Below are 42,372 nucleotides of genomic sequence, written 5' to 3' on the forward strand. Positions count from 1 at the left end.
GTTATTTCCGATTTTAGCCTAGAAAATAGAAATGAAAACTTAAAAAACTATCTTAAGTTTCTAAAAAAGTTGCATCGCGAATAGGTCGCAGCATAAAGTTTCTTTTCACTAACGCAAATCGTAGATAAAATAAAAGATATCAATAAAATATTCTTCGATAAATTTTTTACAGTTTTGATATTGGTAGAAGTTCTTTTACTCTTATTCTCCTTTTTTTTATCGGATAAATTTAATAGAGTCATCCGAAATTCGGGTTTTATAATTTCGACAATACTGATAAAACTTTCTTTTGGTACAGAAGGAATTCTGAATACAATCCTGATTGTTACTGCCGTTTTATTTGGAGTAATAATATTAGCCATCCATAATAAATACGAAACTTTAGAAGCCAATAAAACAAGTACTTTTGAAACTTAAATTATCCTATTCGCAAACCATTATCAATCTTAAAATCAGGAGCCAGTAAAATCACATCGCCTGGCTCTCCTACCGCGCCAAGTACCAAGCATTCACTCATGAATTTCCCAATTTGTTTTTTAGGAAAATTAACCACGGCTACGATTTGACGATTCATTAAATCTTCTTTTTGATATCTTTTCGTAATTTGTGCAGATGTTTTTCTAATTCCAAGATCAGAACCAAAATCGATTGTAAGGTGATAAGCTGGCTTTCTGGCCTCTGGAAAATCATGCACTTCCATTATAGTTCCCACACGCATTTCTACTTTCTCAAATTCCGGCCAGCTGATGTTTTCCATAATTAATTTATTAAATATTAGGACATAATAACAAACCTATAAATTTTACAACTATTTACACTAATTCTATAAAGCTATTTTCATAGCATCCGTCTACTTTTACAAAACTAATATTAATTCCGCATATAAATAATAACTAGTATGGAAATGAAAAACAGTGAATTGCGCAAAAAAAATATTCAGGATGAAACAAGAACTGGAATAGATATGTATATTGAAACAGCACCAAATGTAAAATTATATGTAAAAGATTATGGACAAGGTAAACCCGTTATCCTTATACATGGATGGCCTTTATCTAATGAAATGTGGGAATACCAAATTGACACTTTAGTTCAAAATAACTTTAGAGTTATTGCGTATGACCGTCGTGGCTTTGGGAAATCTTCTCAACCTTGGGACGGTTATGATTATGACACTTTAACGGATGATTTAGCAGCCATTATCGAGCAATTGAATTTGGAAGAAGCTGCACTTGTTGGATTTTCAATGGGCGGCGGAGAAGTGGTACGCTATTTCAGTCGTCATGGTGGGAAAGGCGTTTCAAAGGCGGTACTTATAGCATCCATTACCCCATTTCAGTTGCAAACCGACTCTAATCCCAACGGGATTCCACAGGAAAAGTATGATGGAATGGCAGAGCAAATTAAGGCCGACCGCATTGGTTTTCTAGATAATTTTGGAAAAACGTTTTTTGGGGTAAGTTTTATCAGCAAACCTATAAGCACTCCTTTGTTGGATTATTATAGAATGCTGTGTTCTTTTGCTTCACCTCGTGCGACTTTAGAATGTGCCAAGTCATTTTCTTCTACTGATTTTCGGGAAGAAATGACATCCGTAAATGTTCCTACCTTAATTATTCATGGAGATGAAGACAAAACAGTCCCTATTGAAATCAGTTCTGAGGTAGCGACAAAACTTATTCCAGATAATAAATTTATCATTTATGAAGGAGCCCCTCATGGCTTGTTTTATATTGAAAAAGACAAATTAAATAGTGATTTAATTGAATTTTTAAATTCATAGCCTACACCGCAACCGATTTGACAAACCAAAATTTCTGAATTGCAAAAAAAATCCCATTCGCCGCGGCGAATGGGATTTTGTAATTCTATAAACAGTTTTACCTATTTAACTTCCATTAATTCTACGTCAAAAATCAAAGTAGCATTTGGTGGAATTGCTCCACCAGCACCACGAGATCCATATCCTAAATCCGATGGGATTACAAAGCGGGCTTTATCGCCTACACGCAATAGAGCGATTCCTTCATCCCAACCTTCAATAACTTGACCTTGACCTAATTTAAATTCAATTGGTTTTTTTCTTGGATAAGAAGAGTCAAAAACTTTACCATTTTCTAGAGAACCTTCATAGTGAACAGCCACTGTTTTTCCACTTTCTGCTTTTTTACCTTCACCTCTTTGGATGAATTGGTAACGCAAACCGCTTTCTGTTTTTTCAAAACCAGCTGCTAATTTTTCCATCGCTGCTTCCACTTCTGCTTTTAAAGCGGCATCACGTTTGTTACGAGATCCTTTGAATGTGATAAATGCTTCAATTGCATTCCAATTTTTAGCTTCTTCACCTTCTTTGATAATTTCCAAAGACTCTAAAACATCTCCTTGTTCAACAGCATCAACAATATCTTGCCCTTCTACCACATGACCAAAAACGGTATGTTTGTTATCCAACCAATCCGTTGGAATGTGCGTAATATAAAATTGTGAACCGTTTGTCCCAGGTCCTGAGTTAGCCATTGCTAAAACTCCCGGACGGTTGTGTTTCAAACTTGGGTGAAATTCATCATCAAATTTATATCCTGGATCTCCAGTTCCTGTTCCTTGAGGACAACCCCCTTGAATCATAAAATTAGGAATTACACGGTGGAATTTTAATCCATCATAAAATTTAACCCCTTGTGGTTTTACTTTATTTTCTATGTTTCCTTCCGCCAATCCTACGAAGTTTCCAACTGTTCCTGGAGTCAAATCGTGTGTAAGTTTTACTAAAATAGCACCTTTTGTGGTGTTGAATTTAGCATATATTCCGTTTTCCATTTTTTTTAATTTTTGTTAAAGCGCAAATTTACGAATTAAATTAGACAATTTGAAAATTCTCACTAAATGGATTCAGTTAATGGAAGACCATTTTTTAGTGATTGTTACTGAGCCATTTTGGCAAAAAAGACTGTAAATCATCCCCCTCTTCTATTTGTAGAAACTAATTGTGTTTTACCCAAATAAGTTCGGAAGTCTTGTAGCCAAGATCTTTCGCCGTTTTTAAATATGCTTCTTTTACCTCTTGTGGCATTGTTTTATCCCGCGAAAGCAACCACAGATATTTCAGACTTTTACCTGCAACCAAAGCATATTTATAGTCCGAATCAAGTCCAATAATGTTATATCCCGAATAAAATGGTCCAAAAAAAGAAACTTTTAATTTCCCTTCCTTTGCATCACCTGCAAACTTCACTTTGCCTGTAGATGCTACATCTTTGTTCTTTATGTAATTATACCCTCGATTTACCACTTGAATCGTTCCATCCTCGTTTAATGAATATTCAGCGGTTGTATTGTTTAAATTTTTTTCAAAAATAAAATCCAGCCGTGCAATTTCGTACCAATTTCCTAAGTATTTATCTTTCTCAAAATCTTGAATTACCTTTGCTCCCTTAGGCATAGAACTGCAGGAATTCATAACCAACAGACTTGCCGAGAGCAGTGTTAGACTTCCTAAAACTCGAATTTTATTTTTCATCATCATTCATTGAATATCAAAATTCAGAAATAAAAAATTGTAAATCAATACAATTTAGAATACTTTAAGATTTACCAAAACAATACAAATCTCTACATTAGTCATAGCAGCTTTTGTTTGTGGTGCTATGCTCCCTAAGTCTTTGTAATAACGAAAATGTTCTAATTCGACTAAACCCTAGCCCAGATTGAAACAACATCCTTTTCTTGCTTTCTTTAAGCAAGAAAAGATAGCGTGTAAAGCTGGAAAAAGCTCCGAAAGAAAAGTTTAATAGTTGAATTGGGTATTTGGTTATTTGAAAACCTCCGCATCTTTGTACCTTTGCGACTTAGAACCTTTTTAAGAAAAATTATGCGCATTGATATTGTTACTGTTCTCCCAGAATTATTGAGAAGTCCGTTTGAGGCTTCGATTATGAAACGTGCTATTGATAAAGGATTGGTGGAAGTTCATTTCCATAATTTGCGGGATTATACGACCAACAGACAAAAAAGTGTAGATGATTATCCATACGGCGGTGGCGCTGGAATGGTGATGACCGTGCAGCCTATTGATGCTTGTATCACGCATTTGAAAAGTGAAAGAGCCTACAACGAAATCATTTATATGTCACCTGACGGAGAAACTTTGAACCAGAAAATGGCCAACACCATGTCAATGTATGAAAATATCATTATTCTTTGTGGGCATTATAAAGGTGTAGACCAAAGAGTTCGTGACCATTTTATCACTAAGGAAATTTCTATTGGAGATTACGTATTGTCTGGTGGAGAATTAGGAGCATTGGTTTTATCAGATGCTTTAATTAGATTGATTCCTGGTGTTTTGAGTGACGAAACCTCAGCATTGACGGATAGTTTTCAGGACGGATTATTGTCAGGACCTATATACACCCGCCCTGCAGACTACAAAGGATGGAAAGTTCCTGAGGTTTTGACCAGCGGAAATTTTGCCAAAATTGATAAATGGCGTGACGATATGGCGTATGAACATACAAAGAATAGAAGACCGGATTTATTGGAGGAGTAAAAAATTTATTTCAGGTTTAAAGTTTCAGGTTTAAAGTTGGTATTCAAGAACTTCTAAACTTTAAACAAGAAAAACTTTAAACTGTAAAATTTTTAATTACCTTTGTCACCAAATTAGATTAACCTCTGGCGAGATCCGCGAATGTTGATTTAACAAAAAAACATAATTATAAAATATCATGGCTGACTTAATGAAATTCGTTCAAGACGAATTCGTAACAAGAAAAGAATTCCCAGTTTTTGCAGCTGGAGATACTATCACTGTTTACTACGAAATTAGAGAGGGTGAAAAAACTAGAACACAGTTTTTTAAAGGAGTTGTTATTCAAAGAAGAGGTTCTGCTAATACAGAAACTTTTACAATTCGTAAAATGTCAGGTGCTATTGGAGTAGAGCGTATCTTTCCAGTTAACTTGCCAGCTTTACAGAAAATTGAAATCAACAAAAAAGGTGCAGTTCGTAGAGCTAGAATTTTCTACTTCAGAGAACTTACTGGTAAAAAAGCTAAGATTAAAGACAAAAGAAGATAGTCACTATCTCTTTACTATAAAAGTCCCAACACTGTTGGGACTTTTTTTTGGTTTAAACCCAAAGTAACAATCATTATTCAGTAGATTTTAACTAAAACAAAAGAATTTTGATAGCTCTTATTTGATAATTTATAAGGAAATTCATTTTCATATTCGCAATTTAGATTCGCAATAATACTAATTCCATAATTCAATTTATACTACTAAAAACTTAATGAAAACGCATTTTCTTTTACGATATCGTTTTATTACCTTTGTAGCCACGTTTAAAAATAAGAATTACATATAGCAATACATTATGACAAAAATTAAAGTAGCCAATCCAATTGTAGAATTGGATGGAGATGAAATGACACGAATTATTTGGTCTTTTATTAAAGAAAAATTAATTCTTCCTTATTTAGACTTAGATATTAAATATTATGATTTAGGAATGGAGAGCAGAGACGCTACCAATGATCAAATCACAATTGATTCTGCTGAAGCAATAAAAAAATACAATGTTGGTATAAAATGTGCCACCATTACCCCAGATGAAGACCGCGTTAAAGAATTTGGTTTAAAAAAAATGTGGAAATCTCCAAACGGAACCATCCGTAATATTGTAGGTGGAACCGTTTTCCGTGAACCAATTATCATGAAAAATGTACCACGTTTAGTACCTGGCTGGACACAACCTATTGTTATTGGCCGTCATGCTTTTGGAGATCAATACAAAGCTACTGATACTGTCATCAAAGGAAAAGGAAAACTAACCATGACTTTTGTGCCTGAAGAAGGAGAAACTCAAACTTGGGAAGTATACGATTATAAAGGAGACGGAGTCGCAATGGCTATGTACAATACTGATGAAAGTATTTACGGTTTTGCACATTCTTCATTTCAAATGGCATTGACAAAAAAATGGCCTTTGTATCTTTCTACAAAAAATACAATTTTGAAAGCCTATGATGGTCGTTTCAAAGATATTTTTGAAGAAGTATACCAATCGAGCTACAAAGCACAATTTGTTGAAGCAGGTATTACTTACGAACACAGATTGATTGATGACATGGTTGCGTCTGTAATGAAATGGAGTGGTGGATTTGTTTGGGCTTGTAAAAACTACGATGGTGATGTACAATCCGATACTGTTGCACAAGGTTTTGGTTCTTTAGGTCTAATGACTTCTGTTTTAGTAACTCCTGATGGAAAAACATTAGAAGCAGAAGCAGCTCATGGAACAGTAACGCGTCACTTTAGACAGCACCAGCAAGGGAAAGCAACTTCAACGAACCCAATTGCATCTATTTTTGCCTGGACAAGAGGATTGGAACACAGAGGTAAATTAGACGAAAACCAAGCCTTAATTGATTTTTGTCATGCACTAGAACAAGTTTGTATTGATACTGTTGAAAGTGGAAAAATGACTAAAGATTTAGCCATGTTAGTAAAACCAGAAGGTTTGACTGCAGCAGACTATTTGACTACGGAGGCTTTTTTGGCAGCTATCCAAGAAAATTTAGATGCTAAACTAGCCTAATTATTTTCTGCTATATATATTTAAAAGACAACCCGAAACGGTTGTCTTTTTTTTATATTAGCAATACCTTAACAATTGTTATATGACAATTACTATTCAATTTAGTGTACTTTGCGTTTTTTCATTTCGATAAAATTTAAACAATGACTCCAAAGAAAATTATTACCTTTTTAGTTGTATTACTGTCCGTGCTCTCGGGTTTCGCTCAAGAAAAATTTACGCTAAGTGGAACTATTATAGACGCCAATAGCAATGAAACTTTAATAGGTGTCAACGTTGTAATTCCAGCGTTAAAAACTGGCGTAACAACAAATGAATACGGATTTTTCTCCATTACGATACCAAAAGGAAACTATACCGTTCAAATAAGTTATTTGGGCTATCAAACCATTGAAGAATCGATCGCTTTGAACCAAAATATAAAAAATAATTTTAATTTATTTAGCAATGAAACGGCTTTACAAGAAGTAATCATTACAGACAATAAAACAAAAATTGACATCAAGAAACCCGAAATGAGTGTCAACAAACTTTCTATTTCAGCTATCAAAAAAATGCCTGTCGTTTTGGGAGAAGTCGATGTTTTAAAATCAATTTTATTACTACCCGGAGTTACTAATGCAGGCGAAGGCGCCTCTGGCTTCAATGTTCGTGGTGGTGGAGCCGACCAAAATTTGATTTTATTAGACGAAGCAACGATCTTTAATTCATCGCATGTTTTTGGATTTTTCTCTGTTTTTAATCCGGATGCTATCAAAGATTTAAAATTATACAAAGGTGGAATTCCAGCACGTTATGGCGGAAGAGCATCATCTGTTTTGGATATTTATCAAAAAGATGGTAACAGTAAAAGTTTTCATGTAAATGGCGGAATTGGATTAATTTCCAGTAGGATTTTGGCCGAAGGACCTTTGGTAAAAGACAAAGGTTCGTTCCTTATTGGCGGCAGAAGTTCGTATGGACATTTATTCCTTAAGCTTTCCGAAGAACAAAAAAACAACTCTGTTTATTTTTATGATTTGAATACTAAATTGAGCTATAAATTAGACACCAACAACAGCTTATACTTATCTGGTTACTTTGGTAGGGATGTTTTTAGCTTAAATAAAAGCTTTACCAATATTTATGGGAATGCCACGGTAAACCTGCGCTGGAACCACTTATTTTCTGAAAAATTATTTTCGAATTTATCGCTTATTTACAGCGATTATTATTATGGTTTAGATTTGGATTTTGTTGGTTTCAAATGGGATTCGGGCATCAAAAATTATAATGTCAAATACGATTTTAAGAATTATATTTCAGATAAATTCAAATTGAATTACGGGCTAAACGGAATCTATTACGAGTTCAATCCCGGAACCATCAGACCATCAGATGCGGACTCCGGAATTAACTTTGACCAATTGGATAAAAAATATGCTTTTGAACCTGCAGTTTACATCAATGCGGACCACGAAATCTCCGATAGAATAGCATTATCTTACGGATTACGTTACAGTAAGTTTTACCGTTTAGGACAATCTACGGTGAATATTTATGAAAATGACAATCCACTACTCTTTAATTCGGATTTACAAATTTATGAAAAAGCAACTCCAATTGGCACCAAATTCTACGACCGTAACAAAGTGATGAAGAGCTATAATTATCTGGAACCTCGATTTTCTTTGGCGTATCAAATCAATGAGGAGCAATCAGTAAAAGCAAGTTACAACAGAATGGTGCAATATCTGCAACTGATTTCGAATACCTCATCGCCTACTCCACTTGATGTCTGGACACCAAGTGATCGTTTTATCAAACCACAAATTGCCGATCAAGTCGCTTTGGGTTACTTTAAAAACTTCAACGATGACATGTATTCCCTTGAAGTTGAAACCTATTATAAAGAAGTTCAAAACCGATTGGATTATATTGATGGTGCTAATTTGATTGCCAATAAAGCCATTGAGCAAATAATCCTAAACGGTCAATTAAGATCGTATGGTTTAGAAATCATGTTCCGAAAAAACGAAGGAAAATTTAATGGCTGGATTTCGTACACATTATCCAAATCAGAGCAACAAACTCCAGGAAGAACCCCAATAGAAACCGGGATCAACAACGGGCAATGGTACAATTCAGTGTATGATAAACTGCATAATGTTGCGGTAACCACATCGTATAATTTAAACGAAAAATGGTCTTTTGGAGCTAATTTTGCTTTGCAAACGGGACAACCAGTAACCTATCCTGTTGGACAATATGAATACCTAGGAATCAATGTACCTAGTTACGGACTGAGAAATGAAAATCGGCTTCCAGCGTACCACCATCTTGACATTGCTGCCACTTTAACGCCTAGCAAAAATAAAAATAGAGAATGGAAAGGCGAATGGGTTTTTAGCGTTTACAATTTGTACAATCGAAAAAATGCTGCTTCCATCAATTTCAGGCAAAACGCTGATACTGGTAGCAATGAAGCCATAAAAACTTCCATTTTTGGTATAGTTCCAGCAGTGAGTTATAACTTTAAATTCTAAGGATAGCCTTTTAAAAGAGAACAAAATAAAAACATGAAATCATGAAAAAAATAACACTATATCTCATACTTTTAATAGCTGTTTTTTCAACCAGTTGCGAAGATGTTATCGAAGTAGATTTAGACAATGCGCCACCAAAACTGGTTATTGAAGCAGCTATTAATTGGAAAAAAGGAACTGTAGGAAATCAACAAAAAATAAAATTGACTACTACATCCGGATTTTATAGCACTGAAATTCCAAAAGTTTCTGGAGCTACAATTTCCATAAAAAATAGCACCAATGTAGTTTTTCCTTTTTCGGAAATTGCGAATACCGGTGAATATACGTGCGCTACTTTTATTCCGGTTATAAACGAAACCTACACGCTGACGGTTATCAGCAATGGTAATACGTACACTGCAACCGAAACCTTGAAACCTGTTACGGCCATTACTAAAATTGTTCAAAACAACCAAGGTGGTTTTACAGGCAACGAAAAAGAAATTAAAACATTTTACCAAGATCCAGCTGGTGAGCCTAATTATTATCTTTACAAATATGTATATTCCAATCAGGTAAAATCAAATTTTTATGTGGATCAGGATGAGTTTTTCAACGGAAACGAATTTTTTAGTATTTCGCAAAATGATGAATTAAAAAAAGACGATACAATTGAGGTAACGCACTTCGGAATTTCAAAAACCTACTATAATTACATGAGTGTTTTAGTCAGTATTGCCGGAAATAATGGCGGTGGACCCTTTCAATCTCCACCGGCAACCGTGAGAGGAAATGTTATCAACACCACTAATTCGGCTAATTATCCTTTGGGCTATTTCTCCCTAAGTGAAATCGATGTTAGAAATTATACGATTGAATAATTAGGAGCTAATCCAGCTGTTCATTACAACCAAAAACAGGTTCTAAACAGTTTTTCAGTCTGTATAAGGAGCTTCCTTTGGTCGCTCTTCTACAGCCAGAAAACTAAAGTTTACAACCTGTTTTGGTTTTCATTGCCATCTGGGCTAAAGTTCAGTCGCAGTTTCCAGTTTACATATTTTAACTAACTTTACAGCCTACAATCTATTCTATTATCGATTGCCAAAATCTAAAATCTTAATTCACATTTATTAAATCTACAATCCACATGTCTTCACACCATATCGTTCGCGACGACCAAGAACCCGCTTTAATCATTGCCAACGGCGCTTCCTGTAATCCGGAATTATTAGGTCAATTACTGGAATGGTCACCGCTTGTGGTGGTATTGGATTCGGCTATGGTTCGCGTAATGGAATTAGACATCAAAGTCGATGTGCTTTTAGGAGATTTTGATAGAGGATTTGATCCTGAAATTTATAAAACGACTCAATATCCAATTGAAATTATTCATACGCCAGATCAAAATAAAACCGATTTAGAAAAGGCGTTTGACTATTTAATCGAACGAAAAATTCCTGCCGTAAACGTAGTTTGGGCCACCGGACGAAGAGCAGATCATACGATTACGAATCTGACCAATATTACGCGATACAGAAATCTATTAAAAATTGTTATTCTGGACGATCACTCGAAAGTATTCCTTTTGCCCAAGAAATTCGAAAAATGGTATACAGCGAACACTCCTATTTCATTAATTCCTATCGGTCACGTTACAGGAATCCATTCGGATAATTTATTTTATCCATTGAAAGATGACAGTTTGACCATTGGTTACAGAACCGGAAGCAGCAATCACGTAATCAAAGACGGCATCGTAACAATAGAACATAATGAAGGCGATTTATTGATGATGGAATGCATGGACTAAACATTTATTGTATATCCAACAATACATTTCTCACAATCTCATAATGACTCCAAGGAATAAAATGATTGGCTTTCTCTATCGTTATCGTATCGATTGATTTAGCATTGGTAAACTTTTTTTGCATAAAGGCAACATTACTGTATGGTACTAAAGCATCTTTTGTTCCATGAATAATGGTGACATCACAAGTGATTTTTTTCAGCTCTGGTTCTAAATAAACTAAATCCTTTTTCAACCACCACAATTCATCATTGGACGGGCGTAATGCTCCAGGAATCAAATACCGCAAAGGCGATGCCTTGATAACCGTTCTCCATTTTTCTGGGTTCTCCGCTTTCGGGTCCAATGATCCAGCCAATATCACCAATCGTTTGTACCAAGACGGATTATCCACGGCTAACTGAGCCACAACAGGTCCGCCAACGGAATGCCCTACTAAAATTAATGGCTTTTTATTATCGATTTTTTTGATGAATTCAGATATTCTTTGAGACTGTACCTTTAAATTTTGAGCTTCACCAAAATCACTGTATCCAAAACCCGGACGGTCAATAGCAATCATTCGGTATTTTTTGAGCAATAAAGTATCCTGAAGATATTCTTTGAAAGCATTCCAACTTCCAGGCGACCCATGAATAAAAAACAAAGTTGGGTTTTGCGCATTTCCAGTTGCTACATAATGTACTTTATAACCTTCAAAAACAACTGTTTTATCCTGAAATTCTGTTTTAGAGTCAGCGAAAAATTTTGTCGTTTCCTTATCTGAATATCGCATCGTCATACAGGATTGACATATTACGATATACAAAAACATTAAACTGTACACTATGTATCTCTTTTTGAAATGAAATGAAGCGGGCATAAAAGTCATTCTAATTGTATTTTTTATAAAAGTAACCGTTTTTAGTTTTCGAAAAATACGCAAGGTTCTGATTTTATGATTTATTTTTCATCTGTTTAATGGGTCAAAGTCGTCTTTATGCTTTTACAAAATAGTTATGCCTATCTTTGCACCGAAATATAGAAAATGAAAGCAAAAACGATTACCGAAAAAACTAATTTACATCCGAGAAACCTGGATAGATTTGGATATAATTTTGAGCAATTAATAGAAAAATCTCCTGAATTGCAGCTTTTTGTTTCTATAAATGAACATAATATAGAGACAATTGATTTTAGTAATCCTGATGCAGTAAAGTCGCTTAACAAAGCATTATTGTTATCTCATTGCGACATTCAAAACTGGGATATTCCAGCAAATTATCTTTGTCCACCGATTCCAGGAAGAGCGGATTACATTCATTATATAGCAGATTTATTAGCTTCAAGCAACAACGGAATCATTCCTGAAGGAGAAACCGTTCAAGGTTTAGACATTGGTGTAGGTGCCAATTGCATTTATCCAATAATTGGTAATTCAGCGTATGGATGGAGTTTTGTAGGAACCGATATCGATTTGAAAGCAATTGAAAACTGTAGTGCTATCATTGAAGAAAATCCAAAACTGATTGATGCCATTAGTTTACAACAGCAAACGGAATCTCGTTTTATTTTTAAAAATATAATCACTCCCGAAGACCGATTTACGTTTACCATTTGCAATCCTCCTTTTCATGCCTCACAAGAGGAAGCTACGAAAAGCACAGTTCGAAAAATCAATAATTTAGAATCCCGAAGTGCCGAGAGCAAAGTAACTAAACCTGTTTTAAATTTTGGAGGTCACAATGCCGAATTATGGTGTGAAGGCGGCGAATTAGGTTTCGTGACCCAAATGATTTACGAAAGTGCTAAATACCCAATGCAGTGTTTATGGTTTACCACTTTGGTATCTAAAAAAGAAAATCTTTCCAGTCTTTACAAAATACTAAACAAAGTAAGTGCAGTCGAAATTAAAACTATTGATATGGCTCAAGGCCAAAAAACAAGCCGAATAATAGCTTGGACTTTCCTGAGTGAAGCACAACAAAAAGCCTGGAAGTTCGAATAAAAACTCCTATTTAGTTTAAGCAATCAATCCCAACAATCATTCCTTGATAGTCGGGAAAATCAACCTGCACCTATACTTATTCCTATTGTGCATTTAAAATAAAGTCCTTAAAACTTCCATTATTAAATCCATAATTAAACTTCTCTAAATTTACTTTACCGAAAAAAAAATACTGTTATTCATAAATAGTTGTATTTCTTGCTACTTTCAAGAGTAAAAGATCATTTTAACATAATTTTACGTAGATTTGGTAAAGAAATCTTTAATTAATTATATAGAAATTTCTCTTACAACGCATTAAAAAGGCAACTGAAAATTGAACTTTTTAAACTAAAAAAGCCAAATTAATTATTCTTTTTTGTATTTAAAATCAGTGATTTAATTCAAACTAAATGGTAAAAAAGCAACTGTCACAGACCGAAATACTTGATGATTCCACACTTTGGAACAGTCTAAAAGAAGGGAATGAAAATGCTTTTTCCATACTTTTCAAAAGACATTATGCACATTTAGTACGCTATGGAAATTCTTTTATTCCCTTTCCAGAAAAAGTGCAAGACTGTGTTCAAGATGTTTTTACTGACATTTGGATTTATAAAGACAAATTGAGTGATAAAGTGGTTGTAAAAGCCTATTTATTATCCTGTGTTCGCAAGCGTATAACTAGATCACAAGAACGGGATCGTATTTTTCGCCTTAGCAGCTCTATAGATACGGTAGAATTCTTATTTGATTTCTCTATTGAACACGACCTTATTTCTGATGAAACCACAGCTTCTAAAGTGTCACATCTCAATCATTTAATAAACGATTTGCCTTCTCGACAAAAAGAAGCCTTATATCTTCGTTATACACAAGAACTAACCGTAGACCAAATTGCCGATACATTGGATATTAATTATCAATCGGCAAACAATCTTTTGCACCGTGCTTTGTTGAGCTTACGCAAAGATTGGAAAGGAAACATCTGCTGCATTTTAATGCTTGTTTCGCTCACATTTTAATCTTCGAAAAAATAATTTAAAAAAAAACACTATTTAGTGAGTATCAATTAAAAAAAAGGTCCTCTATTTAAATGTAACCCTTTTTTTGATGCAACACCGTACTAATTATACCGAAATAGAACACTTTTTAGCTGATGAATCATTCCGATTATGGGTGCATTTCAATGATGATCAACACCAATGGGAAGAATGGACCTTAGAAAATTCCAATCGTGCTAAATTAGTTGAAGAGGCTCGATTATGGTTGTTAGCAATGAAAGCGCCTAATGATACTTTAACTAAGGATGAAGTGCAAAATGCATTGGAAGCTACTTGGAAAAAAATTGAAAGAGTAGAAGAAAATAAAAAGGAAAAACCAGTTCTTAAGCTTTTGAGAAAAAGATGGTTTAACGGAGTTGCGGCTGTTTTGATTTTAAGCCTTTTAACCGGATGGTTGTATAATCAAACCAACAGTGATAATGATTCCGCACTAACTTATAGCGAACTTATCAATGAAAATGAAGAAGGCTTAGTGGAGCAAACGAATAATTCAGACAAACCACAAATCATAACATTATCCGATGGCAGTTCTGTTTTATTACAACCCAACAGCAAATTAAGTTATCCTAAAATATTTGCGGGTAATGAACGAAAAGTGTACCTGTCCGGTGAAGGCTTTTTCGAAATTAGCAAAGATCCTAAAAAGCCATTTTTTGTATTTGCAAATGAAATCGTTACAAAAGTAGTCGGAACCAGTTTCAAAATAAAAGCGTACGCTAATCAACCAAATGTAGAAGTTGTGGTTCGGACTGGAAAAGTAAAAGTAAGATCGAATGAATTAATCTCAAATTCAAAAGACGAGCTGATTGTTTTATTGCCCAATCAAGCCCTGCGATTCGTTCGAAAAAACTTAAGTTTTAAAAAGATTACTGATATTACACAGGATGAATTATTAATTAATTCCAAGAGTAATATTGAGCAATTAGGATTTGAATTCACCGATATTCCTGTGTCACAAATTTTCAAAACAATTGAACAGGCGTATTTAGTGAAAATTGATTTTCCTCAATCCAAATTAAAAGACTGTTATCTGACAACATCTTTAACAGATCAACCTTTACCTGAAAAGCTTAAAATTATTTGCAAAAGCCTTGAAAACAATACGAGTTATGAAATGAATGGTAACCAAATTAGTATTATATCCGATGGATGTAATTAATAGTAACTTGCCTATGAATAAAAATATATAATGCAAAAAGCGCCGAAAATGCTGTAACATTCTCGACGCCCTAAATAGAATCAATTCACTCTCTGTAAAGAGTAATTGCTTTGTTCTACCAATACCCTAACTAACGAATATTAATAAAAACAGACCAAAATTATGAAAAAAACCGTCTTCAAACAACGACTACTAATTCGAATTATGAAAATAACCTTATTTCAATTTGTTTTAGCCCTTGTATTTTCAAGTATAACATTTGCGAATAATATCAGAGGTCAAAAAAAGCTGGACACAAAGGTAACTATTACCGTGACCGATTTGAACTTAGATACTGCTTTGTCAAAACTTGAAAAATTGGCACATGTAAAATTTTCGTATAATTCGAGAATGTCACAATTGAATCAAAAAGTGAGTGTTTATGCTAACAACGAAGCTTTATCGAGTGTTTTGACACGCATTTTGAAACCATTAAAAATGAACTATACCGAAGTAAGTAATCAAATTATTTTACAAAAAGAAGGTATTGCTAACACCGGAATGAATGCTGAATATTTCTCTACTTTAAATCAAAATACAACTGCTGAGATTATCAAAGGTCGTGTAGTGGATGAAAAAGGAGAATCGTTACCTGGCGTGACAATTATCGTAAAAGGAACTACAAAAGGAACAACAACAGATATCGATGGAACGTATACCATCAGCGCTGAAATTGGAGACGTTTTACAATTTTCTTATGTAGGATTAGAAACTAAATCACTGAAGGTAACCGGAACTACATTAAACGTTACTTTAATGGGAAGTGGCGAAACACTCCAAGATGTTGTTGTAATCGGATCCAGAAATCCAACCAGAACAGTCACTGAATCTGCAGTACCTATTGATGTGATTTCTATGAAAGAGATCGCTTCACAAGGGGCTCAAACGAATTTGAATCAGATTTTAAATATGGTTGCGCCATCATTTACATCTAATACAACCACTGTAGCTGATGGAACAGATCACATTGACCCTGCACAATTAAGAGGTTTAGGACCAGACCAAGTTTTAGTTTTATTAAATGGAAAACGACGTCATACGTCCTCTTTAGTAAACATCAATGGATCACCTGGTAGAGGAGCTGTAGGTACCGACTTAAATTCCATTCCCGCTTTTGCTATCGAAAAAATTGAAGTATTAAGAGATGGAGCTTCAGCTCAATATGGCTCAGATGCTATTGCTGGTGTAATCAACATCAACATGAAAAAAGACACTAAAAAATTAGAAGTAAACCTTTTTGGTGGAAGTCATTTTTCTAAAAATGCTAACGACCATACTGGCGGAAATGATGGAAACAACATTCAAATTGACTTAAACTACGGAACAAATTTAGGAAAGGAAAAAAGTTTCATCAATGTTACGGCAAGCGCTCAATTGAGAGGCCAAACAAGTCGTGCCAAAGAAGTTACAGGAAGTTTATTCAACCGATACAATGCTGTTGAAGAAAGAGCTAGAATAGCAGGTATTAACATTAATAGTTTGTATGCGAATACGTTAAACACCACTCCTGGTTTTTACAACGGTTTGCTAAACACAATTAATACGTATGCACAACAAGTAAGTTATTTTGATGCAACTACAAAAACAGCTATTCAAAGTGCCGCTACTGCAGGAAATTTATCTGGGATGAGAACTTTATTAGGAGCTGATGTAACTTCGGACGAACTTGCTGCTAGAGGCTTAGTACGAAACGATTTTAATATGAAAGTTGGTCAATCATCACTTCAAAGCTCACAATTCTTTGTAAATGCTGCCTATCCTTTAACTGATAAATTAGAGTTATATGCTTTTGGAGGGAACAGCCACAGAACTGGTGAAGCTGCTGGATTTTACAGAAGACCAAATCAATCTAGATCGTATACCGGTTTGTATCCAAATGGTTTTTTACCTGAAATCCATTCTACAATTAACGACATTTCAGCAGCGGCAGGATTGCGAGGTACCATTTTTGGTAATTGGAATTTTGATTTGAGTAATACTTTTGGTAGAAACAGTTTTGATTATGGTGTTGAAAACACGGTCAATTCTTCCATGAGAGAAAATTCTCCAACTACTTTTGATGCAGGTGGATTGGCATTTAGCCAAAACACAACCAATTTTGACATGAATCAAAAATTTGGTAATTTGAACGTTGCTTTCGGCGCTGAATACAGAAATGAAAAATACAGCATCAATGCTGGACAACCTGAATCATATAATTTATATGATGTAAACGGTGATGTTGCTTTACCAGGAGTAACACCCGCTAATCTTATCGTAACTGATTTCTTTGGATCTATTAGAGGAAATGGTTCCCAAGTATTTCCGGGTTTTAGACCTGCAAACGCAGTTGATAAAGGACGTAACAGTGCCGCTATTTATGGAGATCTTGAATATGATGTTACAGATAAATGGTTGTTGAACGGAGCCGTTCGTTTTGAAAATTATTCTGATTTTGGAAACACTACTAATTTTAAAGTTGCCAGTCGTTATAAACTAACAGACAACATTAATTTGCGTGGTGCCGTTTCCACAGGTTTTCGCGCTCCTTCTTTACATCAAATCAATTTTAACGCTACAGCGACTCAATTTGTTGGTGGTGTACCATTTGAAGTAAGTACATTTAGTAATGACTCTCCAGCAGCTAAAGCCCTTGGAATTCCGCAATTGAAACAAGAAGAATCTAAAAGTGCTAGTATTGGTTTTACCGCTAAAATTCCAGAAGCAAATTTAACTTTAACAGCAGATGCTTATATTGTAAGAATAGATGACAGAGTAACTTTGACGGATCAATTTTCTCGTCCATCGGGAACATTTGCTGCAGGAACACCACAGAGAGAGCTTCAATTACAATTTGATCTAGCTGGAGCAAATGCGGCTACCTTTTTTGCCAATGCTATTAGTACCGAGTCTAAAGGTATTGATATCATTATAACACATAAACTAAATTTAGGAGCTATAGTAATCAAATCAGATTTAGCTACTACTTTTTCTCAAACAAGACAAGTGGGTGCTATACAAGGATCGCCTACTTTAGTTGCTAATGGTCAAATAAACCGTTATTTTTCTGAAATGAGCAGAATCTATTTAGAAGAAGCAATCCCTAGAGTTAAAGGAAATTTAACCAACTCTTTTACTTATAAAAAATTCGATTTCTTTTTGAGAAATGTTTACTTCGGACAGGTAACTGATCCAAATACGGCTGATGTAAATGGAGATGGAAGAGTTGAAGGAGCCATAATAAATGGTCAAGCAGTCGAAGTTGAGCATCCAATCTGGGGCGCAAAAATAATCACTGACTTATCTGTTGGTTTTAAAATTACTGGAGCTGCAAAAGTTGTAATTGGAGCTAACAATATTTTTGATATCTATCCTGATGCAAATCTTGGTACACAAACTGCAATCAGACCTAGATTAGTATCTGGAGCTATTGATTACAACGCTGCACCATCCACAATTGACTTATCAAATGCAAATCAATTTGCATATTCAAGAAACACCTCTCAATTTGGTCAAAACGGAAGATTCCTTTTTGCTAGGTTAAGCTTGAGTTTCTAGAAAACCCTATTTTATATTGAAAACCATTCGCGTGCGCGAATGGTTTTTTTTTGGCTTAATCTTAGGTAATAAAAGAACCCAAACTTTGTACCTTTGCATTTCTAAAACTTTGCCCCTTAATTAAATGAATTTCCAAGTAGTATCCGATTACCAGCCCAAAGGCGACCAACCCCAAGCGATTGAAAAATTAGTTCAGGGAATTACTGAGGGCGATAAATTCCAAACACTTTTGGGTGTTACCGGATCTGGAAAAACATTTACGGTGGCTAATGTCATTCAGGAAGTGCAAAGACCCACTTTAGTTTTGGCACACAACAAAACGTTGGCGGCTCAATTATACTCCGAGTTCAAACAATTCTTCCCGAATAATGCCGTGGAATATTTCGTTTCCTATTACGATTATTACCAACCTGAAGCTTTTATGCCCGTAACCGGTGTTTTCATTGAAAAGGATTTATCTATCAATGAAGAACTGGAAAAAATGAGAATGTCAACAACTGCCTCATTACTTTCCGGACGAAGAGACATTTTGGTAGTGGCATCGGTTTCGTGTTTGTACGGTATTGGAAATCCAATAGAATTTCAGAAAAACTTAATTCCAATTGAGAAAGGCCAAATCATTTCACGAACTAAATTATTGCATCAACTGGTGCAAAGTTTATACTCCAGAACGGAAGCCGATTTTAATCCTGGAAGTTTCAGGATTAAAGGCGACACCGTTGATGTGTATCCTAGTTATGCAGATGAAGCTTACAGAGTTCATTTCTTTGGGGATGAAATTGAGGAAATTGAAAGTTTTGACACCAAGAATTCTCAGGTTCTTGAAAAATTTGAAAAACTGACTATTTATCCAGCTAATATGTTTGTGACTTCACCGGACGTGTTGCAAGGCGCCATTTGGGAAATACAGCAAGATTTGGTAAAACAAGTTGATTATTTCAAGGAAATTGGCAAACCTTTAGAAGCAAAACGATTGGAAGAACGCACCAATTTTGATTTGGAAATGATTCGGGAATTGGGTTATTGCTCTGGAATCGAGAATTACTCCCGTTATCTTGATGGTCGTTTACCGGGAACTAGACCTTTTTGTTTATTGGATTATTTCCCTAAAGATTACTTAATGGTGGTCGATGAAAGTCACGTGACACTTTCACAAGTTAGCGCTATGTATGGCGGCGACCGAAGCCGTAAAGAAAATTTAGTGGAATACGGTTTCCGACTTCCAGCTGCAATGGACAACCGTCCTTTGAAATTTGAAGAATTTGAAGCGATGCAAAACCAAGTAATTTATGTTTCGGCAACACCAGCGGATTATGAGTTACAAAAAACAGAAGGCGTTGTTGTAGAGCAGGTAATTCGCCCGACAAGTTTACTAGATCCAATTATCGAAATCCGACCAAGTTTAAACCAAATTGATGATTTAATTGAAGAAATTCAAGTTCGAGCCGAAATTGACGAACGCGTTTTGGTGACGACTTTAACCAAAAGAATGGCCGAAGAACTCGCTAAATATTTAACAAAAGTTAATATTCGTTGTCGTTATATCCACTCTGAAGTAGATACTTTAGAACGAATAGAAATCATGCAAGATTTGCGAAAAGGAATTTTTGATGTGTTAATTGGTGTGAATTTGCTTCGTGAAGGATTGGATTTACCAGAAGTTTCTTTGGTCGCCATATTAGATGCAGACAAAGAAGGTTTTTTAAGAAGCCACCGTTCATTGACGCAAACCATTGGTAGAGCGGCAAGAAACCTTAATGGAAAAGCAATTATGTATGCGGATAAAATCACAAATAGCATGCAAAAAACTATTGATGAAACCAATTACCGCAGAACCAAACAAATTAATTACAACACAGAACACAACTTGGTTCCGATGGCTTTAAATAAAAAAATCGAGAGTGCTTTTACCAAAAATCCATTAGCAGATTATGAATTAGGACTTACCTCAAACTCAGCTGCCGAACCGGAAACGACTTATATGTCCAAACCGGAAATCGAGAAGATTATTAGAGAGAAACGCAAATCAATGGAGAAAGCAGCAAAAGATTTAGACTTTATGCAAGCGGCAAAATTACGGGATGATATCAAGAGATTACAAGGTCAATTAGCCTAGCGAACGCTGCAATACATCATTGCAAACAAATATAAAATATAACTTCGTAAATTTAGATGGCTTTAAGTACTACTATTTTGTCATGAAATGCTTTTAAATTATTTAAAAAGTTTTAAATTTGAACTGAAATATTATCTAATTGTTATACAATCAATTACGATTTTAAATGAAATGCTATTCATACATTTTAATTCTTTTAGGATTTATTTCAGGTGCTTCAGGACAAACTTCGGAGCAGGATTTGATACGCACAGAAATAGAAAACAGCACTGATTTGATCAAACCAAATATTCTTTCTAATCACCCGTTAGGAATGTACATTTCCCGAATAAATCATAATTTTAAAGTGCGTTCACCAGAGAAATACTCCTTCTCATTTGAAGTTTCCAGCGGAAATGTGATGTTGCCTTATGTTAAATCATATACTTTAACGAATCCAGTTGATAGAGCAAATGCGGCACAGTTTCCTTGGCATTACCGAGAATACAAATTTGACCTCAACACCGTTCCTGCTCAAACCAACTCATTTACTGCTGACGGTGTCATTAGATCCTATAAATTTACATTTTCCTTGCCTTTATCGGTCAATCACGAACTTACTTTTGGCATCCGTTCGTATTCCCTTGACGGAGGAAAATATCCATTTTCAGTATTTACCTCTGATGAATCCATTGAATGGTTTCACAGTACTATTGCCGGAGGAGAAGATCCATTTTCGAGACGGTATTATGGTTTAAACAAAGCAAAAATATCCTATCAAGACGAGAACAACACCTTTCTAACAATGAACAATGGTAATTTTCGAATTCCAGGAATGGAGATCAATTATTTCTACTATCCAAAATTAGAAATGAATAAGAAACATCGAATCTATATGAATTTTGGCGCCCACTTCGGCATCAATATGTCCAGATACAATCCTGTTATGGACATTGGTATTTCTTCTTCCGCTATCAAGAAAATGATAGTTAAAGATAAAAACATATTGACTGTAGGCATCAGTGCAGGCGCTTTAAGACAGCGATTATTCCAGTTTGGAGATCGAGTAAACTTCAGCGATCGCTCCTTCCTATACAGTTTTGAAGGACTTATTGATTATAAAAGAAAACTTCAAAATAATAATACTATTTCATTTGGGATCAATTATACTTTTCAAACACCCTACAATAATAAAAATGATTTTAATCATATCATTTTAACTGGCGAGAGAGTAAAATCGCATTGGCAGGAAACACTATCTCACCTATATGAAAATCTTGATGCATGGAATTTTATCTGCACCTATTCTGTTAAACAATTTTCTTATTTTATATACATTAGAGAAGACCTTACGCTAGATAATGCGCCTGATTTACAGACAGGCTTTGGTGTGAAAATGTCTTTTAAGAATTAAATAGTAAAAATATAGATCCTCAAATTCCTCTAGAATCAAAGGTTAATTATGTTGTTCCTGAAAAATATTTAATAAAACTTCGGCATCTATAATTGCATTAGGCGCTTCATTCATCAATTTAAGAATGCGTTTTGTAGCTATTGGATTAAGTCCCATTTCAATTGCTATTTGCTGAATCGCAACAGCTTCTTTTTTATGTAAAATTCCGTCACAATACATCAATAAAGCCAATCTATAAAATTGTTGAATCCGTTGAAATTCAGTTTTTATCGGTATTAAAGGTAATTCTTGATGAAAAAAATCTTTAAAAACGGTACTGTCAAAACTCAGTTCTTTGGCGACAATTTCTAAAAATTCATATTCTCTTTTATGCAAATGTCCGTCAACGGTAGAAAAAGCAATCATTTCTAAAAGTAAACTCCTCTTTTGTTCGAATGTATTCATCAAATTATTATTTTTAGCTAAAATATTGTTTTTAAATCAAAACACAAAAACTAATAATGAATCGACTAAAGTTCCTACTCCTACTTTTCTTTTTTACGATAGCAAAAATTACTGCTCAGGGCGAAGAAATAAAGAAAACTACGGCTTCTAAACAAGTGTCTACTTTTACTATTGAAGCGCCACAACTTCAAACTACAAAGAAAATTTGGGTCTATTTACCCGAAAATTATGCTACCTCAAAAAAGAATTTCTCTGTAATTTATATGCATGATGCTCAAAACTTGTTTGATGCAAAAACTTCTTATTCCGGGGAATGGAATGTAGATGAAAAACTGGACAGCCTAAAAGCTCAGGTTATTGTGATAGGAATCGAACATGGAAATGAGAAACGAATGGAGGAATTAACGCCTTTTAAAAACGAAAAATACGGTGGTGGAAAAGCAGATAACTATTTAGAATTTATCGTAAAAACATTGAAGCCACAAATCGACAAAACCTATCGAACCAAAACTAAAAAGAAAAATACAATCATCATGGGAAGTTCTCTTGGCGGTTTGACTTCCTATTATGCCGTTTTAAAATATCCTGAAATTTTTGGAAAAGCAGGTGTTTTCTCGCCTTCCTTTTGGTTTACCAAAGACATTTATACGCTGACTGAAAAATCAAAAAAAATAAAGTCGAAAATTTATTTTCTGTGTGGCGATGCTGAAAGTGACGACATGGTTTCGGATTTGAACAAAATGGAATATTTAATAAATTCTAATCGATGCTATTGCCTCAATTTAAATAAAAAAACAATTGTAAAAGACGGAAAACACAATGAAAAACTATGGCGCGACGGTTTTGTCGATGCCTTTTTATGGCTCGGTTTATAAAAAATTCTGCTTTAAATAAACACAACAAATAGTAAAATTAAACCCCAAATGGAACTAATATTAAGAGAATACGAACTCAAATTAAAACATACGTTCACGATTTCAAGAGAATCGATTGATGTTCAGCCATCTTTGATTGTGGAGTTGCAACGTGATGGTTTTTCTGGTTGTGGCGAAGCAACTTCTAATCCATATTACAAGACAACAGTTCCTGTGATGATGCAGGATTTAGAAAAAATTAGAACCATAATCGAAAATACTACAGAGGAAACACCCGAAGCATTTTGGGCAAAAATCCATCCTTACTTAAAAGACGATATGTTTGCTTTGTGCGCTTTGGATATGGCATACAATGATTTATACGCGCGTAAAAAAGGAAAGAAACTGTACGAATTGTGGAATTATAGCATTGACAAAAATCCATTGACCGATTACACAATTGGAATAGCTTCCATCGAAAAAATGGTGGCTAAAATGAAGGAATTACCTTGGCCGATTTATAAAATCAAGTTAGGAACCAAAGAAGATATTGCCATTGTTACTGAACTTCGGAAACATACCGATGCTATTTTCAGAATCGATGCCAATTGTGGATGGAGCGTGGACGAAACCATAAACAATGCCGTTACACTAAAAAAATTGGGTGTGGAATTCTTGGAACAACCCTTGAAAGCAGATAATTGGGTAGGACACAAGGAAGTTTTTAAACATTCCGTTTTACCGATTATAGCCGACGAAAGTTGTATTATAGAAGAAGATGTAGCAAAATGTAATAACCATTTTCATGGTGTAAATGTGAAGTTGGTAAAATGTGGCGGTTTAACTCCCGGAAGACGAATGATTCAGGAAGCCAAGAAATTAGGTCTAAAAACCATGGTGGGTTGTATGACCGAATCGACTGTAGGAATTTCTGCGATTGCGCATTTATTGCCACAATTGGATTATGTAGATATGGATGGCGCATTGCTTTTGGCAGAAGATATTGCAACTGGAGTGACAATCGATTTTGGAAAAATAAACTATTCTGACTTAAACGGAACTGGTGTAACTTTAATGTAGTTTTAAATGAAAGTCAACCAATTTCCAGATCGAATAATTGAAATCGAAAATAAAGAATATCTTTATTTTGGAGGAACGGCTTATTTGGGTTTGCCAACGCATCCTGAATTCAAAAAACTGCTCATTAAAAACATTTTGCAATGGGGAACGGCGTATGGAAGTTCTCGAAGTGCAAACATTCAACTGACCGCCTACGAAAATGGGGAACGGTTTTTAGCCAATTTCATCAAAGCAGAAGCTGCTCTCACCCTTTCTTCCGGAATGTTAGCAGGAAAATTAGTTATTGAAGCATTAACTCCTGAAACCGATTGCTTTTTTCATTTTCCGGATACGCACACTGCCATCAAAGCGCAAAACAATCTTCCTTTTTTTATTGGAGAAAAGATAAATCCTCGGTTGCTCGATTCTGAAATTGAAAAAATTACTGTTTTGACGGATTCGGTTCCCTCCTTTCGTGTACAACCAATCGATCTTTCTATTCTGAATTTGATTCCGACCAATAAAGAAATCACTTTAGTTATTGACGAATCACATTCACTTGGAATTTTGGGTATGAATGGTTGCGGGATTTATTCGAACATTAATCTTCCCAACGTTAAAAGGAAAATCATGGTGTCCTCTTTGGGCAAAGCATTTGGATTGACAGGAGGCGTAATTGCTAGTGATTCTGAATTTATCAATCTATTAGCAACTCACGATACTTTTGTTTCCAGTGCCGGAATGAATGCTGCATTTGTACAGACAATGTCAGATGCGGAGCATATTTATTTACAACAGCACCAAAAATTAAAAGACAATTTAAACTATATTGATACTCATTTAAGTAAAAATGAAGCCATTCTTTTTGATGCTAATTATCCACTCATTTATCCGGAAATCGAAGGCATAAATGATGTTTTTACAGAAAATAAAATTATTATAACCAATTTTAAATATCCCACAGACACAAAGGATTTAAACAGAATTGTAATTACTGCCAATCATAAAAAAGAAGATTTGGATACTATAATTCACCTTCTGAACCAAAACCAATTCTAAATCTAAAATTGTGGTCCAATTGCTTTTAAACCGTACCTTTGTAAAAAATTAGAATATGATGACAAATAACGATATCTTTAAAAAACTTCGTGTAGCCTTAATGTTACGTGACGATCAAATAGTTGAAATATTAGAATTGGTAGATTTTAGAATCACTAAATCAGAATTAGGTGCTTTTTTCCGTGATGAAAAACATGAAAATTACATGGAATGTGGCGACCAAGTGTTGCGTAACTTTCTAAACGCATTGGTAATTCATTTGCGTGGAACGAAAGAAAATCCAAAAAACCCAAATGATGTTTTAGCAAAACACAAAGCTCAAATTCCTGCAAAAGAAGGATCCAAAGACAGACCCGAGTTTAAGGCAAAACCAAGAGACGAAGAAAAATCAAGAGGTGACGAAGCACCCTCAAAATCAAGACCTGCGACAAAAAACACTTCTAAAAAACAATATCCAAAAGGAAATTCAAAAGTTCAAGTAGTGGAGAAAGTGAAATTTAATTTCGGTAAGAATAAAAAATCATAACTGTGAAAACGGCTTTGATTATTGGTAGCACCGGTTTAATAGGTTCAGAACTATTAAATTTACTTTTAGAAAGTCCACATTACGCTAAAGTAATCACTTTCGTAAAAAGAGATACAGGAATAAAGCATCCTAAATTAACACAACACATTATTGATTTTGACAAGCCAGAAAGCTATAAAGAATTAGTTGTAGGTGATGATTTCTTTTGTACCATTGGCACAACAATCAAAAAAGCAGGTAGTAAAGAAGCTTTTAGAAAAGTAGATTTTGAATATCCGCGCCAGTTTGCCGCTTTTGCATTGCTACATAAAGTCAAACAATTCCTAATTATTTCATCTCTTAGTGCCGATGCGAAATCTGGAAACTTCTATTTAAAAACAAAAGGAGAAATTCAAGATTTCCTTAAGGATTGCAATTTTGAAAGCGTTGCTGTTTTGCAACCTTCCCTTCTTTTGGGAAATCGAACTGAATTCAGATTGGGCGAAAAAGTGGGTGCCTTTTTCATGAAAACACTTTCCTTTCTATTCCTTGGAAATTTAAAAAAATACAAACCAATTGAAGGTGAAACCGTAGCCAAAGCACTTTTGAAAATTGCGCAAAAAAACGATACAGGTTTCAAAATATACGAATCGGATGCGATTCAAGAAATTGGAAATTAATACATTATCAAAATCCTGAATGAGAGTTCAGGATTTTTTGTATATTTATTTCATCTAAATAAATTTATCTCTTCAAATATGAAATGTATTCTAACCTGCTCCATAGTACTTTTCACAACCCTATTTTTTGGACAAAACAATAAAACTGTAGAACCTGCGGTGTTTATTGATTTAAACTTAGTTCCAAGCAATACAATTGAATACGTCGAACCAAATGAAATTGAATCTATACATGTTGTCAAAAAAGACTCAATTATAAATGGTATTTTGTATCGTGGCCAGATTAACATTACGTCTAAAAACCCTAAGAAATATGATTTCATAAGCTTGGAACAAATTAAATCTCAATTTACCAAAATCAAAAGTAACGATGTCATTTATATGGTTAATGGAGCATTTATAAAAGACAACATTGACACTTTTAAATTAGACCGAAACTATATTTTAGAAGTTGAAGTTACCAATTCAGAGGCTTTTTATAATTTTAGAAAAAGTGATACAAAATTTGACATCATTAACATCTTGGGAAAAACTAAAGAGAATTTAGATAATAAAAACAAGATTTTATTAAGAGGTCAAGAAGGAATTGGTATAAAATAAACTCTATTCTTCATCTTGTTTATTACTTTTCAAATCCTATTTTAAGAACTACAACTTAACATAGAACATCCTACTTTATCTCTGGCCCAATCCGGTCTTTTGGCAAACCATTTTTGAAAATTCGGTTGTTCATCATATGGATTTTTAAGAATTTCGAATAATTCGTTGAGTAGAGAATAATTCCCTTTATCGGCATCATCGATAGACAATTGCGCCATGTAATTTCGCAATACATATTTTGGATTTACTGTATTCATTTGGTTTTTTCTTTCGGAATCCGAAAGTGTTTCTTCATTGATTCGAATGCTGTACTTCTCAAACCAATCATGCCAATCTTTCAAGATCGTTTCATCTAAATCCTTTTCATTATAAAAAGCGTCTTTTATGGTGTTGAAAGCGGTTGTTGCAGCATCAGCTTTGGATACATTACTCAGATTTCTAAAGAATATGGTCATGTCCGTTTCTACCTTTTCAAGCAATTGAGTCAAACTCTGAATCAAAACTACATCTTGATTTTTTTTGATTTGAAACCCGAGTTTATCTCGCATCATATTCAAATACTCCTTTTCGTAATCTGTACTATATGCCTCTAAAATAGCTTCGAGTGGCTTTGCATCATTTATCAAAGGATACAACGCATTTGCCAATTGGTATAAATTCCACAGCGCAATTTCTGGTTGATTGCCAAAACGGTATCTTTTATGTTGGTTGTCGGTTGTATTTGGTGTCCAGCCAGAATTGTAGTCTTCCAACCAGCCGTAAGGTCCATAATCAATGGTGATGCCGTGAATGGACATATTATCGGTATTCATAACGCCATGAACAAAACCAACGCGTTGCCAATGCACAATCATGTTGAGTGTCGTTTGGGTTACTTCTTGAAAAAAGGCCAAATATTTTTCGACACCTTCTTTTTGAATCTGAGGAAAATGATGTTTTATGGTAAAATCTGTCAGTAGTTTGAGATTATCGTGATCTTCTCGAGAAGCGAATAATTCGAAACTACCAAAACGAATAAATGAAGGAGCGACTCTACAAACAATGGCGCCTTTTTCGTATGCTGGATTTCCGTTATACAAAACATCCCGCAATACTTGATCGCCAGAAAGCATTAGTGAAAGCGAACGCGTAGTAGGAACACCTAAATAATGCATTGCTTCAGCACATAAATGCTCTCGTATGGAAGAACGTAAAACGGCAAACCCATCTGCTGTTCGCGAATATGGTGTTGGTCCTGCTCCTTTCAGTTGCAACGTGTACGATTTATTTTCATGAACAACTTCAGTTAAATTAATGGCACGACCATCTCCTAATTGTCCGGCCCAATTTCCAAATTGATGTCCGGCATAAGGCATAGCATACGGTTTCGTACCAGGATAAATGATACTTCCAGAAAAAGTATTCAAAAAATCAGTAGAAAGGATATCATCTTGAGAAAGACCAATAGCATTTGCTACGTCTATTGAAGCATGAATCAGTGAAGGATTGGTTGGCTTTTTGGGTACTACAAACGAAAATGCGGATTGATGAACCTGTCTTGGAACATTGGTTTGGTTGGGATCAGCAGGCAGTTCGGTAGTGAAATTATTTTGTATCTGAAGTTTCATAAGTACTAAAAAACGTTAAAAACAAAGATAATTGTTGTAAACCAGAAAACTTTACACTTTCAATTATTATTATGATTTGTTCTATCTAAAAAATTTATTTTCAGCAAAAAAAAAATCCTGTTCGCAGTAGCAAACAGGATTTTCAAAAAAATATATAACGTTATTCCTAATTAAGAAAGTGCTGCTTTTACTTGATCTGCAGCTTCTTGAAATTCAACTGCTGATAAAATTGGCATTCCTGAATTATCAATTAATTCTTTTGCAATAGCTGCATTTGTACCTTGTAAACGAACAATGATTGGCACTTTAATTGCATCACCCATATTTTTGTAAGCGTCAACAACTCCTTGTGCCACACGGTCACAACGAACGATTCCACCAAAAATATTAATCAAAATAGCTTTTACGTTTGGATCTTTTAATATAATACGGAAAGCAGTTTCAACACGTTTTGCATCAGCAGTTCCACCTACGTCAAGGAAGTTAGCAGGCTCAAAACCAGCATACTTGATTAAATCCATAGTTGCCATCGCTAAACCAGCTCCGTTCACCATACATCCAACAGTACCGTCAAGATCTACATAATTTAATCCTACTTCTTTAGCTTCCACTTCGATTGGGTTCTCCTCACGAATGTCACGCATGTCAGCATATTTCTTTTGTCTGTATAAAGCATTATCATCGATATTTACTTTAGCATCAACAGCCATAATTTTATTGTCAGATGTTTTTAAAACCGGGTTGATTTCAAACATCGAAGCATCAGATCCTATGTAAGCATTGTATAAAGAATCGATGAATTTCACCATTTCTTTGAAAGCATTTCCAGAAAGACCTAAGTTAAAAGCAATTCTTCTTGCTTGAAAACCTTGTAATCCAACAGAAGGATCTACTTCTTCAGTAAAAATTAAATGAGGAGTATGTTCAGCAACTTCTTCAATATCCATTCCACCTTCAGTAGAATACATAATCATGTTACGACCTGTAGCTCTATTCAATAAAACAGAAACATAAAACTCAGAAGTTTCACTTTCGCCAGGATAATACACATCTTCAGCAATTAAAACTTTGTGTACTCTTTTACCTTCAGCAGAAGTTTGAGGTGTAATCAATTGCATTCCGATGATTTGCTCTGAAATCTCTTCAACTTGTTGTAAATTTTTGGCAAGTTTCACTCCACCACCTTTTCCACGTCCACCTGCATGAACTTGGGCTTTTACAACATACCAACTTGTACCCGTTTCGGCAGTTAATTGTTTTGCAGCAGCAACCGCTTCTACAGGGCTATTAGCAACGATTCCGCGTTGAATGCGAACTCCGTAGCTAGCTAAAATCTCTTTTCCTTGATATTCGTGTATGTTCATAATATAGAATTTGTCTGGCTTCTGAATTTCTTTCAGAATAAAAGTGGGACAAAAATAGCAAAATTCATCTTAATAGAGAAATCTTTTTATATTTAAAACTGATAATAAAAATCAAATTACAATTCAAAATTGAAATTTAAGTTTTAATCCATTTTTAAAAAGGAAAATAGTTTTCGTCTTAAATATAAAAAGGTACTACATCGATTGAATTATTCTTGCTTAGCCCTTTAATTTCATTGTAATAACACTATTTTTTGCATTAAAAAGAATTTAAATTATTGATTTGTCGTATACAATCTATTTAATTTACTTTATTATCATTTACGAAACGTTTTTCTAATTTTATTGTAAAAATAGAATCGTTAACCCGCAAACAATGAATTATATTCAACGAAATCTTTATTTTTGTATAAAAAAAATAGTAAGCATGAGAGTTAAAGAACAAGGCCTTTATTTGCCCGAATTTGAACACGACAATTGCGGAGCAGGATTCATTTGTAATTTAAATGGAATTAAGTCAAATGATATTATCCACAAAGCACTAGATATCCTAATCAAATTAGAACACCGGGGCGCAGTGAGTTCAGATGGCAGAACTGGAGATGGAGCAGGAATATTATTTGATATCCCACATGATTTTTTTAAGAAAGTTTGCGAATTTAATATTCCGGAAACTAAAGAGTATGCAGTAGGAATGGTTTTTATGCCAAAAAGTTCCAACCAAGTAGTTTTTTGTAAAACTACTTTTGAAACTTCGATACGCGATCAAAATCTAGAAATATTAGGATGGAGAGATGTTCCTGTTGATGCATCAAATTTAGGCCGAATTGCCGGCGAGAAAGAACCAACCGTTAAACAAGTATTTGTAGGTAAAAATGGATTAGACCTTACAGAACAACAATTTAATGCTAAATTATTTGCAGCGAGGAAAATAGCAGAACATGCGATTCGAAATTCAAGAATTTCAGAAAGCCATATGTTTTATTTTTCTAGTTTCTCCACTACTACTATAATATATAAAGGTTTGTTGATGCCGGAAGACATCAGCAGGTATTATACTGATTTATTAGATGATGACTTAGTGACCCGATTAGCTTTGGTACACCAACGTTTTTCTACCAATACATTTCCATCTTGGGAATTAGCACAGCCCTTTCGTTACATGTGCCATAATGGTGAAATCAATACACTTCGTGGTAATATTAGTCGCATGCGTGCTCGTGAGGAATTGATGAAAAGTGATGTTTTTGGTGATGATATCAAAAAATTATTCCCAATTATTTTAGAAGGAAAATCAGATTCGGCTTCAATGGATATGGTAATTGAACTGTTATTGATGACCGGTCGTTCTCTTCCGGAAGCAATGATGATGGTCGTTCCTGAAGCTTGGGAAAAACACCAAACGATGTCAGCCGACAAAAAGGCCTTCTACGAATACAACGCTTGCATCATGGAACCTTGGGATGGCCCAGCTTCTATTCCTTTTACTGACGGAAACGTTATTGGTGCATTATTGGATAGAAATGGACTGCGTCCTTCACGATATACATTGACTAAAAGTGGTTTCGTAATTATGTCTTCAGAGATTGGTGTTCTTGACATCAAGCCAGAAGATGTGATTCAGCACGGTCGTTTAGAACCAGGAAAAATGTTCCTTGTGGACATGAACGAAGGCCGAATTATTGAAGATGACGAAATCAAAAATGCGATTGTTACCAAACGTCCTTACAAACAATGGTTGGATGAAAATTTAGTACAATTGGCTCAAATACCATACACTGATAATCCAATTCCTGTAGAAAATATTGATTTTGAAACAAGACAAAGACTTTTTGGCTACACATTAGAGGATTTAAAAACAATCATAAACCCAATGGGAACTCAAGGTGCAGAAGCATTAAGTTCTATGGGAAATGATACTCCGTTGGCAGTTTTGTCAGATCAGCCACAGCTTTTATACAACTATTTCAAACAACTGTTTGCTCAGGTGACCAATCCACCATTGGATGGTATTCGTGAAGAAATAATTACTGATATTAGTTTAGCGATTGGTGGCGATTATAATATTTTTGACATTGTGCCTAAGCATTGTAAAAAATTAAAAATCCAAAATCCAGTGATTTCAAATGAGGATTTAGATAAAGTCAAAAACATTGATCATGCTGATTTCAAATCAGTAACAATCTCTACTTTATATGACATCGAAAAAGGAGTAAACGGATTGGAACGTGCTTTGGAGAGAGCAGTTCAAGCCACTTTTAAGGCAGTTTCAGAAGGGTGTAATATTGTTATCATTTCTGATAGAGGCGTGAGTGAAAAAATGGCTCCAATACCAATGCTTTTGGCCTGTTCTTATATTCATCACTCTATGAATATTTTAAAATCTCGTTCTAAATTTGGAATCATTATAGAATCTGCAGAACCTCGTGAGCCACACCATTTTGCCTTATTATTTGGTTACGGAGCAAGTGCAATTAATCCTTACATGGTGAATGAAATTATTCATAACCAAGTAAACGAAGGTTTTATCACTGGTATAAAAGCGGATTATGCTATTAAAAATTATAATAAAGCTATCGCAAAAGGGATTCTGAAAATCATGAATAAAATTGGCATCTCTACCTTACATTCATACAGAGCGGCACAAATTTTTGAAATTTTAGGATTAAACAAAACATTCACTTCTAAATATTTCCCTTACACACCGTCCCGAATTGAAGGTATTGGTTTAATGGAAGTTGAAAAAGAAATCAAGAAACGATACCAAAAAGCATTTCCAAATTCAAAAGTCAGCAATTTATTGCCATTAGAGATTGGAGGAATTTACAGATGGAGAAGATCAGGAGAAAAACACATGTTTAATCCAACGACGATTTCTAAATTACAACAAGCTGTACGTTTAAACAGTCCTGAAAGTTATAAGGAATATGCTAAAATGGTCAATGATCAAAGCGAAAACTTAATGACTATTAGAGGTTTATTTGAATTCAACAACTTAGACCCAATTTCTATTGACGAAGTAGAGCCTTGGACCGAAATAGTAAAGAAATTCAAGACTGGCGCCATGTCTTATGGATCTATTAGCCAGGAAGCCCATGAAAATCTGGCGATTGCCATGAACAGAATTGGTGGAAAAAGTAATTCTGGAGAAGGTGGAGAAGATCCAAAACGTTTCCAAAAAGACTTAAATGGAGATTCCAGAAATAGTGCGATTAAGCAAGTTGCTTCAGGAAGATTTGGGGTTTCTATCAACTATTTAACCAATGCCAAAGAGATTCAGATAAAAATGGCTCAAGGTGCAAAACCGGGAGAAGGTGGACAATTACCCGGTGAAAAAGTAGTGCCTTGGATTGCCGAAGTGAGAAATTCAACGCCTTATGTTGGATTAATTTCACCGCCACCACACCACGATATTTATTCTATTGAAGATTTATCACAGTTAATTTTTGATTTAAAAAATGCCAATCGTGAAGCTAGAATTAATGTAAAATTAGTTTCTGAAGTAGGTGTTGGAACAATCGCTGCCGGTGTTGCTAAAGCAAAAGCTGACGTGATTTTGATTTCTGGATACGATGGAGGAACTGGAGCAGCACCATTAACTTCACTACAACACACCGGTATTCCTTGGGAACTTGGACTTGCCGAAGCACAACAGACCTTGATCTTAAATGATTTGAGAAGTCGCGTAGTTTTAGAATGTGACGGACAATTGAAAACGGGTCGTGATGTCGCTATTGCTGCCTTACTTGGAGCTGAAGAATTTGGTTTTGCAACCGCTCCTTTAGTAGCGTCAGGATGTATTATGATGAGAGCCTGTCATTTGAATACATGTCCAGTTGGTATTGCAACACAAGATCCTGAATTGAGAAAAAATTTCAAAGGAACACCGGAACACATCATCAACTTCATGTATTTTATTGCTGAGGAGTTGAGAGAAATCATGGCACAACTTGGATTTAGAACATTAAAAGAAATGGTAGGACAATCTCAAAAATTGAATGTCAATAAAGCTATCAAGCATTATAAAGCAAGTGGATTAGATTTGTCTACTATTTTATACAAACCAGAAAAAGCCAAAGAAGTTCCAAATCACAATACGACTACACAAGACCATGCTTTAGAACATGTTCTTGATTTTGAAATTATAAAAGCAGCTATTCCTTCTATTTATAGAAAAGAAAAAACTAGAGTTACGTTTGATATTAAAAACACGGATCGTTCCGTTGGTGCTATATTGAGTAATGAAATTTCAAAAATATATGGCGCTCAAGGTTTACCTGAGGACACTATATTAGTGGATTTTACAGGATCCGCAGGACAAAGTTTTGGTGCCTTTGCAACAAATGGTTTATCCTTTAAGATACATGGAAACTGTAATGATTATTTAGGAAAAGGGCTTTCAGGTGGTAAATTGATAATCAAAGTTCCTCCTACTGCAACTTTCAAACCAGAAGAAAATATCATCATTGGTAACGTAGCACTTTATGGAGCAATTACTGGTGAAGCGTATATAAATGGTATGGCTGGAGAACGTTTTTGTGTTAGAAATTCTGGAGCAACAGCCGTTGTAGAAGGAATTGGAGATCATGGATGCGAATATATGACCGGAGGAACTGTCGTAGTTTTAGGAAAAACGGGAAGAAATTTTGCAGCTGGAATGAGCGGTGGTATTGCTTATGTTTTTGATCCAAATAAAAAATTCGACGCTACATTATGCAATATGGAAATGGTCGCTTTTGAAACATTGGAAGAAGAAGATTTTACAAAACTGAGACGTTTGATAAAAAATCATTCTATGTACACCAACAGCCCTTTGGCAAAAAGGATTCTAGAAGATTGGGAAAACGAACGCGGACATTTTGTCAAAGTAATGCCAACAGATTACAAAAAAGCATTACAACGTTTAGCCGAAGAAAAACAAATTGAAGAACTACTAGCACTATAGTTATGGGAAAGATAGGAGGATTTAAAGAATACAATAGAACTGACGAAAGTAATATAGTTATTGAAGAGCGTGTTTCAAATTACAATGAATTCACAATTTCATTACCTAAAGATAAAATCAAAGAACAAGGATCCAGATGCATGGATTGTGGGATTCCATTTTGCCACAGTGCTTGTCCATTAGGAAATTTGATTCCAGATTTTAATGACATGGTGCATCAGGAAGAATGGGAAAGTGCTTTAAAAATATTGCAATCAACCAATAATTTTCCTGAATTTACTGGTCGTTTATGCCCAGCTCCATGTGAAAAATCATGTGTATTAGGAATTATAAGCGAACCAGTTGCTATTGAAAATATTGAAAAAAATATTATCGAAAGAGGTTTTGCTGAAGGTTGGATAAAACCACAACCACCAGAAGTTAGAACAGGAAAAACAGTAGCTGTAATAGGTTCTGGTCCTGCTGGTTTAGCGGCTGCACAACAATTAAATCGTGCTGGACATACCGTTACCGTTTTTGAAAGAGACAATGCCATTGGTGGATTATTACGTTACGGAATTCCAAATTTTAAATTAGAAAAAGGAATTATCGACAGACGTGTTACAGTACTTGAAGCAGAAGGAATTACTTTTAAAACGAATGTAAATGTTGGCGTAAACTATAGCATTGAAGAATTGAACGCTTTTGATTCTATAGTATTATGTGGTGGCGCAACCGAAAGAAGAAGTTTACCAACAAAAGGAATAGAAAGTAAAGGCGTAGTTCAAGCAATGACTTTCTTGACACAACAAACTAAATCGCTATATGGCGAAGTAGTTTCTGACCAAATAATGGCGACCGATAAAGATGTAATCGTTATTGGTGGTGGTGATACCGGTTCTGATTGTGTGGGAACATCAAACAGACATGGAGCCAAATCGGTTACTAATTTTGAAATTTTACCAAAACCACCTGTTGGAAGAAGTGAAACTACTCCTTGGCCATTTTGGCCATTGCAATTAAAAACATCTTCTTCACATGAAGAAGGTTGTAATAGAAACTGGTTAATCAACACCAAAGAATTCATTTCTAATGAAAGCGGCCAAGTTGTAGGTTTAAAAACCGTTGAAGTGGCTTGGAAAATGACACCGGGACAAAGACCTGAATTGATAGAAAAAGAAGGTTCAGAAAAAATATGGCCTTGTGATTTAGCTTTATTGGCACTTGGATTTACAGGGCCAGAGAGAACACTAAGTGATCAATTAGGATTAGAAATTGATATGAGAAGCAATTATAAAGCAACGAATTATCAAACGAATGTTCCTCATGTTTTTACTGCAGGAGACATGCGAAGAGGACAATCATTAATTGTATGGGCAATATCTGAAGGTCGTGAAGCTGCCAGAGAAGTCGACAAATACTTAATGGGTTATACGAATTTACCAACCAAAGGAAATGGCGATTTACCGAACTTGTAATTCTAAATAATATTTTATAACCCTTGATAGAAAAATTTGTCAAGGGTTATTTTTTTATAAAATTTCAAACAAATGTTTAATTTATAACTTTTTGTTAGAATTTGTTAGAATTCATTTATTAGCTTGTGGGACTAAATAAAGAGTAATAAATTTGCTCAAAATTAATAATCATGCAATCAAAAGACTTAGTACAATTAGCAGAACAATTTGGCAGTCCATTATACGTTTATGATGCCGAAAAAATACAATCTCAGTACAATAGATTATCAAAAGCTTTTTCAAAGGTAAATAAGTTGCGTATCAATTATGCAATGAAGGCTTTGTCAAATGTAGCTATACTTCAATTATTAAAAGAAATGGGATCAGGATTAGATACAGTTTCTATTCAAGAAGTATTACTAGGACTTCATGCAGGATATGAGCCGGATAAAATATTTTATACTCCTAATGGTGTTTCTTTAGAAGAGATTGAAGAAGTCAATGCCATGGGTGTTCAAATAAATATAGACAACTTATCCATTTTGGAACAATTTGGAACAAAATACCCAAATGTTCCAGTATGTATCCGTATAAATCCGCACGTAATGGCTGGTGGAAATGCAAATATATCTGTTGGTCATATTGACAGTAAATTTGGTATTTCGGTTCACCAATTGCCTCATTTAGTTCGTATTGTCGAAAACACTAAAATGAACATTGTAGGGATACACATGCATACTGGTTCTGATATTTTGGATATCGAAGTATTTTTATATGCTGCAGAAATATTATTTGATGCCGCAAAAAACTTCAAGAATCTTGAATTCCTAGACTTTGGAAGTGGATTTAAAGTGCCTTATAAAAAAGACGATATCGAAACTGACATCGAAGAATTAGGTAAAAAATTATCAAAAAGATTCAATGCCTTTTGTACTGAATACGGAAAAGAATTAACCTTGATATTTGAACCAGGGAAATTTTTAGTAAGTGAAGCTGGTTACTTTTTGGCGAAAGTAAATGTCGTAAAACAAACTACTTCGACAGTTTTCGCAGGAATTGACAGTGGTTTCAATCACTTAATCCGTCCAATGTTCTACGGCTCACAGCACCATATTGAAAATATTTCACATCCAAAAGGAAAGGAGCGTTTCTACTCCGTAGTAGGATATATATGCGAAACAGATACTTTTGCAAACAATAGAAGAATTGCTGAAATTAAAGAAGGCGATATCTTAGCTTTTAGAAACGCTGGAGCATATTGTTTTTCCATGGCTTCCAATTATAACTCGAGATACAAGCCCGCCGAGGTTTTGTGGATGAACGGCGAAGGACATTTAATCAGAGCGCATGAAACCTTTGAAGACTTGCTTAAAAATCAAATTCCGTTACCCGTTGCAGTATCAACAGAATAAACTAAATAATCCCATTTGCGACCGTAAATGGGATTATTTTTTACATTAAAACCAATCTCCTCGTAAAATTATTTTATTCCAAAAAATAATCAATCCTTAACATATTCAGTAAAAGAGTTTCTTTACTTTTGAAAACTTACAAAAAAATTCACAAACAATGAATAGACGGAAATTTTTCAAGAATGGCTCTTTATTTGCAATTGGTGCTACATTCTTAAATCCATTTGAAGGAAATGCAAACGAACTTGATTTTGACACTTTAAAAAAGAATTCAAAAGCTAAAAATATCATTGTGATCGTTAGCGATGGAATGAGTATTGGTACATTAAACATGGCTGACTTATACCTGAATAGAAAAACGGGAAAAGGCAGCAATTGGATTCAACTATATAAAGATAATAAAGTAACTCGAGCATTGATGGATATGGCTTCAGCATCATCAATTGTCACCGATTCTGCTGCAGCAAGTTCTTCTTGGGGAAGTGGTTTTCGTGTCAAAAATGGCTCCTTAAATGTTGGCATAAACGGAGAAGAATACCTTCCAATATGGCAAAAATTCAAAAAAGCAGGAAAAATGGCGGGATGTGTCACTACTGTTCCAATCACACATGCCACACCTGCGGGTTTTTGTATTGCCTCAAAAAGTAGAAACAGTCAGGAAAGTATTGCCGAAATGTATCTTGACTTAAAATTTGATATCATGATGGGTGGCGGAAATAACTATTTCTCCTCCGAAAGCCGCAAAGACAAACGTGATCTGTACCAAGAATTTTCAAAAAATGGATTTTCTGTGGTAAAAACTAAAAGTGAAATGTTAGCTTGTGATAACACCAAACCAATACTTGGAGTTTTTCACAATGATGGGCTTCCTTATTCAAAAGACAGAGAAAGCAGTAAAGAACTAACTGGAACTATTCCAACTTTAGCAGAAATGACGGAACGTGCCATTGATAAAATGAAGAACCATCCCAACGGCTTTGTACTGCAAGTTGAAGCAGGAAAAGTAGACTGGGCAGCACATGGAAATGATATCACTGGATTACTTTATGATCAAGTAGCTCATGATGAAGCTGTAAAAGTTGCTATTGATTTTGCTGAAAAAGATAAAAATACGTTGGTCATTATCACCACAGATCATGGGAATGCTAATCCGGGAATTATCTACGGAAAAGATGCAGATGCTAATTTTGATAGTGTCCAAAATTACAAACAAACCAACGATTGGATTTTGAATGGAATTGGCCAAGAAACATCTGTATCACAAGCAATTGAAAGAATTGAATATGCAAATAAAACGATTCTAAAAGAAGATGAAGCCAAGGAAATTTTGAATTTTTATTCGAATATTAAATTAGAAGAAGGTCTTTATAATCCGAAACATTTGCCTTTCAAAGCGTTGGCTGACATTCAAAAGAAACACAATTCAGTGGGCTGGATCAGTATGGATCATTCTGCGGATTATAGTGAATTAGCGATGTATGGACCCGGAAGCGAATTACTAAAACCTTTCATAAAAAACACCGACCTACATTATTTAATGCTAGAGGCGGCTGAAGTAGAAAATAAATTTTAGAGTCTAACTTTAAATCAAAAAACTCCTATCTTAATCAAAGACAGGAGTTTTCTATATTCAAAAAAAACCTTAATATAAATTATTTTTTTTCCAAAAGCGTTTCCAAAACTTCAGATTCAGTTCCATTAGGAAATGGAATTTTCAACATTTGTGAAAGCGTTGGTGCTATTTGAGTAATGTATTTTTTAGTGTGCAATTCTCCTTTTGGAACTTGCCATCCATAAAAAAGTAAAGGAACATGTGTATCATAACTATTAGGTGAACCATGTGTAGTACCTGTAGCTTGATATTGCATATAACCCGCCTTATCGAGTATAACTAAATCACCATTTTGTTTAGGATCATATCCTTTAGATATAAAACTCAAAAAATAATCATCTCCTGACGAAGCTAAAATTTCTTCTTCAGTATACACTCGTTTAACTTGTTCTTGTGTCATCAAAAAATCCTTAAAACTTTGTTTCACTTTCCCCAATTCTAAACCTTTTTGTTTAATAGTTTCTTTATTAAAAAAAAGATTAAAGTTAGAATAATCCAATATCAAATCAGAACCAAAGGTTTCGTTTGAATGTTTTTTTAATGCCGCAACAATGTCTTTAGAAGGAATATTTTTAACATTGTATTTGTTGTCTTTTAAATAATTTGGATTCTCAGCTCCAGCGTGATCAGCAGTTAGAAAGAGCAAATAATTATCCTTTCCAACGGTTTTATCCAAATAGTTTAAAAACTGAGCAATGGTTTGATCCAAACGCAAATAAGTGTCTTGTAGCTCCATAGAACGAGGTCCAAAAGTATGTCCTACATAATCTGTAGAAGAAAAACTAACAGTCAAAAAATCTGTAATTTCATCTTTCCCTAATTGTTCTTTTTCTATAGCTTTCATAGCTAATTCTGCCAAAATATCATTGCCAAAAGGTGTAGTTCTTAAAACATCTGCTCCTTTTTCTTTATAAATTTTACTCAAATCATACGGAAAAACTGGTGCATTGGCTTTATCTAATTTACCTTCATAAGGATTATCGTCAGCAAGACTTTCATTATAAGTAGCAATTGGCTTCAATAAATCCCAACCTTTATTAATGTAATTCATGTACCGTTTTTCTTGGTTGAATTCCGTTACCCAACTAGGCAATGCTGAACCATAAAAAGTACTTGAAATAAAAGATCCAGTTTTGCTGTACCAAAAAGCCCAATTGGCAAAATGACCTGCAGGTAAAATTGCTCCTCGATCTTTAATACTCAAACCGATTACTTTACCTTTAAAATTCGTTGCCATACGTAACTCATCAGTAATAGTTGTACTTAATAAATTTTTAGGAGACATTGCTCCTTCTTTATCTGTCCCATCACCGACTAATTTTACAGAAGCGTCATCCGTGCAATACATATCTTTTCCAATAGCTTTGTTGAACCAATCATTTCCAACTATTCCATGTGTTGACGGAGTTGTTCCAGTATAAATACTCGCATGACCTGGAGCTGTGTAGGTTGGCACATAATTATAATGCATATTATGAAAAGTATATCCATCATTCATTAACCGTTTAAATCCATTATTTGAAAAATCATCTGAAAAACGATATAAATATTCCATTTTCATTTGATCTACCACTATACCTACGACTAATTTGGGGCGTTGTTGCGCTTGTGAGTTTAAAGACATTATGAATGTCAAAAACAAAATAATTCTTTTCATATTAAATTTTTATAATTAAAACAAAAATACAACTTAAAGTTTAATCAAACTCTGATGAAACACATATGGATGACAAATTAATATATTCTTAACTTCATTAAAATATTTACGGAAACATTAATCAGCCAAGTTTAAATAGTTATTTAGCTGCTTAAAAAGAGAGCATATTGAAAAAGATAAATTTAGATTTCAATATAGAGCAATACAAAAAATTAATTTTAATTGTTCAGATTATCAAACATCCTTAGGATAATCTCAACCTTTGAACTTAACTGTTAAAAAATAAATTTAGTAATCATGATTACGAGCATTCTATATTCTAAAACCAAAAAAACTTCAGTTCGCGTTAGCTAACTGAAGTTTTAGTACTCAGAGCGGGACTTGAACCCGCACGAACATTGCTGTTCACTGGATTTTAAGTCCAGCGTGTCTACCAATTTCACCATCCGAGCTTTTTGTGGTACCTCCAGGGATCGAACCAGGGACACATGGATTTTCAGTCCATTGCTCTACCATCTGAACTAAGGTACCAGTATACTTTTCTACTACTGAAAAGTATTTATAACAAAAAACCCCTCATCTATTGATGAAGGGTTTTTAAAGAAAGGCGACGACATACTCTCCCACATAACTGCAGTACCATCTGCGCAGGCGGGCTTAACTACTCTGTTCGGGATGGGAAGAGGTGAGCCCCGCCGCAATAACCACCTTAAGAGGTTATAATTGCTTTGGGCAATTACTGCAATGGTATTTATCTTGTGATAATTACCAATTACATAATATCTTAACATACTGAGATAAAGAAAAATTTTGTTGTTAGAAAGTTTCTTCTCCCCGATTGCTCGGGGAGAAAAGCGTACATAAGCTTACGGGTTATTAGTACTACTCGACTATGACATTACTGCCTTTACATCTATAGCCTATCAACGTAGTCATCTCCTACGACCCTT

The 42,372-nt window shown here is 34.6% G+C and carries 32 protein-coding genes, 2 tRNA genes and 2 rRNA genes; 24 read left to right on the forward strand and 12 right to left on the reverse strand.

Translation table 11 applies throughout. The features are described 5' to 3' along the window. The first annotated feature begins 174 nt into the window (after positions 1–174). On the forward strand, positions 175–417 hold the full coding sequence (locus BUC11_RS11835) for a hypothetical protein (protein ID WP_175547750.1): 243 nt from the start codon (positions 175–177) through the stop codon (positions 415–417). Between the two features lies 1 nt (position 418). On the opposite strand, the gene BUC11_RS11840 is transcribed toward BUC11_RS11835, so the two are convergent. Continuing rightward, positions 419–757, reverse strand: a complete 339-nt coding sequence (locus BUC11_RS11840) for a tRNA-binding protein (protein ID WP_073354300.1) — start codon at positions 755–757, stop codon at positions 419–421. 141 nt (positions 758–898) lie between these two features. Between BUC11_RS11840 and BUC11_RS11845 the strand changes: the two genes are divergently transcribed. Beyond that, positions 899–1,783 (forward strand): alpha/beta fold hydrolase, encoded by an 885-nt coding sequence (locus BUC11_RS11845; RefSeq protein WP_139259478.1) that lies wholly within the window; start codon positions 899–901, stop codon positions 1,781–1,783. A gap of 101 nt (positions 1,784–1,884) precedes the next feature. On the opposite strand, the gene BUC11_RS11850 is transcribed toward BUC11_RS11845, so the two are convergent. Together BUC11_RS11850 and BUC11_RS11855 are read right to left on the reverse strand one after the other, a co-directional pair. Next, positions 1,885–2,817, reverse strand: coding sequence for a peptidylprolyl isomerase (locus BUC11_RS11850; RefSeq protein ID WP_073354303.1), 933 nt, complete (start codon positions 2,815–2,817; stop codon positions 1,885–1,887). 163 nt (positions 2,818–2,980) lie between these two features. Beyond that, on the reverse strand, positions 2,981–3,517 hold the full coding sequence (locus BUC11_RS11855) for a lipocalin family protein (RefSeq protein WP_073354347.1): 537 nt from the start codon (positions 3,515–3,517) through the stop codon (positions 2,981–2,983). 351 nt (positions 3,518–3,868) lie between these two features. Here BUC11_RS11855 and trmD point away from each other — a divergent pair, with 351 nt between their 5' ends. The 6 genes from trmD to BUC11_RS11885 all read left to right on the forward strand — a co-directional run bounded on the left by trmD (position 3,869) and on the right by BUC11_RS11885 (position 10,914). Then, positions 3,869–4,546, forward strand: coding sequence for a tRNA (guanosine(37)-N1)-methyltransferase TrmD (gene trmD, locus BUC11_RS11860; RefSeq protein ID WP_073354305.1), 678 nt, complete (start codon positions 3,869–3,871; stop codon positions 4,544–4,546). 178 nt (positions 4,547–4,724) lie between these two features. Next, entirely contained in the window at positions 4,725–5,075 is a 351-nt protein-coding gene (gene rplS, locus BUC11_RS11865) for a 50S ribosomal protein L19 (RefSeq protein WP_073354306.1), read from the forward strand. Positions 5,076–5,373: 298 nt separating this feature from the next. Next, positions 5,374–6,597 (forward strand): isocitrate dehydrogenase (NADP(+)), encoded by a 1,224-nt coding sequence (locus BUC11_RS11870; protein WP_073354308.1) that lies wholly within the window; start codon positions 5,374–5,376, stop codon positions 6,595–6,597. Positions 6,598–6,740: 143 nt separating this feature from the next. Further along, a complete protein-coding gene (locus BUC11_RS11875; protein WP_073354309.1) occupies positions 6,741–9,122 on the forward strand; it encodes a TonB-dependent receptor in 2,382 nt (793 codons plus the stop codon). A gap of 41 nt (positions 9,123–9,163) precedes the next feature. Further along, positions 9,164–9,985, forward strand: coding sequence for a DUF4249 domain-containing protein (locus tag BUC11_RS11880; protein WP_073354312.1), 822 nt, complete (start codon positions 9,164–9,166; stop codon positions 9,983–9,985). A gap of 266 nt (positions 9,986–10,251) precedes the next feature. Further along, a complete protein-coding gene (locus BUC11_RS11885; protein ID WP_073354313.1) occupies positions 10,252–10,914 on the forward strand; it encodes a thiamine diphosphokinase in 663 nt (220 codons plus the stop codon). A gap of 4 nt (positions 10,915–10,918) precedes the next feature. On the opposite strand, the gene BUC11_RS11890 is transcribed toward BUC11_RS11885, so the two are convergent. Continuing rightward, positions 10,919–11,689 (reverse strand): alpha/beta fold hydrolase, encoded by a 771-nt coding sequence (locus BUC11_RS11890; protein WP_175547751.1) that lies wholly within the window; start codon positions 11,687–11,689, stop codon positions 10,919–10,921. Between the two features lie 252 nt (positions 11,690–11,941). Between BUC11_RS11890 and rlmF the strand changes: the two genes are divergently transcribed. The 6 genes from rlmF to BUC11_RS11920 all read left to right on the forward strand — a co-directional run bounded on the left by rlmF (position 11,942) and on the right by BUC11_RS11920 (position 22,188). Then, positions 11,942–12,901, forward strand: a complete 960-nt coding sequence (gene rlmF / locus BUC11_RS11895) for a 23S rRNA (adenine(1618)-N(6))-methyltransferase RlmF (protein WP_073354316.1) — start codon at positions 11,942–11,944, stop codon at positions 12,899–12,901. A 392-nt stretch (positions 12,902–13,293) separates the two neighbouring features. Then, positions 13,294–13,905, forward strand: coding sequence for an RNA polymerase sigma factor (locus BUC11_RS11900; protein WP_073354318.1), 612 nt, complete (start codon positions 13,294–13,296; stop codon positions 13,903–13,905). A gap of 88 nt (positions 13,906–13,993) precedes the next feature. Next, positions 13,994–15,103, forward strand: a complete 1,110-nt coding sequence (locus BUC11_RS11905; RefSeq protein ID WP_073354319.1) for a FecR family protein — start codon at positions 13,994–13,996, stop codon at positions 15,101–15,103. A 540-nt stretch (positions 15,104–15,643) separates the two neighbouring features. Then, the gene (locus tag BUC11_RS11910; protein ID WP_073354349.1) at positions 15,644–18,679 is read left to right on the forward strand and encodes a TonB-dependent receptor; all 3,036 of its coding nucleotides are present in this window, start codon (positions 15,644–15,646) and stop codon (positions 18,677–18,679) included. Positions 18,680–18,803: 124 nt separating this feature from the next. After that, positions 18,804–20,795, forward strand: a complete 1,992-nt coding sequence (gene uvrB / locus BUC11_RS11915) for an excinuclease ABC subunit UvrB (protein ID WP_073354321.1) — start codon at positions 18,804–18,806, stop codon at positions 20,793–20,795. A 166-nt stretch (positions 20,796–20,961) separates the two neighbouring features. Continuing rightward, positions 20,962–22,188, forward strand: a complete 1,227-nt coding sequence (locus BUC11_RS11920) for a hypothetical protein (RefSeq protein WP_073354322.1) — start codon at positions 20,962–20,964, stop codon at positions 22,186–22,188. 42 nt (positions 22,189–22,230) lie between these two features. Here the strand turns inward: BUC11_RS11920 and BUC11_RS11925 are convergent, their stop codons facing one another. After that, positions 22,231–22,632, reverse strand: coding sequence for an excinuclease ABC subunit B (locus BUC11_RS11925; RefSeq protein WP_073354324.1), 402 nt, complete (start codon positions 22,630–22,632; stop codon positions 22,231–22,233). 56 nt (positions 22,633–22,688) lie between these two features. Here BUC11_RS11925 and BUC11_RS11930 point away from each other — a divergent pair, with 56 nt between their 5' ends. The 6 genes from BUC11_RS11930 to BUC11_RS11955 all read left to right on the forward strand — a co-directional run bounded on the left by BUC11_RS11930 (position 22,689) and on the right by BUC11_RS11955 (position 27,389). After that, positions 22,689–23,507: an alpha/beta hydrolase gene (locus BUC11_RS11930; protein ID WP_073354326.1), complete on the forward strand. Its 819-nt coding sequence runs from the start codon at positions 22,689–22,691 to the stop codon at positions 23,505–23,507. Between the two features lie 48 nt (positions 23,508–23,555). Beyond that, the gene (locus tag BUC11_RS11935; protein WP_073354327.1) at positions 23,556–24,566 is read left to right on the forward strand and encodes a dipeptide epimerase; all 1,011 of its coding nucleotides are present in this window, start codon (positions 23,556–23,558) and stop codon (positions 24,564–24,566) included. A 6-nt stretch (positions 24,567–24,572) separates the two neighbouring features. Then, a complete protein-coding gene (locus BUC11_RS11940) occupies positions 24,573–25,604 on the forward strand; it encodes an aminotransferase class I/II-fold pyridoxal phosphate-dependent enzyme (RefSeq protein ID WP_073354329.1) in 1,032 nt (343 codons plus the stop codon). A 58-nt stretch (positions 25,605–25,662) separates the two neighbouring features. Then, the gene (locus tag BUC11_RS11945; protein ID WP_073207685.1) at positions 25,663–26,130 is read left to right on the forward strand and encodes a DUF1456 family protein; all 468 of its coding nucleotides are present in this window, start codon (positions 25,663–25,665) and stop codon (positions 26,128–26,130) included. 2 nt (positions 26,131–26,132) lie between these two features. Next, positions 26,133–26,789 (forward strand): Rossmann-fold NAD(P)-binding domain-containing protein, encoded by a 657-nt coding sequence (locus BUC11_RS11950; RefSeq protein WP_073354331.1) that lies wholly within the window; start codon positions 26,133–26,135, stop codon positions 26,787–26,789. Positions 26,790–26,867: 78 nt separating this feature from the next. After that, entirely contained in the window at positions 26,868–27,389 is a 522-nt protein-coding gene (locus BUC11_RS11955) for a hypothetical protein (protein ID WP_073354333.1), read from the forward strand. A 41-nt stretch (positions 27,390–27,430) separates the two neighbouring features. Here BUC11_RS11955 and BUC11_RS11960 read toward each other — a convergent pair whose 3' ends face one another. Together BUC11_RS11960 and sucC are read right to left on the reverse strand one after the other, a co-directional pair. Continuing rightward, entirely contained in the window at positions 27,431–28,996 is a 1,566-nt protein-coding gene (locus BUC11_RS11960) for a protein adenylyltransferase SelO (protein WP_073354334.1), read from the reverse strand. A gap of 170 nt (positions 28,997–29,166) precedes the next feature. Continuing rightward, complete coding sequence (gene sucC / locus BUC11_RS11965; RefSeq protein WP_073354336.1) at positions 29,167–30,360, reverse strand: ADP-forming succinate--CoA ligase subunit beta; 1,194 nt, start codon at positions 30,358–30,360, stop codon at positions 29,167–29,169. Positions 30,361–30,787: 427 nt separating this feature from the next. Between sucC and gltB the strand changes: the two genes are divergently transcribed. The 4 genes from gltB (at position 30,788) to BUC11_RS11985 (ending at position 39,726) form a co-directional block, all read left to right on the forward strand. Next, a complete protein-coding gene (gene gltB, locus BUC11_RS11970) occupies positions 30,788–35,305 on the forward strand; it encodes a glutamate synthase large subunit (RefSeq protein WP_073354338.1) in 4,518 nt (1,505 codons plus the stop codon). A gap of 2 nt (positions 35,306–35,307) precedes the next feature. After that, complete coding sequence (locus BUC11_RS11975; RefSeq protein WP_073354339.1) at positions 35,308–36,762, forward strand: glutamate synthase subunit beta; 1,455 nt, start codon at positions 35,308–35,310, stop codon at positions 36,760–36,762. A gap of 170 nt (positions 36,763–36,932) precedes the next feature. Continuing rightward, the gene (lysA, locus tag BUC11_RS11980) at positions 36,933–38,153 is read left to right on the forward strand and encodes a diaminopimelate decarboxylase (protein ID WP_073354341.1); all 1,221 of its coding nucleotides are present in this window, start codon (positions 36,933–36,935) and stop codon (positions 38,151–38,153) included. 157 nt (positions 38,154–38,310) lie between these two features. Next, positions 38,311–39,726 (forward strand): alkaline phosphatase, encoded by a 1,416-nt coding sequence (locus BUC11_RS11985; RefSeq protein WP_073354342.1) that lies wholly within the window; start codon positions 38,311–38,313, stop codon positions 39,724–39,726. A 79-nt stretch (positions 39,727–39,805) separates the two neighbouring features. Here the strand turns inward: BUC11_RS11985 and pafA are convergent, their stop codons facing one another. The 5 genes from pafA to BUC11_RS12010 all read right to left on the reverse strand — a co-directional run. Beyond that, positions 39,806–41,422, reverse strand: coding sequence for an alkaline phosphatase PafA (pafA, locus tag BUC11_RS11990; RefSeq protein WP_073354344.1), 1,617 nt, complete (start codon positions 41,420–41,422; stop codon positions 39,806–39,808). 366 nt (positions 41,423–41,788) lie between these two features. Further along, a tRNA-Leu gene (locus BUC11_RS11995) sits at positions 41,789–41,874 on the reverse strand. Between the two features lie 6 nt (positions 41,875–41,880). Next, positions 41,881–41,953 (reverse strand) — tRNA-Phe (locus BUC11_RS12000). A 71-nt stretch (positions 41,954–42,024) separates the two neighbouring features. Then, positions 42,025–42,134, reverse strand: a 5S ribosomal RNA gene (rrf, locus tag BUC11_RS12005). A 144-nt stretch (positions 42,135–42,278) separates the two neighbouring features. Beyond that, positions 42,279–42,372 (reverse strand): 23S ribosomal RNA (locus BUC11_RS12010); the annotation flags it as partial.

Origin of the sequence: Flavobacterium xanthum, assembly GCF_900142695.1 — a bacterium.
GTDB classification, from domain to species: domain Bacteria; phylum Bacteroidota; class Bacteroidia; order Flavobacteriales; family Flavobacteriaceae; genus Flavobacterium; species Flavobacterium xanthum.

Coding starts and splice junctions, on each gene's coding strand:
- BUC11_RS11840 (WP_073354300.1), bottom strand. CDS start 757: ATGGAAAACATCAGCTGGCCGGAATTTGAGAAAGTAGAAATGCGTGTG.
- BUC11_RS11845 (WP_139259478.1), top strand. CDS start 899: ATGGAAATGAAAAACAGTGAATTGCGCAAAAAAAATATTCAGGATGAA.
- BUC11_RS11850 (WP_073354303.1), bottom strand. CDS start 2,817: ATGGAAAACGGAATATATGCTAAATTCAACACCACAAAAGGTGCTATT.
- BUC11_RS11855 (WP_073354347.1), bottom strand. CDS start 3,517: ATGAAAAATAAAATTCGAGTTTTAGGAAGTCTAACACTGCTCTCGGCA.
- trmD (WP_073354305.1), top strand. CDS start 3,869: ATGCGCATTGATATTGTTACTGTTCTCCCAGAATTATTGAGAAGTCCG.
- rplS (WP_073354306.1), top strand. CDS start 4,725: ATGGCTGACTTAATGAAATTCGTTCAAGACGAATTCGTAACAAGAAAA.
- BUC11_RS11870 (WP_073354308.1), top strand. CDS start 5,374: ATGACAAAAATTAAAGTAGCCAATCCAATTGTAGAATTGGATGGAGAT.
- BUC11_RS11875 (WP_073354309.1), top strand. CDS start 6,741: ATGACTCCAAAGAAAATTATTACCTTTTTAGTTGTATTACTGTCCGTG.
- BUC11_RS11880 (WP_073354312.1), top strand. CDS start 9,164: ATGAAAAAAATAACACTATATCTCATACTTTTAATAGCTGTTTTTTCA.
- BUC11_RS11885 (WP_073354313.1), top strand. CDS start 10,252: ATGTCTTCACACCATATCGTTCGCGACGACCAAGAACCCGCTTTAATC.
- BUC11_RS11890 (WP_175547751.1), bottom strand. CDS start 11,689: ATGCGATATTCAGATAAGGAAACGACAAAATTTTTCGCTGACTCTAAA.
- rlmF (WP_073354316.1), top strand. CDS start 11,942: ATGAAAGCAAAAACGATTACCGAAAAAACTAATTTACATCCGAGAAAC.
- BUC11_RS11900 (WP_073354318.1), top strand. CDS start 13,294: ATGGTAAAAAAGCAACTGTCACAGACCGAAATACTTGATGATTCCACA.
- BUC11_RS11905 (WP_073354319.1), top strand. CDS start 13,994: ATGCAACACCGTACTAATTATACCGAAATAGAACACTTTTTAGCTGAT.
- BUC11_RS11910 (WP_073354349.1), top strand. CDS start 15,644: ATGAATGCTGAATATTTCTCTACTTTAAATCAAAATACAACTGCTGAG.
- uvrB (WP_073354321.1), top strand. CDS start 18,804: ATGAATTTCCAAGTAGTATCCGATTACCAGCCCAAAGGCGACCAACCC.
- BUC11_RS11920 (WP_073354322.1), top strand. CDS start 20,962: ATGAAATGCTATTCATACATTTTAATTCTTTTAGGATTTATTTCAGGT.
- BUC11_RS11925 (WP_073354324.1), bottom strand. CDS start 22,632: ATGAATACATTCGAACAAAAGAGGAGTTTACTTTTAGAAATGATTGCT.
- BUC11_RS11930 (WP_073354326.1), top strand. CDS start 22,689: ATGAATCGACTAAAGTTCCTACTCCTACTTTTCTTTTTTACGATAGCA.
- BUC11_RS11935 (WP_073354327.1), top strand. CDS start 23,556: ATGGAACTAATATTAAGAGAATACGAACTCAAATTAAAACATACGTTC.
- BUC11_RS11940 (WP_073354329.1), top strand. CDS start 24,573: ATGAAAGTCAACCAATTTCCAGATCGAATAATTGAAATCGAAAATAAA.
- BUC11_RS11945 (WP_073207685.1), top strand. CDS start 25,663: ATGACAAATAACGATATCTTTAAAAAACTTCGTGTAGCCTTAATGTTA.
- BUC11_RS11955 (WP_073354333.1), top strand. CDS start 26,868: ATGAAATGTATTCTAACCTGCTCCATAGTACTTTTCACAACCCTATTT.
- BUC11_RS11960 (WP_073354334.1), bottom strand. CDS start 28,996: ATGAAACTTCAGATACAAAATAATTTCACTACCGAACTGCCTGCTGAT.
- sucC (WP_073354336.1), bottom strand. CDS start 30,360: ATGAACATACACGAATATCAAGGAAAAGAGATTTTAGCTAGCTACGGA.
- gltB (WP_073354338.1), top strand. CDS start 30,788: ATGAGAGTTAAAGAACAAGGCCTTTATTTGCCCGAATTTGAACACGAC.
- BUC11_RS11975 (WP_073354339.1), top strand. CDS start 35,308: ATGGGAAAGATAGGAGGATTTAAAGAATACAATAGAACTGACGAAAGT.
- lysA (WP_073354341.1), top strand. CDS start 36,933: ATGCAATCAAAAGACTTAGTACAATTAGCAGAACAATTTGGCAGTCCA.
- BUC11_RS11985 (WP_073354342.1), top strand. CDS start 38,311: ATGAATAGACGGAAATTTTTCAAGAATGGCTCTTTATTTGCAATTGGT.
- pafA (WP_073354344.1), bottom strand. CDS start 41,422: ATGAAAAGAATTATTTTGTTTTTGACATTCATAATGTCTTTAAACTCA.